This is a genomic window from Roseovarius gaetbuli (assembly GCF_900172365.1).
Lineage (GTDB): Bacteria > Pseudomonadota > Alphaproteobacteria > Rhodobacterales > Rhodobacteraceae > Roseovarius > Roseovarius gaetbuli.
Genome location: NZ_FWFJ01000020.1, coordinates 1 through 57,471 on the forward strand (window position 1 = coordinate 1; position 57,471 = coordinate 57,471).

General features: G+C 61.0%; 53 protein-coding genes and 3 pseudogenes (1 of these 56 only partly in view). 24 read left to right on the top strand and 32 right to left on the bottom strand.

The genetic code is table 11. The features are described 5' to 3' along the window. Window positions 1–100: 100 nt before the first annotated feature. The 12 genes from ROG8370_RS20945 to ROG8370_RS11015 form a co-directional block, all read right to left on the bottom strand. Window positions 101–409, bottom strand: coding sequence for a transposase (locus ROG8370_RS20945; RefSeq protein ID WP_085827126.1), 309 nt, complete (start codon window positions 407–409; stop codon window positions 101–103). Between the two features lie 32 nt (window positions 410–441). Further along, window positions 442–2,196 (bottom strand): hypothetical protein, encoded by a 1,755-nt coding sequence (locus ROG8370_RS10965; protein WP_139838111.1) that lies wholly within the window; start codon window positions 2,194–2,196, stop codon window positions 442–444. After that, entirely contained in the window at window positions 2,196–4,808 is a 2,613-nt protein-coding gene (locus ROG8370_RS10970) for a hypothetical protein (RefSeq protein WP_085827128.1), read from the bottom strand. The genes ROG8370_RS10965 and ROG8370_RS10970 overlap by 1 nt, the downstream gene beginning before the upstream one ends. A gap of 13 nt (window positions 4,809–4,821) precedes the next feature. Then, window positions 4,822–7,362 (bottom strand): DUF6603 domain-containing protein, encoded by a 2,541-nt coding sequence (locus ROG8370_RS10975; protein WP_085827129.1) that lies wholly within the window; start codon window positions 7,360–7,362, stop codon window positions 4,822–4,824. 71 nt (window positions 7,363–7,433) lie between these two features. Next, a complete protein-coding gene (locus ROG8370_RS10980; protein ID WP_085827130.1) occupies window positions 7,434–7,685 on the bottom strand; it encodes a hypothetical protein in 252 nt (83 codons plus the stop codon). Continuing rightward, window positions 7,661–8,092 (bottom strand): hypothetical protein, encoded by a 432-nt coding sequence (locus ROG8370_RS10985; protein ID WP_085827131.1) that lies wholly within the window; start codon window positions 8,090–8,092, stop codon window positions 7,661–7,663. Before ROG8370_RS10985 ends, ROG8370_RS10980 begins: the two co-directional genes overlap by 25 nt. 30 nt (window positions 8,093–8,122) lie before the next feature. Continuing rightward, on the bottom strand, window positions 8,123–8,314 hold the full coding sequence (locus ROG8370_RS10990; RefSeq protein WP_139838112.1) for a hypothetical protein: 192 nt from the start codon (window positions 8,312–8,314) through the stop codon (window positions 8,123–8,125). 350 nt (window positions 8,315–8,664) lie between these two features. After that, window positions 8,665–10,311: an acyl-CoA synthetase gene (locus tag ROG8370_RS10995; RefSeq protein ID WP_085827133.1), complete on the bottom strand. Its 1,647-nt coding sequence runs from the start codon at window positions 10,309–10,311 to the stop codon at window positions 8,665–8,667. Window positions 10,312–10,315: 4 nt separating this feature from the next. After that, window positions 10,316–11,116 carry an enoyl-CoA hydratase gene (locus ROG8370_RS11000; protein WP_085827134.1) on the bottom strand — a complete coding sequence of 267 codons (801 nt, stop codon included), beginning with the start codon at window positions 11,114–11,116 and terminating at the stop codon, window positions 10,316–10,318. Window positions 11,117–11,136: 20 nt separating this feature from the next. Beyond that, on the bottom strand, window positions 11,137–11,586 hold the full coding sequence (locus tag ROG8370_RS11005) for an OsmC family protein (protein WP_085827135.1): 450 nt from the start codon (window positions 11,584–11,586) through the stop codon (window positions 11,137–11,139). Between the two features lie 29 nt (window positions 11,587–11,615). Beyond that, window positions 11,616–12,812, bottom strand: a complete 1,197-nt coding sequence (locus tag ROG8370_RS11010) for a glycine cleavage T C-terminal barrel domain-containing protein (RefSeq protein WP_085827136.1) — start codon at window positions 12,810–12,812, stop codon at window positions 11,616–11,618. A gap of 160 nt (window positions 12,813–12,972) precedes the next feature. Then, window positions 12,973–13,464, bottom strand: coding sequence for an Lrp/AsnC family transcriptional regulator (locus ROG8370_RS11015; protein ID WP_085827137.1), 492 nt, complete (start codon window positions 13,462–13,464; stop codon window positions 12,973–12,975). Between the two features lie 244 nt (window positions 13,465–13,708). Between ROG8370_RS11015 and ROG8370_RS11020 the strand changes: the two genes are divergently transcribed. Genes ROG8370_RS11020 through arsB form a run of 4 tightly spaced genes read left to right on the top strand, consistent with a single transcriptional unit; the run spans window position 13,709 to window position 17,825 of the window. Beyond that, entirely contained in the window at window positions 13,709–14,554 is an 846-nt protein-coding gene (locus ROG8370_RS11020) for an arsenate reductase/protein-tyrosine-phosphatase family protein (protein ID WP_085827138.1), read from the top strand. Between the two features lie 3 nt (window positions 14,555–14,557). Further along, on the top strand, window positions 14,558–15,556 hold the full coding sequence (locus ROG8370_RS11025; RefSeq protein ID WP_085827139.1) for an ArsJ-associated glyceraldehyde-3-phosphate dehydrogenase: 999 nt from the start codon (window positions 14,558–14,560) through the stop codon (window positions 15,554–15,556). Continuing rightward, window positions 15,553–16,818, top strand: coding sequence for an organoarsenical effux MFS transporter ArsJ (arsJ, locus tag ROG8370_RS11030; RefSeq protein ID WP_085827140.1), 1,266 nt, complete (start codon window positions 15,553–15,555; stop codon window positions 16,816–16,818). Before ROG8370_RS11025 ends, arsJ begins: the two co-directional genes overlap by 4 nt. Continuing rightward, a complete protein-coding gene (arsB, locus tag ROG8370_RS11035; protein WP_085827141.1) occupies window positions 16,815–17,825 on the top strand; it encodes an ACR3 family arsenite efflux transporter in 1,011 nt (336 codons plus the stop codon). Before arsJ ends, arsB begins: the two co-directional genes overlap by 4 nt. 42 nt (window positions 17,826–17,867) lie before the next feature. On the opposite strand, the gene ROG8370_RS11040 is transcribed toward arsB, so the two are convergent. The 3 genes from ROG8370_RS11040 to ROG8370_RS11050 are packed head-to-tail and all read right to left on the bottom strand — an operon-like array spanning window position 17,868 to window position 20,981. After that, a complete protein-coding gene (locus tag ROG8370_RS11040) occupies window positions 17,868–18,524 on the bottom strand; it encodes a LysE family translocator (protein WP_085827142.1) in 657 nt (218 codons plus the stop codon). Window positions 18,525–18,526: 2 nt separating this feature from the next. Next, complete coding sequence (locus ROG8370_RS11045; RefSeq protein ID WP_085827143.1) at window positions 18,527–19,576, bottom strand: isopenicillin N synthase family dioxygenase; 1,050 nt, start codon at window positions 19,574–19,576, stop codon at window positions 18,527–18,529. A gap of 31 nt (window positions 19,577–19,607) precedes the next feature. Further along, window positions 19,608–20,981: an ATP-binding protein gene (locus ROG8370_RS11050; protein WP_085827144.1), complete on the bottom strand. Its 1,374-nt coding sequence runs from the start codon at window positions 20,979–20,981 to the stop codon at window positions 19,608–19,610. Window positions 20,982–21,461: 480 nt separating this feature from the next. Between ROG8370_RS11050 and ROG8370_RS11060 the strand changes: the two genes are divergently transcribed. From ROG8370_RS11060 to ROG8370_RS11100, 5 genes and pseudogenes are all read left to right on the top strand, one after another. Next, window positions 21,462–22,103, top strand: coding sequence for a hypothetical protein (locus ROG8370_RS11060; protein ID WP_306372370.1), 642 nt, complete (start codon window positions 21,462–21,464; stop codon window positions 22,101–22,103). Window positions 22,104–22,414: 311 nt separating this feature from the next. After that, window positions 22,415–23,125 carry a hypothetical protein gene (locus tag ROG8370_RS11070; protein ID WP_085827147.1) on the top strand — a complete coding sequence of 237 codons (711 nt, stop codon included), beginning with the start codon at window positions 22,415–22,417 and terminating at the stop codon, window positions 23,123–23,125. 69 nt (window positions 23,126–23,194) lie between these two features. Then, window positions 23,195–23,714: pseudogene (locus tag ROG8370_RS20140) on the top strand (AAA family ATPase); the annotation flags it as partial. A gap of 62 nt (window positions 23,715–23,776) precedes the next feature. Beyond that, window positions 23,777–24,827, top strand: a pseudogene (locus ROG8370_RS21315) (DUF6638 family protein). A gap of 142 nt (window positions 24,828–24,969) precedes the next feature. Next, on the top strand, window positions 24,970–25,662 hold the full coding sequence (locus ROG8370_RS11100) for a GntR family transcriptional regulator (RefSeq protein WP_085827153.1): 693 nt from the start codon (window positions 24,970–24,972) through the stop codon (window positions 25,660–25,662). Here ROG8370_RS11100 and ROG8370_RS21415 read toward each other — a convergent pair. The 7 genes from ROG8370_RS21415 to ROG8370_RS11135 all read right to left on the bottom strand — a co-directional run bounded on the left by ROG8370_RS21415 (window position 25,659) and on the right by ROG8370_RS11135 (window position 31,529). Beyond that, the gene (locus tag ROG8370_RS21415; protein WP_139838115.1) at window positions 25,659–26,252 is read right to left on the bottom strand and encodes an aminotransferase class I/II-fold pyridoxal phosphate-dependent enzyme; all 594 of its coding nucleotides are present in this window, start codon (window positions 26,250–26,252) and stop codon (window positions 25,659–25,661) included. The two genes, ROG8370_RS11100 and ROG8370_RS21415, sit on opposite strands and share 4 nt — an antisense overlap. Then, window positions 26,138–26,938: a Hint domain-containing protein gene (locus ROG8370_RS21265; protein WP_170925224.1), complete on the bottom strand. Its 801-nt coding sequence runs from the start codon at window positions 26,936–26,938 to the stop codon at window positions 26,138–26,140. The genes ROG8370_RS21415 and ROG8370_RS21265 overlap by 115 nt, the downstream gene beginning before the upstream one ends. Next, window positions 26,935–27,534: a calcium-binding protein gene (locus ROG8370_RS11115; RefSeq protein ID WP_085827155.1), complete on the bottom strand. Its 600-nt coding sequence runs from the start codon at window positions 27,532–27,534 to the stop codon at window positions 26,935–26,937. The genes ROG8370_RS21265 and ROG8370_RS11115 overlap by 4 nt, the downstream gene beginning before the upstream one ends. Before the next feature lie 136 nt (window positions 27,535–27,670). After that, window positions 27,671–28,738, bottom strand: coding sequence for a heme-dependent oxidative N-demethylase family protein (locus tag ROG8370_RS11120; RefSeq protein ID WP_085827156.1), 1,068 nt, complete (start codon window positions 28,736–28,738; stop codon window positions 27,671–27,673). 11 nt (window positions 28,739–28,749) lie between these two features. Continuing rightward, window positions 28,750–29,715 (bottom strand): PDR/VanB family oxidoreductase, encoded by a 966-nt coding sequence (locus ROG8370_RS11125; RefSeq protein WP_085827157.1) that lies wholly within the window; start codon window positions 29,713–29,715, stop codon window positions 28,750–28,752. After that, window positions 29,712–30,320, bottom strand: coding sequence for a dimethylamine monooxygenase subunit DmmA family protein (locus ROG8370_RS11130; protein ID WP_085827158.1), 609 nt, complete (start codon window positions 30,318–30,320; stop codon window positions 29,712–29,714). Before ROG8370_RS11130 ends, ROG8370_RS11125 begins: the two co-directional genes overlap by 4 nt. Window positions 30,321–30,392: 72 nt before the next feature. Beyond that, a complete protein-coding gene (locus ROG8370_RS11135; RefSeq protein WP_085827159.1) occupies window positions 30,393–31,529 on the bottom strand; it encodes an aminomethyl transferase family protein in 1,137 nt (378 codons plus the stop codon). Window positions 31,530–31,807: 278 nt separating this feature from the next. Between ROG8370_RS11135 and ROG8370_RS11140 the strand changes: the two genes are divergently transcribed. From ROG8370_RS11140 to ROG8370_RS11150, 3 genes are all read left to right on the top strand, one after another. Next, a complete protein-coding gene (locus ROG8370_RS11140) occupies window positions 31,808–33,166 on the top strand; it encodes an ammonium transporter (protein WP_085827160.1) in 1,359 nt (452 codons plus the stop codon). An 11-nt stretch (window positions 33,167–33,177) separates the two neighbouring features. Next, window positions 33,178–33,393 (top strand): hypothetical protein, encoded by a 216-nt coding sequence (locus tag ROG8370_RS11145; protein ID WP_085827161.1) that lies wholly within the window; start codon window positions 33,178–33,180, stop codon window positions 33,391–33,393. Window positions 33,394–33,506: 113 nt separating this feature from the next. After that, window positions 33,507–34,346, top strand: coding sequence for an EamA family transporter (locus ROG8370_RS11150; RefSeq protein WP_170925225.1), 840 nt, complete (start codon window positions 33,507–33,509; stop codon window positions 34,344–34,346). A 28-nt stretch (window positions 34,347–34,374) separates the two neighbouring features. On the opposite strand, the gene ROG8370_RS11155 is transcribed toward ROG8370_RS11150, so the two are convergent. Continuing rightward, window positions 34,375–35,520: an alpha-D-ribose 1-methylphosphonate 5-triphosphate diphosphatase gene (locus ROG8370_RS11155; protein ID WP_085827163.1), complete on the bottom strand. Its 1,146-nt coding sequence runs from the start codon at window positions 35,518–35,520 to the stop codon at window positions 34,375–34,377. A 333-nt stretch (window positions 35,521–35,853) separates the two neighbouring features. Here ROG8370_RS11155 and ROG8370_RS11165 point away from each other — a divergent pair, with 333 nt between their 5' ends. From ROG8370_RS11165 to ROG8370_RS21270, 3 genes are all read left to right on the top strand, one after another. After that, window positions 35,854–36,141: a co-chaperone GroES gene (locus ROG8370_RS11165; RefSeq protein WP_085827165.1), complete on the top strand. Its 288-nt coding sequence runs from the start codon at window positions 35,854–35,856 to the stop codon at window positions 36,139–36,141. Window positions 36,142–36,187: 46 nt separating this feature from the next. Beyond that, window positions 36,188–37,822 carry a chaperonin GroEL gene (gene groL, locus ROG8370_RS11170; RefSeq protein WP_085827166.1) on the top strand — a complete coding sequence of 545 codons (1,635 nt, stop codon included), beginning with the start codon at window positions 36,188–36,190 and terminating at the stop codon, window positions 37,820–37,822. Window positions 37,823–37,986: 164 nt separating this feature from the next. Beyond that, on the top strand, window positions 37,987–38,121 hold the full coding sequence (locus ROG8370_RS21270) for a hypothetical protein (RefSeq protein WP_281252700.1): 135 nt from the start codon (window positions 37,987–37,989) through the stop codon (window positions 38,119–38,121). Between the two features lie 75 nt (window positions 38,122–38,196). Here the strand turns inward: ROG8370_RS21270 and ROG8370_RS11175 are convergent, their stop codons facing one another. The 6 genes from ROG8370_RS11175 to ROG8370_RS11200 form a co-directional block, all read right to left on the bottom strand. Next, window positions 38,197–39,729, bottom strand: a complete 1,533-nt coding sequence (locus ROG8370_RS11175; protein ID WP_085827167.1) for a 4-hydroxyphenylacetate 3-hydroxylase family protein — start codon at window positions 39,727–39,729, stop codon at window positions 38,197–38,199. A gap of 87 nt (window positions 39,730–39,816) precedes the next feature. After that, window positions 39,817–40,506, bottom strand: a complete 690-nt coding sequence (locus ROG8370_RS11180) for an ABC transporter ATP-binding protein (RefSeq protein ID WP_085827168.1) — start codon at window positions 40,504–40,506, stop codon at window positions 39,817–39,819. Then, window positions 40,503–41,258: an ABC transporter ATP-binding protein gene (locus ROG8370_RS11185; protein ID WP_085827169.1), complete on the bottom strand. Its 756-nt coding sequence runs from the start codon at window positions 41,256–41,258 to the stop codon at window positions 40,503–40,505. The genes ROG8370_RS11180 and ROG8370_RS11185 overlap by 4 nt, the downstream gene beginning before the upstream one ends. Then, complete coding sequence (locus ROG8370_RS11190; RefSeq protein WP_085827170.1) at window positions 41,251–42,234, bottom strand: branched-chain amino acid ABC transporter permease; 984 nt, start codon at window positions 42,232–42,234, stop codon at window positions 41,251–41,253. The genes ROG8370_RS11185 and ROG8370_RS11190 overlap by 8 nt, the downstream gene beginning before the upstream one ends. A gap of 1 nt (window position 42,235) precedes the next feature. After that, window positions 42,236–43,153 (bottom strand): branched-chain amino acid ABC transporter permease, encoded by a 918-nt coding sequence (locus tag ROG8370_RS11195; protein ID WP_085827171.1) that lies wholly within the window; start codon window positions 43,151–43,153, stop codon window positions 42,236–42,238. A 48-nt stretch (window positions 43,154–43,201) separates the two neighbouring features. Further along, window positions 43,202–44,335, bottom strand: a complete 1,134-nt coding sequence (locus ROG8370_RS11200; RefSeq protein WP_085827192.1) for an ABC transporter substrate-binding protein — start codon at window positions 44,333–44,335, stop codon at window positions 43,202–43,204. 278 nt (window positions 44,336–44,613) lie between these two features. Here ROG8370_RS11200 and ROG8370_RS11205 point away from each other — a divergent pair, with 278 nt between their 5' ends. From ROG8370_RS11205 to ROG8370_RS11245, 9 genes and pseudogenes are all read left to right on the top strand, one after another. Further along, window positions 44,614–46,650, top strand: coding sequence for an NADH:flavin oxidoreductase (locus ROG8370_RS11205; protein WP_085827193.1), 2,037 nt, complete (start codon window positions 44,614–44,616; stop codon window positions 46,648–46,650). A 2-nt stretch (window positions 46,651–46,652) separates the two neighbouring features. Next, on the top strand, window positions 46,653–47,384 hold the full coding sequence (locus tag ROG8370_RS11210; RefSeq protein WP_085827172.1) for an NAD(P)-binding domain-containing protein: 732 nt from the start codon (window positions 46,653–46,655) through the stop codon (window positions 47,382–47,384). A gap of 115 nt (window positions 47,385–47,499) precedes the next feature. Beyond that, the gene (locus tag ROG8370_RS11215) at window positions 47,500–48,618 is read left to right on the top strand and encodes an MHYT domain-containing protein (RefSeq protein ID WP_085827173.1); all 1,119 of its coding nucleotides are present in this window, start codon (window positions 47,500–47,502) and stop codon (window positions 48,616–48,618) included. Between the two features lie 271 nt (window positions 48,619–48,889). Further along, the gene (locus ROG8370_RS11220; protein WP_085827174.1) at window positions 48,890–49,744 is read left to right on the top strand and encodes an FAD binding domain-containing protein; all 855 of its coding nucleotides are present in this window, start codon (window positions 48,890–48,892) and stop codon (window positions 49,742–49,744) included. 14 nt (window positions 49,745–49,758) lie between these two features. Beyond that, window positions 49,759–50,253, top strand: a complete 495-nt coding sequence (locus ROG8370_RS11225) for a (2Fe-2S)-binding protein (protein ID WP_085827175.1) — start codon at window positions 49,759–49,761, stop codon at window positions 50,251–50,253. Further along, window positions 50,250–52,667, top strand: a complete 2,418-nt coding sequence (locus ROG8370_RS11230) for an aerobic carbon-monoxide dehydrogenase large subunit (RefSeq protein WP_085827176.1) — start codon at window positions 50,250–50,252, stop codon at window positions 52,665–52,667. Before ROG8370_RS11225 ends, ROG8370_RS11230 begins: the two co-directional genes overlap by 4 nt. Before the next feature lie 86 nt (window positions 52,668–52,753). Continuing rightward, window positions 52,754–53,632, top strand: coding sequence for an AAA family ATPase (locus tag ROG8370_RS11235; protein ID WP_085827177.1), 879 nt, complete (start codon window positions 52,754–52,756; stop codon window positions 53,630–53,632). Continuing rightward, window positions 53,629–54,813 (top strand): annotated as a pseudogene (locus ROG8370_RS11240) (vWA domain-containing protein). The gene ROG8370_RS11235 and the pseudogene ROG8370_RS11240 overlap by 4 nt, the downstream one beginning before the upstream one ends. Window positions 54,814–54,882: 69 nt before the next feature. Continuing rightward, window positions 54,883–55,629, top strand: coding sequence for an XdhC family protein (locus tag ROG8370_RS11245; RefSeq protein ID WP_306372371.1), 747 nt, complete (start codon window positions 54,883–54,885; stop codon window positions 55,627–55,629). On the opposite strand, the gene ROG8370_RS11250 is transcribed toward ROG8370_RS11245, so the two are convergent. The 3 genes from ROG8370_RS11250 to ROG8370_RS11260 all read right to left on the bottom strand — a co-directional run. Continuing rightward, window positions 55,583–56,077 carry a hypothetical protein gene (locus tag ROG8370_RS11250; RefSeq protein WP_170925226.1) on the bottom strand — a complete coding sequence of 165 codons (495 nt, stop codon included), beginning with the start codon at window positions 56,075–56,077 and terminating at the stop codon, window positions 55,583–55,585. The genes ROG8370_RS11245 and ROG8370_RS11250 overlap by 47 nt on opposite strands. Window positions 56,078–56,157: 80 nt before the next feature. Further along, a complete protein-coding gene (locus ROG8370_RS11255) occupies window positions 56,158–56,652 on the bottom strand; it encodes a hypothetical protein (protein ID WP_085827178.1) in 495 nt (164 codons plus the stop codon). Between the two features lie 93 nt (window positions 56,653–56,745). Continuing rightward, window positions 56,746–57,471: the 3' portion of a sulfotransferase domain-containing protein gene (locus ROG8370_RS11260; RefSeq protein WP_085827179.1), read on the bottom strand. Its footprint extends 144 nt past the window's final position; the window shows 726 of its 870 coding nt (coding positions 145–870); its start codon lies beyond the right edge, outside the window; it ends in the stop codon at window positions 56,746–56,748.

The following is a 57,471-nucleotide window of genomic DNA, read 5'->3' on the forward strand; positions in this document are numbered from 1 at the left end:
AGGTTCTCGGCGCTCTCGCCCTTCGGCTCATAGTACAGATTTGACCGCGCCAATGTCAGCAACGCACATTGGCGGCGAACGCTTAGCTTATGGTTTCCGCTCACCATTTTTTGCCTCGCGTCCCGAGCAACTGTTGCGAGGCATCTGCCAAAAAATCCCGTTCCACCACAAGCTGGCCTATCTTGGAATGCAGCTTGTCGACTTCAGCCGAGCTTACCTGTTCCGGGGCTGCACCTCGGCGCGTGAATGCCGTTGCCATGTTCTCTATCGCCGCGCGTTTCCACGTGCCAATCTGAGTTGGATGAACGCTGTATTTCTTCGACAGCGCCGCCAACGTCATCTCCTCGCGGATCGCCTCAAGCGCAACACGGGCTTTGAATTCGGGTGAATGGTTTTTGCGTTTCTTCATACCGGATCACTTCTTTCGTCATGCGATCCACCTTAACAACTGATCCGAAATTTCGCGACCACCTCTTTCTTTGCCCGGAACTTTGGCCGCGTACCATCGACATAAGGACAGCCAAGGTCGCTTATCTTGGCCGCCTTGGGGCCCACGCCCGACACATCCAGCCGCTTCGACACGCGGGTGCTCGACAGGATGTCAAACAGCTTGTCCGCGCCCTCGGGGTCCGAGGGCTGAATGACGGGAACGGTGTCATCGGCCTTGCGCGGCAGAAAGGCCCGGTTGAAGCGCGAATACTGCGCGAGGAAACCCTGTACCTTGTACGCCGCCTGCGCCGCCGCATCCGCGTCCGGGCCAGGCTCGGCCGGTTTGAAGGCGCTAATATCGGTGATCGGCAAGACACCCATCGCGTTGCCGCCCAACCGCACCGTCGGCAGGACACCACGCGCGGCAATCGTGCCGGCCATCACCTCTATGAATTCATCCTCGGTGACACCGGCCACCTGGCTATAGCCGTCAAGCGCGCTGTCAAGCAGCGCCGGCCCGATCACCCGCAGCATCGCCCTGGCATCTTCAAACCCGGTATCGGCCCCATTGACCGCCCAGCGCAGATCGGCCTTGGGGATGTCAAACGCCTCGGCCAAAAGATCGGCGGCATAGGTTTTGCCCGCGCTGTAATCGCCCTGTTCGATGGCCGTTGCACGCTTGGTAAATCCCTCAAGATCGGCCTCGGGACGGTTGAGGTATGACAATGCATCGGGCGAGTTATTGGTGGCGCTGTCTTGCGGGATCGCCGAAAATTCGCCGCTCGCCACATGACTGTTAAGCAGGGCCGCAAGCTCGTCTTGGGATTGGCCACCGCTTAGCCCGACGGCGATGATCCAATCCGCGGACCTGGCAAGCTTGATCGTATCGGGGTCGCTTATCTTGATCCCCATGCCGTGTTCTATCGCGGTTTCGAAATCGACCAGCCATCCGCCCGGATCGGCCGCCTCGGGGGTATAGGACACCACGCTGGCGGCGCTTGCGGTGTTGCGCGGTATCGTCTTGCCCACTGCCAGCCGCTCGACCCGGCCCTTGATCACCGCGTAAAGCGCCACCTTGCCGGGCAGCGCCGCGATGCGCCCAAGGCGGCGCTGGTACTGCGCGTCGCCCTTGTCTTCCCCCGACCGCATCAGGTGAACCGCGCGATACGCCCCGACCGCGCCTGCAAAATGCTGCCAGTGCGCAGAGACCCCGGCGTCGGACATATCCCACCAGGGCTTGCCGCCGATTTCACTCTCAAAGAGTTTCCTGGCCTCGGCTTCCTCCTGGGTCGCGGGGGCCACGCCCTCTTCGGCAAAACTCTCGTCAGGATACCACCGCAGCCAAAGCTCTTCGACCTCGGTTGATTTCCGCGGGACAAAGCGATGCGCGGTTTTGGCCTTTGCCATGACCTTTGCCATCTCGGCGGCAGCCTTTTCGCGGGCTTTCAAGGACTTCAGACCGCGCATTTTGTCAAACGGCTTTACCGCCGCCCGAAGCGCCGATGTGTCCTTGATCAAAACCGGCTCGTTGACCTGCATGAACCGATATTCAATCGACAGCGGCAAGAGCGCCAGCGGCGGGGCTTTTTGCCTGATCTCCTCGGGCGCCTTGCCGTCGGTGTCCGCCTTGATATCCGCGATCACCTTGCCGTCAGGCAGCCGGATTGCGCCGCTTACATCCTTGAAGCGACGGCCGGTAATGCGCCCGCGCTCGGCGTCTTTCATCGCCGCGAAATCACGCCCCGGTTTCTTTGGTCCGCGTCCCATCAGAGCACCCTCTTGAGCGGCAGAACACCCGCCACAGGTTTTTGCCAGAACGCCCGCGCCATCGAGGCCGATGTTCTGGACGCCCCAAGATGGTTGGGCGAAAGCGGCACGGATTTGCCCTCGGCCACGTTGATATACCCCGACCCGAGCAGCACCCGATGCGCCCATGAAAGCTCGTCCCAGCCCTGAATCTGGCTGAGCGGTGGCGCGACATCCGCTCCCAGTGTCCGTTGGCGCCCTTCAAACGGCAGTTGCGGGCGGTACGGGCGATCCGGCAGGCCCTTCATCTTGAACCCATAGGTCATTACCGCCTCGTCGCGCCGGGCCTGGCGCACCGCAAGCGACCCTACGTCCAGACCAAAGCGCAAGCGCCCGGCCGGCTCGTAGATCACGAAGAAAACCCGGTCTTTGATTGTTGGGTCCAGCACCTCTTGGCGCGAAATCTCAAAGCCGTAGTAGCTTGTATCGCCGCCGATCTTGCCGACAAAAGCCGGGGCAAGGTCGCGGCCCTCGCCAACTTTGAAGCCATCCCCGTCCTCGGCAATATTGATCGCCAGAACCGGATCGCCAAGCTTGCGCACGATATCGCCACGGATCACCACGATCAGGTTCTCCTTGGCATTTTCCGCCCCGGCGGGCACGTTGCCGCCAAGCTTGGCCTGCCACTCGTGGATCGGCGCGATGTCGTCGCCCTTGGGGTCGCCCTGCGGGTGGCCCCGGTCCCAGAACCGCTTGAAGAGGGTGCCGCGCATATCGGTGGGAAATTCCCGCCAGCGCAATTCCCGGTTCATCTCGTGGTTCATCCCCAACAGAAAGGCCTCGACGAAGGGGCGGTTTTCCTCGACCACGGCGACCGAATTATCCGGCAGGTTTTGCGCCCCGGCAAACAGCGCGGTCTGGCTTACCTTTTGCAAAAGCCCGCTCATCGGATAGGCAATTTCGGGCGCGCGCCACACCGGCCTGACGAAATTGCGCTCTTCCTCGGTCAGGCCCCGCACGCTGACAAAGGATTTAAAGACCGGCAGTCGCGCCAGCACATTTGCCACCGGTGCCACCAGATCGGCGCTCGAAAAGCTGCGCACGGCAAGTGTTGGCACCTCTGCATCCTTGAGGCCCTCGAACATTTCCAGGTTGAAGATCGGCCTTAGCATTTCGCCGATTTCCGGCGACAGCTTGCCCTTGAACTCCGGGTCTCCTTGCGCCTTCGCCTTCGCCGTCACCTTCGCCTTTGTCACATCCTTTGAGGGGCCGGGCCGCCGCAGGGCGCCCGAGATGTCGCCAAGCGGGCTTGGCATCGGCACCAAATTCTGCGCCTCGGGCCCGCGCGCCGACAGCGCCATGCTGCGCTTGGCCGAGACATGGCGCAGGCTGCGTGCGCTCGTGCTGAGCGGCACGCCGTTTTCGGCCAACCGCTGTGACAGACTTGTGCCCTTCACAACCTCGACCGCGCTATGCAGCCCTTGCGACAAAGCCAGCGACACATCACTTGGCAGCCGTTGAAAATGGCGTCTGGTCAATGCCTCGGCCATCTTTTGCGCCGCCTGCAAGCGCGCCAGCTTTTCGTTGGCCTCGACGATCTCGTCGTATTGCGTCCAGGCCAGATGGGCGAACATTTCCTGATTGCACTTGACCACCTTTGCCCCAAGCCCCGCCACATGACGGAACTTGAGATCAAGGTTGATCTGGTCAAACCATGCGCGCGCCTTGGCGTCGGCATATGAAATCCCGGTCTCGGGCTTGTAGCGAAACCCATAGGGCGGAAAGGTCACAAGCGGGTCTTCGTCGCTGTTCTTGGTCTGGCTTGCGCCGATCATCACCTCGGTGAGGGTGTCGATCATCGGCGCGATCAGATCCTTTGGCGTGTCAATCTCGGGCGGGTCTTGCCGCGGCACCTGCATGGCCGACTGGCGGGCAAACTTTGCGCCGGGAAAGGTCATGTCATGGTAACCGGGCGTCTCTGCCGACACGCCGATATCGCCGATCACCTCTTCGAGGTCCTCAAGGTCGAGCGCCTTGAGGCGGCGCAAGAGCAGTTCCACATCCTCTTGCGCATCCGTGGTGAACCGCCAATCAAAGTAGCTCAGCAGATCAACCGGCCCCGACGCCAATCCCCAGGCAAAGGCATCATAGGGCGCGGCGGTGCCGGTCTGTCCAAGACCGGTCAGGCGGCCGGCCTCATAGACCGGCACCAGAAAGGCGTAATAACTTGTCGCCGACTTTAGCTTGCGCAGGCACATGATCCGCGCAAGATTGCCGTCGGCGTCGCTCTCAAGCACGGCCTGGGCGTTTTGCGCGGCGGTGCCGGTGTCCAGAGTAAACCGCCAGGGAAAATCGGCATCGCCAAACTCGATCATGGGAAAGTAATTCGGTTCAAACCCGCGCAGTCCGGGGCGCGGCTCGACCCGCGAAATCGCGCTGCGGTCGATTGCCTGAACGTCGCCCGGCCCGCGTAACGCAGAGCTGACGGGCACGCGCGCGCCCTGTGCCTGCCCGGCCTTTTCGATGCCAAATTCATAGGTCAGTTTCAGGCGCGCCTCGCCCGGCGCAGGCGCCGTTGCGAGGGCGGCCATGCCCGATTGCGCGTGGGGCAGAAAGGTAAATCTCTCCGGCATGAAACTCTCTCCCCTACAAGCGGCCAGCGGCAAAAATGTAATCGGTGATGACCGGGTTCACCTCGTGCAGGGTGTCCATCACGCGCGGCTGATCCGATCCCTGCGCAAGGTTCAAAGCCGCCGCAAAGGAGCCGACGCCGATCTCGGCCACCAGGAAATCATCGCGAATATCCAGCACGTTCCCCTGCCCGACCGGCCCCGGTTGATGGGCATCAAAGAACGGTCCGATATCGTCAAACGCCGCCTCGGCCACGAACACATCGCCAACCGGTGTCGGCGCCGGGGTGGGCGACACGAAGAGCAGGTCCACCCGCTCCACCTCTGCGCGAAGTTCCATCTCGCGGGCATTGAAGCGGCCGACGATCTCTGCGACCACGCCAGCGGCCCGGGGCGACAAGACCCCGGCATCAATCGGCGGCGCATCGGTGGCCACGGGGATTTCGACGTATTCGTATTCATAGGCGCTTTCGATGACCTTGGTGGTGGCCCCGATCAGCCCCGGACCGGCGATTTCAACCCCGGCCTTGAGGCTGTCAAACGCCGTCGCGCGCAGCCGTTCGGCATCTGTCAGGTTAAAGAAATGCCCGTGCACAAAGCTCTGATCGACCGGCGAGGCGGCCACGCTTTGGCCCGCCGCATCGAACACCGCAAGGTCAAGTCGGGCCGTCCCGCCGGCAATCTGCCCTTCGCCGACCTTCTGAATGCTCACGTCAAGCGGCACTGCCGTTTGCACCAGACGCGCGCCGCCAAGCGGATCAATCAGGGTCTCGCCGTCTTGCGGCGCCGCAAAACTTACCCCGCCCGAGCGATTGATGGCCGCGACCGGTTCAAATCCGCGCGCCTTTTCAAAGGCCTGCCGCAACAGCGCCACCGGATCGGCCGAGGGCACGGGCAGGCTTTGGCGTGATCCCCAGCGATGGGTGATCGAAAACTTGACCTTCTTGCGCAGGACCGTGGCCCAGACCTTGCCGGAAATGTAAAAGGTATTCGGCCCCTGAAGGCGCAGATCAAAGCCAAGGCTCATCACGCTGTTGCCGTTGCGCAAAAGGCTAAGGCCGCCGCCCAGGGCCACATCAAACGCGAAGGGATCAAAGTAGACCAGCGCATCGAGATAGATGTAGCCCTCTGCCGCCAACTGTCCGATCAGCCACAGATCGGGCCCGCGTGCATAAAGGTCGGCGCGCGCCCCGAATTGCAGCGAATTCGAGGTGATCGCGGTGTACCCCGAGATCGTGATGCAGGGGTTTTTGGTTCCGAACGCCAGCGTGATCGCGCGCAGATCAGGCAGGTTTGACGGCTTGGGATAGGCCGGATGCAACCCGCCGAACGAGGCCACATGCTCCAGCCTCGGGGCCCAACCGGTGCGGATCGCCGCATCGCCCGAAAGCGTATAGGTCAGAATCCGCGAATTCAGCAGCGTGGCGTCAAAACTTATTGTGCGGGCGCTGAAATCAATCTCGCCGAAGAAGGTGATGCTGATCTCTACAATCGCCGCCTGCTTGGTCGGCAACGCAACCCCAAGCCCGCCGAGGATGATGATCCGCACCTCTTGCCCGACCTCAAGGATCAGGCCAAGCTTGATATCAACCAGCACCGGCTGTCCCCAGCCGACCTTGACCACCGGGCCAATGATGTGCTGCCCGCTTTGGGGCGGCATCACGGCCGCCATACCCTCAAGGATCGAGGCCGCATTCGCAATCGGGTCGGACGGAAAGATCAGATTGTCGAGCCGCCCCTCGTAGAGCACGCTGCGCAGGGCGTCACTGTCGATGGTGCGGTTGATGCCGATCAAACCGCCCACGCCGGTCAGGAAAAACCCGAACGACAGCGGCACGTTGAATTCACCAAAGATCGAGGCGGCAAAGCTAAAGCTGCCCGGCGCGTCCGCCAGATCCGTGTTGAGGATCGCAAAGGCGGAAAAGCCGAAAGTCTGGAACTTCAACGCCAGAGCGCCGCGATATTCGCTGTCGTCGATCGACAGGAACCCGCCGCCGGTGATCACATCGCTTTGCAGCGCAAGCGCACAACCCGACGGCGGCACAAAGCCAAACTTCAGGTCTGTCTTGCCAAATATCCCATCCGCATCCGGCGCCTCGATCAAGGACACCGACACGCCGATATCCTCGGCATAGGCAAAAAGCGGGCCGATGGTCAGATCGCCGGTCGTGGTCAGCTTCACCGTCATCGGATCGTCAAACTCAAGCTCGACGCCGAAATTATAAATGGTGACCGTCCCAAGGCTAAGCTCGACGGGAATGACGATCCCGAGGTTCGAGCCGCCCTCGAAGTAAACCCCTCTGCCGGGGCGCCATCCAAGCGCCAGATCGCCGGCGTTGATCTCAAGCGGGCCGCTCAGAACCCCGCCAAGCAAGCCGTCATCCGAGGGGTCGATCACCATCGTAAGCTGGCTCAGCCCGGCGGCGAGATAGCCGTCGAACTCCTGCGCGGTTGACGCCGATCCGCCGGCCTTGACGCTGACCTGATCAATCTGGATACGGGTGCCGTTGGCCGCGCCGATCAGCACGATCTTGTCTTGCCCCTCGGGCGGTGACACCGTCAGTTCCGCGCCAAACGCGCCCTCAATCCCAAGCGCGCCCTGCCCGCCGAACAGGCTGATGGTCTGGCTCAGATTGCCGACGGAATAGGACCCGAGCGCAAGCCCCCCCGGTCGGCGCGCGGTCGCTGCGCCCCGGCGCCCGAAACCGGAAACAGCGCCGCGCCAAATTCGGCCACGGCATTATTGCTCGCGAGGGCCGCAACCGGGGCCACGATCATCGTCGGGCTTTCATTGTCATCCGCAGCACCCGGCAGGAAATGCTGGACCTCAACATCGCTCATCCGCTCAAGCCGTGTCAGGCTTGCGATGGTTTCAAGCACCGCGCCAAGCCGGACAAGCGCCGTGCCGCTGTCAAAATCAACGCCCCAACCATAGACCTCGCGGCCCCAGCCCTGGGGATCGCGAAACAGCTGCCCAAGCCGATCCCAGTTGTAAATGCTGTAGTGATAGATCGCGCCGCGCCAGCGTGGGTTGTGTCGTCAAGCACCGACACGGTGTCATGGACGCCCCGAAATTGCAGCCCCCGCAGCGCCGTATCGGCCCGGCGCCGCAGATAATCGGTCAGCAAAGCCGCCAGCACATCGCTCGGCAATTTGCCGAGGTTCTCGGCCTTTTTGGGCAAGCCCGCCAGATCCTGAATAGAGCTGAAGGCGTCGCCGAAATCATCCAGATTGGTAAAGCTGCTTTGCGCAAGGGCAAGCACTGCGCCCACGTCGATGTAGTCCACGCCGCCCTGCGAGACATACGTTTCGACCTGCTAGATGAGATCACCCACCGCCGCCGCCAGCGGCCCAAGGCTATTGACCGCGCCGGTAAGCACCCTGGCATCTATCGCATAGCCAAACCGCAACAGATACCGTTCAAGCGCCTCTTCATCGCGAATTGCGGCGCTTAACGGCGACAGAAAGATCGCCAGTTCCGATAGAACGGTTTTCACAAAATCCGACACGGGCTCCAACCTGTCAGCAATAAACCTGCTGCTTTTGGAAAATGCGTCAAAGGAAGTATATCCCAAAGCGTAGACGCCAAGCCTGCGATCTGTCCAGTTTAATTCCCCAGCCCCCCCGACCTGAGCGGATTATGCTCATCTCTTCGGCAAGCGTGAAATCTGGCGAATGGGTCCGGGGCGGGACAAGAGGGCGGCCCTGCCGGGATAGGGCCAAAAGGCCCGTGCAAAACGAAAAACGCCGCCCCCTGCCGTCAGGCAGAAAGGGGGCGGCCTCAAATCGCACCGGGGTGCTTGGTCACGCCAAAGAGCGTCGCGATAAAAGGGGCGATCCCCCCGTGCTCAGGCACCCCTTAAGCGGCACCAGCCTGTGCAAGATCGCGCGCCTGCTCGCGCAAAACGAACTTTTGTATCTTTCCGGTCGAGGTGCGCGGGATCGGCATGAACACGAACTTGCCCGGCACCTTGTAGGGCGCAAGCTGATCCCGGCACCACGCCTTGAGCGCGTCGGCGTCGGCCTCTTGACCCTCGGCAAGCTCGACAAAGGCACAGGGCGTTTCGCCCCATTTCTCGTGCGGCATGGCCACGACGGCGGTGACACCGACCGCCGGGTGCCGATAAAGTGCCTCTTCAACCTCGATCGAAGAGATGTTTTCGCCGCCCGAAATGATCACATCCTTGGACCGGTCCTTGAGCTGAATATACCCATCGGGGTGGATAACGCCAAGATCGCCGGAATGAAACCAGCCCCCCTCAAAGGCCTCCTGGGTGGACTTGGGATTGCGGAAATACCCCTTCATCACCACGTTGCCGCGAAACATCACCTCGCCCATGGTCTTGCCGTCACGCGGCACCGGGATCATGGTTTCGGGGTCGATAACATCAAGGCATTCAAGCGCAAGATAGCGCACGCCCTGCCGCGATTTCAGCGCGGCCTGTTGCGCCGGGGCCAGATCGGACCAACCTGCATGCCAGTCGTTCACCACCGCCGGGCCATAGGTTTCCGTCAGGCCATAAAGATGGGTCACGTCAAAGCCAGCGGTCTTCATATCCGCGAGGAGTTTCTCCGGCGGCGGTGCGGCGGCGGTAAAGAACTGCACGGTGCGATCAAGGTCACGCTTGAGCGCAGCGGGCGCCGAGATCATCAGCGACATCACGATGGGCGCGCCGCAAAGATGGGTAACGCCTTCGTCCGCCAATGCATTCCAGATCGGCTCGGCGCGGACCTGGCGCAGGCAGACATGGGTGCCGATGATCGCCGACATCGTCCAGGGAAAACACCAGCCGTTGCAGTGAAACATCGGCAGGGTCCAGAGATACACCGCATGTTTCGCCATCGAGGTGGTCAGCGCATTGCCCTGCGCCAAAAGGTATGCGCCGCGATGATGCGAGACCACGCCCTTGGGGTCGCCCGTTGTGCCAGAGGTGTAGTTGATCGAAATCGCGTCCCATTCGTCTTCGGGCATAAGCCAGGCGAAATCGGCATCGCCCCCCGAAAGGAACGCCTCGTAATCATGCGCCTCGACATGCACTTCTGGCCCGTCGAATTCGGCGTCATCATACTGGATCAGCATCGGATTGACCGAGGCAAGCGCAAGCGCCTCTTGCATCAAGGGCATGAATTCGCGATCCACGATCACGATCCGCGCGCGGGCGTGATCAAGTTGGAACGCGATGATCGAGGCATCCAGCCGGGTGTTGATCGAATGCAGAACGCCGCCGCACATCGGCACGCCGTAATGACATTCAAGCATCGCCGGCGTATTCGCCAGCAGCGCCGAAACCGTATCACCCCGGCCAATACCGGCGGTTGCCAGCGCCGAGGCCAACTGTCGCGAGCGCGCGTAAAAATCGGCGTAATTGCGCCGCAGGCCCCCGTGCACGATCGCCGTGTGATCGGGAAACACACTGGCGGCGCGCTCCAAAAAAGTCAGCGGCGTCAGCGGTTGGTAATTCGCAGGGTTGCGATCAAGACCGGTGTTATAGGGGTTGGTTTCCATTGCGTCAGGCATCCTGCCATTGGGGGTCGCGTTTTTCGATGAAGGCGCCGATACCCTCTTGGGCATCAGCCGCAAGCATGTTGTTGACCATCACGTCAGAGGCGTAATCATAGGCCTGCGACAAGGTCATCTCGCGTTGAGCATAATACGCGCGCTTGCCGGTGGCGAGGGTCATGCTTGATTTCGACGCGATCTTGCGGGCCATTTCCAGGGTGGCCGCTTGCAGGGCCTCGGGGGCCACCGCGTAATTGACAAGCCCGATCTCTGCCGCGCGATTGGCCGGGGTCATGTCCCCGGTCAACAGCATCTCCATCGCGTGCTTGCCCGACACGTTGCGCGACAGGGCCACCATCGGGGTTGAGCAGAACAGACCGATGTGAACGCCCGGCGTGCTGAACTTTGCCGTGTCCGCCGCAATCGCCAGATCACAGCTTGCCACAAGCTGACAGCCGGCGGCGGTGGCAATGCCGGTAACTTCGGCGATGACGGGTTTGGGGCAATTCACGATCCCCTGCATGACGCCCGAACACATCGACATCACCATGCTGAAATAGGCGCGGCCACCATCGGCCCCTGCCCGACCAGCGGTCATTTCCTTAAGATCATGCCCCGCGCAAAAGGCCGGTCCGTTCGCGGCCAGAATGATGACGCGCACCGCCGGGTTGGTGCCAGCCTCGACAAAGGCCGCGCCAAGTTCGGCGAGCATCGCCTCGGACAAAGCATTGCGCCGCCCGACATCGTTGAGGGTCAGGCGCAGGATGCCGTCAGCGTCCAGGTCACGCAGCAGAATATCGCTCTTTTGCACGGGTCAGATCCTTTTATCGTCTAGAAAATGTTGATTTCGACGCTGTCTGCAAGCGTGTTGGCGATAAAGCAATAGCGATGCGCACGGTCCTGCATTTCGGCCAGTTTCGCGTCGTCCACCGAGAACCCGGTATCAAAACGCACCACCGGGTGCAGGTCGATGCGCGTCACCGACATCTGGCCGCGGGCGTTCTTGCCAAGATGCGCCACGGCATAATCGTGATAGCTTGCCACTGGCCAGTCGGCCTTGGCGGCCAAGGCCAGAAACGTCATCATGTGACAGCTCGACAAGGCCGACGCGAGGGCCTGTTCGGGGTTGGTGTTGGCGGGATCACCGCCCCAATCCGGGGCGGCGTCCACTTGGACATCATAGCTGCTGTTGTACTGAACCGTATGTGCGTTCGAGTATTTGGCGGTCTGCAATACGGGCTCAGCGCGCTGCCAGTGCAGCTCGATCGAAAGGTCGGACATTTTTCAGGTCTCTTTACTGGCCGTGGCGCTTATGCAGCGGCGATTGACTTTTTGGGATCATAGAACGGACGCTCCACGATGACGGCATTTTCCGTACCGGCTTCGTTCACGACACCGGACCTGTTCACGACTTTCACCCGCGCACCCAGATTGGCATGCTCTGTCGCGACCATCGCCAGCGCAATGTTCTGCTCCAGACGCGGCGAATAGACCGCAGAGGTGACTTTGCCGATCACCACACCATTCTTTTCAATGCGCCAGTAAGAGGTGTTCGGGCCTTTCAGCGGCTCACCTTCGATAATCACCCCAACCTGTTTGCGGCTCACGCCCTCTTCCTTGATGCGGCGCAGCGCCGCCTTGCCGATGAAATCAGCCTCCATGTCGAGGTTCACCAGCCGGTCAAGCCCAAGCTCAAAGGGGTTGGTGCTGCTGTCTGCATCCGCGTGATACGACAGCATGCCGCCCTCGATGCGACGAATGGATGATGTGTGGCCGGGCTGAAGGCCGAACGGAGCGCCCGCCGCCATGATCTTTTCCCAAAGCTCGTCGCCGCGCGACCCATCCTGCAGGTAGAGCTCATAGCCCAGCTCGCTTGACCAGCCGGTACGCGACGCGATCAGCGGGATGCCGTCAAGCTCAAGCTCGCGCAGCCAGTAGTACTTGAGGCTCATGATGTCGTCGCCAAACAGCGCCCTCATGATCTCGCCCGACTTCGGCCCCTGCAATTGCAGCGGCGACACGTCCGGCTCACAGATCGTGACATCCATCCCGGCATGCACGGCAATGCCCTGCGCCCAGAGGAGGATGTCGCTGTCGGCCAGCGAAATCCAGAAGTGGTTTTCAGCAAGGCGCAGCAGGATCGGGTCATTCAGAAGCCCGCCATCGGCATTGGTGATCAGGACGTATTTGCACTGGCCAACCGCCATGGTCGAGAGGTCACGACAGGTCAGCATCTGGGTGAATTTCGCGGCATCCGGTCCGGTGATCTCGACCTGGCGCTCAACACCCACATCGCACAGGATGGCGTCGTTCACGAGGTTCCAGAAGTTCTGTTCCGGATCGCCAAAGTCACGCGGGATATACATATGGTTATACACGGAAAAACCCTTTGCACCCCAGCGAACGGTTGCGTCGAAATAGGGGGATTTGCGGATCTGTGTACCAAAGCCGAAATCTTCCGTTTGCAGGTCATCCAGTTGTGCTTGGAAGTCTTCTTCTTGTGTCATGTTTTCGCCCTCGTTGTCTGCGGCCGCTGAGGCCCGGCAGTGTTGAAACCTGACGAGTGTTTAGTCCGGGAACGGAGATAAATACGGGCTGAAAAATTTCAGGTTTCAGACTGAACAGACCAAAAACTCGGCGCCAAATGGTCCATTCGGCCGCGCAGGGTTATTTTGCGGCTTTCGCCGCCAGTTTTGCGATGTTGGGCTGGCTCAACTTGATGCGCCGAGTCGCGAAGTAGGTCATGTATCGGTCGATCTCGAGGTCTGCGCTCAAGAGGCTCTCCATCAAGGTCTGAAACGACGAGAGGCTCGGGCTGACGATTTTCATGATGTAATCCACACCGCCCCCGGTCGAGATGCATTCGGTGATCTCATCGAGATTTCGGATAAAGGCCTCGAAGCGGTCAAAATCCGCCTTGCGGTGATGGGTCAGGGACACGGTGACGATGACCTGGGTGAAATCGGCGATCTGATCGAGCGCGATTTCGGCATGATAGCCGCGGATATACCCCGCCGCCTTTAGCCGGTCGAGACGCGCCCAGCAGGGGGTCGCGGAAATATTGGCGATCTCGGCCAACTTGGTTTTGCTCAACTGTCCATATTGCTGAACCGCGCTGAGAATGCGGATATCCGTTGCATCAAGGCCAAGCTTCTTCATTAACACTGAACTTTCATTGCGTCCCACGGCGACACCCGGGCGACGTATCATATCGCCGGGTTTTGCATCATGGCAATGTTACTGTCAAAATCATAAGTCGGCGGTCACTTTAGCGACTACTTCCACGACAATTGCGCGGCTCGCACAGCGCAGGCCACGAAAAGCAGGCAAGCCCTGCACTTTTCCGCAGCGTTATAGGAGGCGGGTATTGACGCCGCTGCTTTACTTCAAATATCCATGAAATATGGAATCCACTCTGATCACGCGCCTTGCAACCCTCAGCCACCCCAACCGGATGGCGGTGTTTCGTCTGTTGATGCGGCGTTGCCCGGATGACCTGCCTGCCGGGGAAATCGCCAAGGCGCTGACGCTCAAGGCCAGCACCGCGTCGGTCTATCTCTCGGCCCTGACCCAGGCCGGGCTAATCAAACAGCGCCGGGAGGGCACGCGGCTTTTATACGGTGTCAATCTTGACGCGGCGCGCGAGGTCGTGGCTGACTTGTTCCTTGATTGCTGTCGCGGTCGGGCGGACCTTTGCCCGCCACAATTTTCCGGGCTTTTGCAGGGGATCGCGCCTGTGGCCGGTCCCCGCTTCACCGTGCTTTTCATCTGCACCGGCAACTCTGCCCGCTCGATCATGGCCGAAACCATTCTGCGCGATAGGGCGGGCGCGCGTTTCACCGCGCTTTCGGCGGGCACCGCACCTCGCTCAGAGGTGCACCCGCTGGCGGTTGAGACCCTCAAGGCGCAGGGCCATGATGTGACGCCGCTGCGCGCCAAGACCCTGGCCGAGTTTCAAACGCCGGAGGCGCCGAACATGGATTTCGTCTTTACCGTCTGTGACCGCGCCGCCAATGAGGACTGTCCAGCTTGGTCGGGTGCGCCGGTCTCGGGGCATTGGGGCATAGCCGACCCGGCAGGCGCGACCGGCACAGAGGCGCAACGGCGGCAGGCTTTTCAGCAGGCCTATGACGCGCTTTACGCGCACATCACCGCCTTTACCGCCTTGCCGCTCGACGATCTCGATCGCCGATCGCTTCAGCACCACGTCGACAGGATCGCCAAATTCAACGCGCAAGAGGATCACTAGACCATGACCACATACGCCCTTAACGGCCTTGGCCGCGTCGGCAAACTCGCCCTGCGCCCGCTTTTGGAGCGCGGCGCAAAGATCGCCTTTCTCAATGATGCGGCTGGTGATGCGGAGATGCATGCGCATCTGCTGGAATTTGATTCAGTTCACGGGCGCTGGCCCGCGGCCTTTGGCGCGGAGGAGGACGCGATCACCATTGACGGGCTACGCATCCCGGTGACCCGCACGCGTCGGCTTGAGGAGCTGCCGCTCGACGGTGTGGATGTGATGATCGACTGCACCGGCGCCTTCAAGACCGAGGCCGACCTTGCCCCCTATTTCGCGGCGGGCGTGAAAAAGGTCGTGGTCTCTGCCCCGGTCAAGGACGGGCCGACCGCAAATATCGTCTATGGCGTGAACGAGCACATCTATGATGCCGAGACCCACAGCATCGTGACTGCGGCCAGCTGCACCACCAACTGTCTTGCGCCGGTGGTCAAGGTTCTGCTCGAAGGGATCGGGATCAAACACGGCTCGATCACCACAATCCATGATGTGACCAACACCCAGACGATTGTCGACCGCCCGGCCAGGGACATGCGGCGCGCGCGCTCGGCCCTGACCAACCTGATCCCGACGACGACCGGCTCTGCGACGGCGATCACGCTTATCTATCCCGAACTCAAGGGCAAGCTGAACGGTCATGCGGTGCGGGTGCCGCTGTTGAACGCCTCGATCACCGATTGCGTGTTCGAGATGGTGCGCGACACCACCGTGGAAGAGGTCAACGGCCTGTTCCAGGCGGCGGCGAGCGGCCCGTTGAAGGGCATCCTCGGCTACGAAACGCGGCCTCTGGTCTCGTCGGATTACACCAATGACACCCGCAGCGGGATCGTGGATGCGCTTTCAACCATGGTAGTGAACGGCACGCAGGTTAAACTCTATGTCTGGTATGACAACGAATATGGCTATGCCCATCGCCTGGTGGATGTGGCCCTGATGGTTGGCGCCCGGCTGTGACACGCGCGCCCGGGTTTGCCGCCTATATCGCCGTGACGGCCGCCTATTGGGCCTTCATGCTGACCGACGGTGCCTTGCGGATGCTGGTGCTCTTGCACTTTCACACGCTCGGGTTTTCGCCGGTGCAGCTTGCCTATCTGTTCGTGCTCTACGAGATCGCGGGCGTGGTGACCAACCTCTCGGCGGGCTGGATCGCGGCGCGCTTTGGGCTCACCACCACGCTTTACGCCGGACTCGGGCTTCAGGTCGTCGCGCTTCTGGCGCTTGCCCGGCTTGATCCCGCATGGGGCATCACCGCCTCTGTGGTCTTCGTGATGCTGGTGCAGGGGCTGTCGGGTGTGGCCAAGGATTTGGCCAAGATGAGCGCCAAGAGCGCGGTCAAACTTCTTGCGCCGCGCGACGACGCCGGGCTTTTTCGCTGGGTCGCGGTTCTGACCGGATCAAAGAATGCCGTCAAAGGCAGTGGCTTTCTCTTGGGCGCGGCGTTGCTCGCCGTCTTTGGCTTTGTGCCCTCGGTTCTGGCGATGGCGGCGCTCTTGTCCGTGATCCTTGGGGCGGTGGTGATGCGCATGCCCTCGGGTCTTCCGGTCGGGCGCAAGGATGCGAAATTCTCCGAGGTCCTCTCAAGGAACCGCAACATTAACTGGCTGAGTGCGGCGCGGCTGTTTCTGTTTGGCGCGCGCGATGTGTGGTTCGTGGTCGGCATCCCGATCTATTTCTACGCCGTGCTCTCTGACGGAAGCGAGGCCGGCAACCGCGCGGCGTTTTTCATGATCGGCACCTTCATGGCGCTCTGGACGATCCTTTACGGCCTCATTCAGGGTTGGGCTCCGCGCATCCTGAGGGCGGCGTCGCGCACACCCTCCGATATCCTTGTGCAGGCGCGCCGGTGGCCCGCCCTCCTGACCATCGTGCCGGCGCTTCTTGGTGCACTGGTCTGGGGCGTGCCCGGCCCTTCCCCTCTCCTGACCCTGACGCTCAGTCTTGGGTTGCTGGTGTTCGGCGGTATCTTTGCGGTGAATTCCGCGCTGCATTCCTATCTCATCCTGAGCTTTAGCGACGCGAGCCGGGTGACGATGGATGTCGGCTTTTATTATATGTCGAACGCGGCGGGGCGATTGCTCGGCACCGTCCTGTCGGGCGTCACCTATCAAATGGGCGGGCTTGCGTTGTGTTTGGCCACCGCCGCCCTCATGATCGCGCTAAGCTGGCTCGGCATGCTGCAACTCAGATCCGAAGACACCCAAGGAACGACCGCATGAGCATTTTTGAAAAATACCTGTCCTTGTGGATTGCCCTGGCGATGGTGGCCGGAATTCTTTTGGGCAATGTCGCGCCCGGGGTGGTGACGGCGATTGCGGCGGCCGAGGTGGCAAGCGTCAATCTGGTGGTCGCGGTCCTGATCTGGGCGATGGTTTATCCGATGATGGTGGGCGTCGACCCCGGATCGTTGCGCGATGTCGCGCGCCAGCCGCGCGGATTGATGATCACCCTCGTGGTAAACTGGCTGATCAAGCCGTTTACGATGGCCGCCCTTGCCATGCTGTTCTTTCAATATGTCTTCGCGCCCTGGATTCCGGCGCAAGACGCCCCGCAATATATCGCCGGGCTGATCCTTCTGGGGGCTGCGCCCTGCACGGCCATGGTGTTTGTCTGGTCGCAACTGACCCGCGGCGATGAGACCTATACGCTGTTGCAGGTCTCGGTGAATGACCTGATCATGGTGATCGCCTTTGCCCCGATCGTGGCCTTCCTGCTTGGCGTCACGGATATATCCGTGCCTTGGTCGACACTGGTTCTCTCGGTCGTTTTGTTCATCGCGCTGCCGCTGGCCGCCGGGCTGATCACCCGCCGCAGGCTTGGCACGCCCGAGGCGATCGAGGCCTTCAAGGCAGGCGTGAAACCCTATTCCGTGGTCGGGTTGATCGTCACGGTGATGATCCTTTTCGGCCTTCAGGGGCAGGTGATCGTGTCCAAACCCGTTATCATCGTGCTGATCGCCGTGCCGATCATCGTGCAAAGCTATGGCATCTTTGCAATCGCCTATGCCGCGGCCTTTGCGATGAAAGTGCCGCACCGCATCGCGGCCCCCTGCGCGCTGATCGGAACCTCGAACTTTTTCGAGCTGGCCGTCGCCGTCGCCATTAGCCTGTTCGGCCTCAATTCCGGTGCCGCCCTTGCAACCGTTGTCGGGGTTCTGGTCGAGGTGCCGGTGATGCTGACGCTGGTGGTCTTTGCCAATCGAACGCGGGCGCGGTTTGTCGCCTGACGGCCTGCCCTGCTGCGTCACACTGCGCGCGGGGCGCGACCGCTATCCGAAGAACCCGAAATGTAAATTCAGGGCGATGGCAATCAGGATCAGCCCGCCCGCCCAGGCGAGGCCTTCGCGCGCGACCTGCTGGCGGTTGATGACCTGGGTCATCGTGCCGCCCATGACGGCCACAACAATATCCGATGGAATTGCCGTGAGCGGCACAAGCACGCCCAGAGTGAGCAGTTGCAGCTGAACGCTGGTCTGGGTGATCTGCCCGCCCCCCGCATCGACAAATGGCGGCAAAAAGAGCGCAAAGAACAACACGGTCTTGGGATTGAGCAATTCAACCAGAACGCCCTGCCAGATGATCGAGGAAAATGAACTCTGGCTGACGCTATGAACCTCAAGGGACAGCTGCGCACTGGCACGGGCATCGCGGATCATCCCCACCCCAAGCCACACCAGATAGGCCGAGCCGACATAGCGCAGCCCCAGAACCAGCCAGTCAAACCTGGCAAAAACAGCCGCCAGTCCAAGCGCCGTGGCCACCGCCAGAACCATCCCCCCAAGGCCAAGCCCAAGCGCCGAGGCAAGCCCCGCCGCCCGGCTCTGTCCGACGCTGCGCGACAGGACATAAAGCATCGAGGGGCCGGGTGTCGCGCTCAGGGCAAGCCCGGCTAGGGTCACGGCAAGGATGGCTTCCAATGGGGGCATGGTCAAACTCTACTCTGGTTCAGTCGTTGTTCAAAAGGGTTATCAAATGACGCGGCACCGCCCCCCGAGGCGGCGTGCCGCAAATACGGAAAATCGCGCACCAGCATGCGTTCAAGATGCGCGCCGGCCAAGAACGGCTCGTATCTGGCGGGCTCTTCGGCGTTCACCAGATGGGCAAAAGGCTTGATCAGCGTGTCGTAATTGGTGGCGACAAAATACGGTAGCGAAAACCGCTCTGGACTAAGGTTGAGCACCCGGTGCGGCGTCGAGCGCAGGACGCCGTTGCTCCAGGCTTCGAGCATGTCACCGATATTGACCACCAGAACCGACGGGTCGACCGGCACGTCGATCCAGCGGTCGCTGCGGGTCATCACCTGCAAGCCCTTGTTGCGGGTATGCAGAAGGGTCAGGCATTCGTAATCGGTATGCGCGCCCATATTGACCGAACTGTGATCCACCGTCTGTTTCTGGCGCACGTAATGCAGTAACCTGAGTTGGGAAATCGGCTTGCTCATGTGGTTGGTCATCGCCCCGATCGCCAACCCGAGGTGAAGCTCAAGCGCCGAACACACCAGCCGCCCAAGCGCGGAAACCTCTGCGTAATAGGCCGCCACCGTGTCCTTGAACCCGGCAAGATCAGGCCAGACATTCGGCCCCAGCAGCCGGTTGCCCGCAAGGTAATCCGGGTCGTCCTCCGGCAAATCAAGCCCGAGGTCAAAGGCCTCGTAGCTGCGGTTGAGCTCATCGGGATAATCGCCCTTTTCGCTAAAGGGAACATAGCCGCGATGATTGGAACTCTGCCCGATATAATACCGACGCTTGACGTCTTCGGGCAAGGCAAAGAACCGCTCGGCCACGCGATAAGTCTCCTCGATAAGATCGGGATCTATGCCGTGACCGCAGATCCGGAAGAACCCGATGTCGCGGGCTGCCTCGCCAATATCATCGGCCACTTTCGCGATCCCTGCCCGGTTGCCCCCGCGCAGGTCACTCACATTGATAAGCGGAAGACGCCCCAAGTCGGCACAATATTTGTGCGATGAATCTAGCATCTGAACCCCCAAGTCTTGATGTAACTTTTTGTTAAGGAGTCTTAGTTAACAAATCGTTTGCATCACTTGGCACAGCCGGAAAGTAGAGCCGGAAAACCGAGCCTTGATCGACATCAGAGGTCACCGCCACAGCGCCGCCGGTCTGCTGCATGAAGCCAAAGATCATCGACAGCCCCAGCCCCGTGCCAGAGCCAACGGCCTTGGTGGTATAGAACGGGTCGAAAATCTGTTGCAGGCTGTGCTGCGGGATGCCGACCCCATCGTCCTTGACGCTCAGACAGACATAATCCCCCGGCGCAAGATCGGTTGCGAGCCCATGATTGTCGCACAGACAATGGCGGATATTCTGCGTGCCGATCTCAAGCCGCCCGCCCTCGGGCATCGCATCGCGCGCGTTGGTGATCAGGTTGAGCAGCGCGTTTTCGGCGACCTTGGGGTCAATATTGACCGAGCACAGATCCTTGGCCAGGGTCAGGTCAATCGCGGCGCTCAAGATGTCGGCGTGACTCGCGCAGGTCGCGGCGACAAGCCTGTTGAGGTCGCACACCTCCGGGCTCAGGCGCACGCGCTGCGAAAAGGTAAGCATGTCCCGGATAAGCTTGGCCCCGCGCGCGGCGGCGCCTTGCGCGTCTTGCAGGCTTCCCGTCGACAGCGGACCACCAAGATCGGCCTCCAGAAGTTCGAGGTTGCCGGAAATCACGGTCAGCAGATTGTTGAAGTCATGGGCAAAGCGGCCGGTCAGCCGCCCGATCGCCTCAAGCTTTCGCGCCTCGAAAAGCTTCGCCTCAAGGGCTTTGCGGTTGCTGATCTCTTCGCCCAGTTGCGCATGGGATTTCACCAGATCCTGATAGCGCCGTTTCGACCGCTCTACCTCTGCCAAAAGCTCGATCTTGGCGCTTGCCATGGCGGCCACCGTGGTCAGAACTTCAAGCTCGGCCTTGCCAAATCTTTCCTTGTCCGGGTGCTCGCTGTCGATGACGCCGACAACCCGACCGCGCGACACAAGCGGCACGCAAATCTCGGAGCGGGCCGGTTGTGTATCAGGGATATAGTTTTGATCCTTCAGAAGATCATCGACGATGATCGCCTGCCCGGTTTGCGCCACCTGCCCGGTGATCCCCTGACCAAACGGGATTTTCAGCGGGTTGATGATTCTGCGCCCATAGGGGTTTTTCTCGCCAAGGGCGGCCACCTGCGTAAGCTCGGTTTGATCCTGATCGGCCTGATAGATCACACAGTCCACAAAGTTCAGCTGACCCACGACATTCTGCGCCACATACCAGAACAAATCCTCGACACTGGGAATGGCGATGACATCGACCGCAAACGCATTGAGGATGCGCAACGTTGCCGCCTCGCTCAACGGATTTTCAGCAACGTCACGTGTAGGCACTGAACTAAGCACTTATGCCCTCCTCTTAAACGACAACAAAGATCAACCACAGATTACACTCTCGCCATCATTTCTTGTGAAGAAACTATACATCCATAAGCATAGGTTTGTTCACATTTTTATGCGTATAAATTGAATTTTAGATCCAATGGCGCCCTGCGAGGTGTTGTAGAGCCCTTCCAAGTCGAGCTGCCGTTCAATGATCGTCAAGTTGCGAAGACGCTCCAACATCCCCGCAACACCATGATCTTGCCCCGGCACCACACCCCAAGACTCAATGGTGGCGCTCACCCTGAGCGAGAATTTTTGCGCGAGAGCCCTATTTTAGCCCAAAGCCGTATATGTTGAGCGCGTAACCTGTTTGTTTTTTCGAAATAGGGAAAGTTCATGGCTGATTTAGGGGCGCAGGTTTAGGAATCTCAGGCACGGGTAAGCGAAGCGCAGGCCAAGATTGCGGAACTGACCAGCAAGATCAAAAACGGCGAAGAGGCCATGCTTGAGATCGAGAACGCCTCGCTGGCAGAGGTGCACGCCCATACCGAGATCATGAACGCCAATATCGCCGAGCTGATCATGGGGTTTGACGATATCACCTCGGCGTTTTCGCGTGATTTTGACGAGATGAGCAACAAGACCGGCTGGGAAAGCCTTGTCGGCCAGTTCAGCGCCGCAAAATCAGACAGCATGCGCCAGGACAGCGTGCGCACCGTCGGCATCGACGACGAACTTCAGGATCTGATCGGCAAATCCGACATCATTCTACAGCTTCTGGAAGGTCAGTTGGCCGTGCTGGACGAGCATAAAACCAAGGTTGGCACCACCCTGAGCGAAACACTGGACGAGCGCGATTTCACCGTCGGCGAGCTAGAGGCGCTGCGCGTTGCCATTCAGGCGATAGACCCGGAAATCATCACCCTGGAAAACAAGAGCGCCAACGAAACCGACAAGGAGGCCCAGACCGCCATTGCCGGTATCGGGGCCGCCACCAACACGAAAATGGCCGACATGCTAGAGGCCCACGAAGGTCACATGGTCTTTGCCCGCGACGTGCTAGAGTCCAGGGCAGATGAGCGTTTCGCCCGCCGGTTTGCACAGATCATTGAGACGCACGACAAGTCCCTTTATGGCTCGTGATGCTCTCGACCCTAGTCAAGAAAATGCCGGGCCCCTTAAGCATCAAAAACCTGCGAGAACTCTGGCCCGGCTTTCCGCCGAAATGGGTGACGTATGAAATCGGGATGTTGGTCGCAGCCATGGTGTGGTTTTTCGCTCTCGTGGCCTTGCTGCCATTGATTGGGGGGATTGGTTTGGCCAGATATTCATGCTGAGCCGTTTTCTGTTAATCGGCGCATTTGCCGTGCTCCAATCTAGCGCCACTCTCCTTGTAGGGATCGGGTATTCCTTTCCTTGAACCTCAGTGCAGGCCATCCGTCTCGACAGGTGGCTTGAGCGCGATCTCGATTGGGACGGTCGATAATGAAAACCGATGCGACACCGGATCAAGACCACGTCGGCCCGAACGAAATCCTTGTCAGCCGCCGGTATTTGCCAAGGTCGAGCAGATCACAGGATATCTGGCCCGCGTCGCGGCAGTGATGCAGGCCGATGGCAGCCTGAACAAGGACAAGGTGGAAATTCTGGCCACTTATGTGCAGGGTCTCAGCTATACGTTCCGGGCGCTTTCGATGAAATACCCGCTGGTGGGGCGCGATACCGGGCAGCGTTTGGGCGCGCGTGACATGGACAGCGTTGAGAGCGGCTTTCCGGTGTTCAGCGAGCCGTTGGTCATGGCCAATGACGCGCAACAGGCCGGGCGCCATCTTGGCAGCATGCCAAGCGCCGAGCGGCTCAAGGCGCAGATGCTAGGACAGATCATCGGCGAGCGGCAAATTCCGAGCAGACTTCAATTTGCTCTGTCACAGCGCAAGTACTACGAGGACCTGCGCAGGGGACATCTGTTCTGGGCGCAGAACGATCCCGAAATCCGCTGGCTTGATACCAACGAGGCGCGCAGCCGGTTCCTGGTGCATTGGGCGGTCTATGACAGCCAGGTCAACCTGCCGACGATCTACTTCATGGAGGTCAAAGACACCGGGCGCGCGCGCATGCCCCGCGACGAGCGCCGCTGGCCCGAGAGGGGCAGCCGGGGTAAATGAGTATTTAGAGAACGATGAAAGACCGGGGATTTCGATATGAGCCTGACAGCAGACACGATGGCATTGCGCGACCGCGACATTGCGGTGCATGCAGGCGATGACGCGCGCCTTGTGGCCACGCTCACCGGATTTGCCGAGCAGCTCATGGAAAAGGTCGCCCTGCGCGCCCAGAACGCCGGGGCGCCTTTACCGGCGCAAGCTGGCGTGTTGAGGCCGATGATCTGACCATCCACGGGGTCGAACCCGCCAGCAAGGCCAAGTCCACCACCCTCACCATGACCTTCAAAAAGCCAAACGAGGTGGTCGGCACCCATATCGCCAAGTATCGGGCGCTGAAGCTGTCCAAGATGCTGATGGCCTATGATTTTGACCGCCGCCTCACCCCCTTCGCCAAACTTGGCGGGTTTATCTTTACCTTCATGGGCGATGGCAAACCGGGACCGGCAATACCACGCTTATTCAGATGATGGCCAGCCTGCTGCACGACTATCGCCAGAACGTCGGCGATAGCTTTCGCTATCGAAACCTGAGCACCAACAATATCGACAGCTATCAGGGCAATTCAGCCCTGAATAAAAAGTCATTTATTTTTCAATGTATTACATGAAACTCCTCATCAAATCTGGCCTGATATTTGGCAATCTGGTCCATATGGACAGCCCCGCGCTGGTCGAACGGTGGAATCGCGCGCTCAGGCATCTGACGGGCAAGACCACCACGCTCACCGATTTCCAAGTCGACAGTTGGGGCTATTCGCCTGCAATCGGGTTTGGTTTGGACGATCCGCTTTACCTGAACCGTGCGGGCGTGAACCGGCAGTTCATCCTGCTGACCACCAATCAGAAAACCGCGCCGTTGCCTGAGGCAAAACTCTCACCCTCGCGCGGCATTCTGCGCCAGTTCATCGAAGAAAACGAATCCGCGCTTTTTGCCCTGCCCGCCTGCTCGACATTCGCCGCGTGCGCGTTGAGGCCGATACCACCGGCGGCGCGATCCGGCAGGCGCAAAAGCTGGGCACCAAGCTCGTCCGGTTTCTAAGCCATGAGGATGCCTGGTTTGACGACGTTCTGATTGCCGTGATGATCGAGCCTGCGGGCGGCACCGGGGATGTGGTGCGCAACCCGATTGAGTTGAAGGAAATGAGCTTTGATCAGCGCAATTCCTGGACCGCGCATTATGGCGGGGTCTATCTGTTTCAGGACGCAGATCATCTGGCCCTTGTCACCTGTGGCGACAAAAAGGTGCTTGAGGGTCTGGCTATCAGATATATGTTCGATCTGACCGAGCACAACCGCATCGCAAAGTTTCTGGAGTTGAACGACCTTGTCGAGCTGATCGTGAAGGCGCGCAGCGTTGATGCGGGCGCGATCATGCCGGGGCCTTGCCGGACGAATTTCACACCCTCGCAGCGCTTGTGACATGGGCCGAGAATGATGGCGCCTGGCCCAGGATGTCGTCGGACGACCCGGCGTTTTTCTATACCCTGCGCGCCGGGGATCACAAAGATGCCGATCTGGTCCACATGCTCTTGGCCGACCTGTCGCCCAAGGATATCCGCCAGCTTTTCATCTGTCACAAGCCGCTGTTTTACCGCAAGTCTGCGGGCTGGTCCAAGGCAACGCAAGACTATGTTGTCGACTTCCCAAGCACCGAATACCAGATCAACAAAATGGGCGCGCTCGAGCGATGGGATATGCCGTGAGCTTTGCGGGTCTCTCAGTGATCCATGACGGCCCGCTCAACACGGGGCGACGGTCAGGGCACCATTCGGTGTTGATTGAAAACAGCGCTCGAATACTCTATTCAGGCCCTTCCATAGGCCCCACCACAATAAGGAATGCGCCTTGCCCTTGATCGACAAACATCTGGCACCGGGGCCCGACGGCGAAACCATCGTGGAAAGCATTCAGCGGCTCATTCTGGAGCGGATTTGCTTTCTGGATTATCAGCCCGGCGATCAACTCAAGGAAGCCGTGATTGCCCAGGAATTCGGTGTAAGCCGCACGCCGGTGCGCGATGCCATCAGCCGAATTAGCCACCTTGGCCTGGTGGAAACCCGCAATGGCGTCGGCACGGTGGTCGTTGCCCTCTCTGACGCCGAAATCCGGCAGGTCTATGAAATGCGCCTTGAACTGGCGATGCTGATCGGAACCCTCTCGCCCAAAGAGGTCAGTCAGGATCACACCGCCCTGGCGCAGGCCCTGCTGCAAGAGGTTCAGGAGTGGGGCATGAATGTCGACCCGCGCACCTATGTCATGCTGAATGATCGCCTGAACAAGCTGATCGCCGATCTGATCGGCAATGTCGTGCTGCGCTCGTTCTGGCTTCAGACCTATTATCAGGCCGCAAGCACCTGGCACCGGGTCAGCACCATCGTCGGCGCCGAGGTCGCCAAATCGCTGTTGGACGAGCTATCTGACCTTTGCAACGCGCTTGAAGCGGGCGATATGGCCGCCGTGGGCTATGTTCAGCGGGTTCATATCGGATATGGCTTTCAGCGGATAAAGACGCATCTGCTTGCCGATCCGCGCGGCTAGCGCGATTTCGCAAGATCGCGCAGCACCGTGACAAGCGCCTCTGATGCCCGGCCCAATGTCGCCTCGTCAAAGGCTGCATAGCCCAGCAAGAGCGCATCTGGCGGATCGGGCAAAACCGCATGCGACGACAGCGCCCGCACGCAAAGCCCCTGCTCGGTTGCGCGGGCTGATATCTCTGCGTCCGAAACACCGATACCGCCCCGCAGATCGCAACACAGATGCATCCCCGAGGGGTCACTCTGGACGTCAAGGACATCGGTCGCCCCCGCAAGCGCGCGCACAAGGCTTGCCTGCCGCTTGGCATAGGTGCGGCGCATCCGGCGCAGGTGGGTGGCGAAATCACCGCTTTGCATGAACTCGGCCAAGGCGGGCTGTGGCACCAGCGAGGCCCGCGTTCCGCACGCCAGAACATGCGCCCTGATCGGCGCGATATGGGCCTCGGGCAGAACAAGATAGCCGATGCGCAGCGCCGGGTTCAGAAGCTTGGAAAAACACCGTTGTCGCGGGTCACCGCCGCGTCCCCCGGACGCAGTAGCTCTACCGCGACCTCGCCCCCCGGCGTCAGGATCATCGTGCCGGCGGTGAAACAGACGACGGCGGTGTTCTCGGCCGTAAAGCTTGAATTATCGGCGCTCGCGCCGCTAAAGGTCAGCGATCCGGTGCCAAAATTGTCGTTATCGGCGTAATCGACCGTGCGCCCCTTGGTATCGGTGGCATTCGACTGGTTGAGGATGCCATCATCGGCCTGATCCGCGTAAAGCTCTGACAGGTTGTCATAAAACCCGCTCAGGTCGATGAAATCGTTGTTGGCGCCGTCGGCATCGTCAAGCGTGCCGGTGTTGCCGGTGTTAAAGTCGGTGATCGTGTCGTTGCCATCACCAGGGGCATAGATGAACACGTCATTACCATCGCCACCGGTCAAGAGATCGTCGTCAAGACCGCCTTCAAGGGTGTCATTGCCATAGCCGCCAAGGAGGCTGTCGTTGCCGCCACCACCCACAAGGCTATCATCGCCATACATGCCAAACAGGGTGTCGTCTCCATCCCCGCCGGTGATCGTATCGCTTAGGCCCTCGCCACCATAGACCACGGTCTGGTTTGGCGCGCCTTTTATGACCTCAAGGTAATACCCTTGCTCGTCGCGCAAGAACCAGTTGTGGCCCTCAAAGGTCGGCTGCACATAGGTGTCCCCGGCATTGATCGTGGCATAATAAATCAGTGTGCCGCCGCCATCGACCCACCAAAGCTCGATCGGGCCGTCGGCGCCATTGGTCACGGTAAGATTGGTGCTCGCCCCCCCCCGCCCGAGGCATATTCAACGGGGTCGTACCACTGACCATCCCCCAGGATCAAATCCTGGCCCGCGCCGCCATCGACAAAGTCATCGCCCTGCCCCGACACCACAGTATCATTGCCGTCATTGCCGAAAACCGTATCCGCCCCCGAGCCGGACGCCAGCGTGTCATTCCCGCCGGTTCCCGCAACTGCGGAAAAATAGTTGATCACGGTCGCGCCGCCAAGCGTCGCGTTGGGCGCACCGAATGCCCCGTTATAATTGGCGCCGACAATGGTGAAAAACGATCCAAAGTGCGCGATCTGGATGGCGCCGGTATCCTCGTCAACGTCGACGCGGTAATCCGACGGAAGGCCCGAGACATCAAGCGTATGACCGGCCGTGGTCAGGTTGATCGAACTCCAGAAGGCCGGGTCGTTCCAATTGGATGTGGTGACGGTATAGGTGGTCATGGCCCGACCACCCTGGCCAGCGCTCGCCGCCTGTCTCTGATCCGTCCCACCAAACCGGGTTTGACCATTCGACCACTCGCAAAGCTCTGGGTCGGCCCGCGACACGCGCATGTGTCGCCGGGCCATATCCCTCATCTCTGCGAGTGGATTAAGCTAAAAAGCTGAATTTTTGATGCAAACTATCGCGAGAACTCTAGACGTATTGAACCGATAGCGGCACCGGGGCGCGCCTTCAAAGGAAGGTGATCCCGCCCCTGACCTCTTAGGCCTGCAAGGGCGGTTCGCTGTCTTTATCGGGCCAGATGCCGGGCGAGGTCGCCAAGCCGTCATCGAATTTCGACAGGTAATCGACGATCAGCGGGCGGTTGTCGATAAAGCCTTTGTAGGTCGCAAGCTCTTCCGGCAAATCGCGGATCACCCGGTGTAGGCGACGCCCCCATTTCGGCACGCTCACGACATCCTCAAGCGCGATCAGGTAACAGCGGATCGGAAACACCAGAGCGTTCGAGCGCGGCAGCCGGAAAAAGGTCTGCAACTCGACCCGCAAATGTTGCTTTTGACCAACGTTTTCAGGGGTCAGCGTGGTCTTTTGCACGCCCCATTTGTGATAGTTTTCCGGGCTGGTATCAAGCAGCGGATTGACCGTCATCGTCCAGTTGAGCCGCCGCGCCGGGCTGCCCTGCTGAACGTTCAAAAGAAACTTGAGCGCGCGCACGAAAATACCCATTTCATGGGCTTTCGGCACCGGCGCGTGCCATTCGAAAAAGTTCATGCCGATGTCGAAATCAAGCGACCAGTCGGCCTGGGTGGTGACCATGCCGGCATCCATCCAGAGGTTGTCGTCGCGCTGATCGAGCACCGCGAAATCGCCCTGGGTCTGGCGGGTGATATATTCCATCGGCCCATAAGGCAGCGTGGTTTCATCCATGAAGGTGAACCGCTGGTCGATCCCCATCGGCTTGTTGATCCAGTGCCAGTGGTTGCCGTCGCGATGCAGTTCAAACAGGTCGGGGTAATCTTCGGATTTGCTGACCATGATCAGTTCGAGCAGATCCCAGCCCGCCAGCGTCATATGCGGCAGCGACTGACAGCGCAGCGGATCTTCGGCCAGAACCTGCGCGCGGTCCTTCATCTCGGACACGTAATGCTCGTCCACATCAAAGCGTTTCTCGTAAACGCTGCCCTCGGGGCCGCCCTGATGCTGCTCCATGTTGACCGAATACATATAGTTGTCTTCGTGAAACGGGAACGGAAAGCGGTCGATCGCCCATTGCGAATTCTTGAAGGTGTAATCACCGCGAAAGGTTTCATCGTTGAACTGAATTGTCATGATCGGTCTCCTTAGCGGTCCAGAACGAGGGTCTTGCCCTCAAAACGGCTGACGCAGGGCATGATTTTCTTGCCGCTGGCCTTGTCTTCATCTTCAAGCCAGTGATCGTGATGGATGAATTTCCCGTCATAGCCGATGACATCGGTTTCGCATTGCCCACAGGCCCCGCCGCGGCAGAGATAGGGCGCGTCGACACCCGCCGCCTCCATCGCCTCAAGCAGGCTTTGATGCTCGCCCACGGTGATCACCTTGTTGGACACCGCAAGCTTGACCTCGAACGGCTTGCCCGATTGCGGCGCAAGGAATTCCTCGTAATGCACCGCCTCGCGGGGCCAGCCAAGCGCGCTTGCCTTGTCGCGCACCCAATTGATCATGCCCTTGGGACCGCAGACATAGATATGCGTGCCAAGCGGCTGGCCATCCAGCAGGGTCTCAAGGTCGATCGCCTGTTTCTGATCGTCAAAATAGACATGCACCCGGCCGGGATGCGCGGTGGTCAATTCGTCGGCATAAGACCCAAGCGCCGGACTGCGACAGGAATAATGAAGCTCGAAATTGCCGTTCATCGCCGCAAGCTGTTTGATCTGCGCGAGGAACGGCGTGATGCCGATGCCTCCGGCAATCATCAGGTGCTTTTTCGCCCGTAGGTCCAGGGCAAACAGGTTGACCGGATAGCTGATCATCATCTGATCGCCCGGCTTGACCTTGGTGTGCATGAACAATGACCCGCCCCGGCCCTCGTCGTCGCGCCGCACCGAGATCGTATAGGCGCTCTGATCCATCGGGTCGGACATCAGCGAATAGGGGTTGAGACGGGTGACATCGCCGTCCTGCATTTCCACCACCACATGCGCGCCGCCCGAAAAGGTCGGCAGGGGCGCCCCATCGGTGGGCACAAAGCGAAAGCGCGTGACCAATTCGTTGACCTTGACCACGTCACTGACCGTGACGGCGATTTTCCGGGTTCCGGCACTCATGAGTAAAGCTCCACCGATGCGGGCACATTGCCGGGGTCTTCGGCGTCGATGCAGACCCCCTGAAAGGCCGCGAGACGACGTGAATAGTGATCGCGCACGAAAAGGTTCAAGCCGCAATGGCTGCATTGAAAGGGATCAAGCATGACGTCTTCGGTGATGCCCTTGCAATGCACGCATTGCACCCGGCGCGCCACCGATCCGTGGTGCTCGGTCTGGATCGCACTGTGGGGAATGCCCGCCGTGGTCGCCTCAAGCATGGCCTGCCCCATCAGGCCTTCGGTGCCCGCAAGATAAACCTGAAGACCCATATGCGCATCAAGCAGCGTGCGGCGCAGCCGGGGCACGGCGGCCTCGTAGCTTGGTCCGACATAAAGCTGTTTTGGCTTCAACGCCTTGAGTTGGCTGGTATATTTATCGCCCGTATCGCCGGGAATATAAAGGATGTTCGACTTTGCCATAAGGGTTGCGTCCTCGGCGGCAAGCCGCAGGATCGCCTCGGCCCCCTCGGCGTCTGCGATCATCATATGAGACTTGCCCGCGCGCGGCTCAAGCCTCCCGTATACCGGCCTGCTCAGGATTGAAGGCGGAAAATCGAACGTGCTCATCTGGCGTCGGGTCCCTCTTTTCTCGGTTGCAATTGCGCGTGGCCGACACGACGGCCACGCGCGGTCTTGATCTTAGCCTTTGGCGGTACGGCGCTTCTTGTCCGGGTCATGGAACGGCATCGAATGCGCGACGCATTTGATCTCGCCGCTGTCATTCTTCACGCTCATCGGCGTGCCATCGACCGCGCAGTCAACAGGCATGCGCGCAATGCCGACATTCCAGTCATTCAGCGGTGAATACATCCCGATGGTCACAACACCCACCTGCTTGCCGTCTTTCATCAAGGGCGCGCCCTCTGCGGCGGGCTCTTTGCCCTCAAGCTTGACGCCGTAAATCTTGAAGCGCTCCTTGCCCTTCAGGCGGTAATGCTCTTCGGCGCCCCGGAACCCAGTTTTGCCCGGCGAGACCGTGAAATCAAGGCCCAGCTCCCAGAGGGTATCACCGCCCTTTTCATTCTCGAAGGGGTACATCTCGGAGTTGTCATAGGGGAAGAACAACAGATAGCTTTCGGCCCGCAACAGATCGAGCGTGGTAAAGCGCGTCGGGATGATCCCCTTGGGCGCACCCTTTTCAACAAGCTGGTCCCAGATATGCGGCGCGTCCTGCCCGCGACAGAAAATCTCATAGCCGCGCTCGCCGGTATAGCCTGTGCGCGAAATCGTGACCGGCTTGTCAAACAGCATGGTGTGCTGGTGGCTGAAATAGACCTGATCGCGGATGCCCGGAACGCCCTGTTCCTCAAGGAAATCGACCGCCTTGGGGCCCTGAAGCGAAATATCGTGCAGGTTGTCGTCAAAGCGCACATCCACATCGCGCCCCATCGCCGCCATCGTCAGCTGTTCATGACCGCCGCCAGTGCCATGCACAACCATCCAGGAATTCGGCCCCATGCGGTAGATCACGCAATCGTCGATGAACTTGCCCTCGTCGTTCAGCATCGTCGCATAGGACGAGCGCCCCGGCTTGATCTTTTCGACGTTGCGGGTGGTGGCGCGGTCAATCACGTGGCTGGCGTGCGGGCCGACAAGATGCACCTTGTGAAGCCCCGACACATCCATGAAGCCCGCGTTGGTGCGGATCGCCATGTATTCCTCGGTCTGATCCTTGTCATAACTCCAGGCGGTGCCCATACCGCCCCAGTCTTCAAGGTTGGACCCCATGGCGCGATGGCGGTCAGCCAGTGTTGAAAATCTCCAAGATGCCGTCATTTTAATCTCCCGTTTGGATGGCACTCTACCCTGTTGGCAGCCATGTCCAGTCTTGTTCACCCCGGTTCCGCATCACGCCACAGGGGCAGTTCACCCCGGCAATGATACCCGGAAATTCGCCGCAGCCTGCAACTCTCTTCATGGGGCCCGGCCCCACGATTTTTCCGACTGCGCTAAGAACAGTTGACAGCGAGGCCTCAGAAAAAGCAATACTCAATGAATAATTTTTTACTAAGAAGCAAAGACCGCCCCGAAGGGCGCAACAGGGAGACAGACCAGTGGACGGCAATCTAAACGCACTTACGACGATATTCACCGAGTTTTATTACTGGGTGACCGTCGTTTTCATGTTCCTCATTCACGTCGGCTTTTGCATGTATGAAGTCGGCGCAAGCCGACGGCGTAACCATATGCATACGTTGATGAAAAACGTCATGATCATTCCCTTGGTCACGATCACGTTCTTCTTCTTCGGCTGGTGGATTTACTGGGCCTTCCCCAGCTTTCCGTTCTTTGGCGGGCTGAATCACGAGATGGCCAATGCCAACCTGCCCTGGGCCGAAACAATGGGGACGAATCTTTCGGATCACATTACCGGCGTCTTTTGGGCAGCGTTCCTGCTTTTCTCATGGACAGCGGCCTCGATCGTGTCCGGCGCGGTTATCGAGCGCATCCGCTCAAGCGCGCTGTGGATTCACGCGGTGCTTATCGGGTCGGTCTTCTGGATCATCGACGCGGCATGGGGCTGGCACTATGCCGGCTGGATGGTCAAATACCTTGGCTATCACGACGCCTATGCTTCGGGCGTTATCCACGCCATCGCGGGCGGTTATGCCCTTGGGGTGATCATGGTGCTTGGCCCGCGCATCGGCAAATTCGCCAGCGATGGCACGCCGCGCGACATTCCTCCGCACAATCCCTGGCTTCTGACCATCGGGATTTTCCTGATCTATACCGGTTTCTGGGGCTTTTACGCGGCCTGTAACGTGCCGATCATCGCACCCGAAGTCATCGGCGGCGAAATCGTCGGAACCACCTGGACGGCGACCAATATCTATCTCGCCCCGACCACCCTTTCGGCGATTACCTTCAACTTCCTGATGTCGCTTTCGGGTGGCTTGATGGCGGCCTATGTGGTGTCCAAGGGCGATGCCTTCTGGACCTTCTCGGGCGGCCTTGCCGGGATCATCACCGCCTCTGCGGGCAATGATCTTTACCACCCCATTCAGGCCATGCTTGTCGGTGCGGTCGGTGTCGTGATCGTCTACAAACTGCACTACTGGGTCGAGCGCCGCTTCAAGCTTGATGACGCTGTTGGCGCAGTTGCGGTTCATGGCTACTCGGGCGTTGTCGGTCTGATCATCGCGGGCTTCCTGCTCTGGGGGCAACCGTCGTCACCCTTTGAAGGCTATGCCACCATCAGCCCCCTTGGCCAAACGGCCGGCGCGGTTATCATGTTCTTCGTTCTTGGCTTTCTGCCCGGCTGGGCCGTGTCCAAGGTGCAATCCGCGATGGGCGTTCTGCGCATCCCGGAAGAGGTCGAGCTTCAGGGTCTCGATTACGCCGAACACCATGCCTACGAGGATGCCAAAGCTGACATCATCGCCGCAGACAAAGCCTATCTGGCGCAGAAATAAGGAGAACGACCATGTCTACGAATGGATTGGAAAGCTGGGCCGTCGATCTGGCCGAAGTTGGTGCCGTCTATCCCTTTCAGGGCTGGGAAGTGGCAATGACCATCCTCGGTGTGATCTTCTGGATCGGCTGGCACCGGATACAGTACGTGCGTGAGAACGAGCATCTGGAGAAGGCCAAGCATATTGGTGACCGCGAGAAGGTCGCGGCCTCTCTCGAACGCTACTAAGCACGCATCACAAGACTTGGGGCGGCGGTCATTCGCCGCCCCTTTTGCGTCAGGGGCCTGGGTTTGATCGGGCCGACATGGCGATCAGGGCAAGACGGCAAGGGAGTTTTGGGATGTCACTTCTGTTGGGATTATGCGCCGCGATGTCCTGGGCGGTGCACGACATCCTCGTCCGCAGGGTCAGCCAGAACATCAACCTGTTGTCGATGCTCTTCCTGGTGCTTTTCTTCGGCACACTCGCCCTTGGCCCGGTCGCGGCCCCAAGCGAGGGCTGGCAGGTCATGACCTGGCGCGCCGGTCTTTTGTCGGGGCTTGCGGGCCTGGCCTTTGCCGCGGCCAGTTTCGGCCTTTATATCGCCCTTTCCATCGGCCCGGTCCGCCTTGTGGCGCCGATCATCGGAAGCTATCCGCTTCTGTCGGTCGGCTGGGCGGTGATCAACGGCTCTGCGATAAGCGCCCTGCAGTGGGGCGCGGTCATGGTTGTCGTCGGCGGCGTGGCGCTGGTGGTTTCGGGCCACGATCCAGTCGAGGACAGAACCGGCCGCAGGCGCGCCATCCAGTTCTCGCTCTTCGCCGCCGCAGGGTTCGCCCTGACCTTTGCCCTGTCTCAGGCCGCAACCCGGATCGGGGCGGAGTTGCCGGTGATGTTCCTGACCCGGCTTGCGGCGCTTGTCGCCATCGGCGCCTTGCTGATCCTGCGCGGGCAATCCTGGCGGCTTGCGCAGATGGCGTGGCGGCCTCTGGCGGTGCTTGGTCTTCTGGACACCACCGCTCTTGGCCTCGTGATATCTGCGGGCGCGTTGCCGCACCCGGAATTCGCGGCGGTCTCGGCCTCGCTGTTTGGCATGTTCACCGTCATCCTGGCGCGCGTCATCCTGAAAGAACCGATGAGCGCCCGGCAATGGGGCGCCGTCGCCGCCATATTCTGTGGCATCGGGGTCTTGGGGCTCTGACGCCCCGCCCGGTCCCCCGGCCCGCCCGTTAGGACACCCGGCGCCCTTCGCACCATGTTTCCTGCAAGACCGGGGTGCTCTCAAGCACGCAAAAGCGGATCAGATCGGCCCGCGCCCCCGCGCAGATCACGCCACGATCGCCAAGCCCCACCCGACGCGCCGGGCTATGGGTCACCGTCGCCATGCCGCGCGCCATGTCGCCCCAAAGATCGCCAAGCTGCACCGCCGCCATAAGCAGACCGGCGGGCACATAATCCGACGACAGGATATCAAGCCGGTCCCGTTTCGCCAGATCAAGCGCCGCGACATTGCCCGAATGCGACCCGCCCCGGATCAGGTTGGGCGCGCCCATGATCGTGCCGATGCCGTGGACATGACAGGCCTCTGCCGCCGCAAGCGTCGTGGGAAATTCCGCCAGGGTCACACCATGGCCGTGACTTGTCGCGACCTGCTCTGCCGTGGTGTCATCATGGCTGGCGAGGGTCGCGCCATAGCGCGCGGCGGCCGCGGCGGTCGCGGCCTCGTGGGGGGCCGAATACCTGTCCTGAAGCCCGCGCAGAAATGCCACGTAATCGTCAAGCCCGGCCGGATCCACGCCGTGTTTACCACAGACGTAATCCTTGTATTTCTGCATATCGCTGAATTGGCGCTGACCGGGGGTATGATCCATCATCGACACGATGCCAACGCGATCCGCCGGGCCGAATTCATCCAGCTCCTCGATCAGGGTCTCGGAACAGATTTCGGCCCTGAGGTGAAGATGATGACTTATCCGAAGCGTGCCCGCCGCGCGCATCGACAGGATTTCATCCGCCATCCGACGCGCGTATTTGCCATAATGCCTACCGCCCAACGACTGGATCGATCCGACGCGGATGGCGTCAAACACCGTCGTGATCCCGGTGCCGGCCAACTCGCGGTCATGGGCGACGATCGCGGCACGATGCGGCCAGTCGACCTTGGGGCGCGGTGCCAGATGTCGCTCAAGGTTGTCGGTGTGCAGCTCGACCAGACCGGGGGCCAGAAAATCGCCCTGCATGTCCCGCGCGCCGCCTGGCACCGCGCCGCCGCTGGCGATATCGCGGATCACCCCGCCCCTGATGCAAAGCGACCCAAGGATCACCTCGTCTTTCAGGACAAGGCGGGCATTGGCGAGGATGGTTTCATCGGTCATCTGTCTGTGTCCCAGTGTTGCAGGTCATCGCCATTGGATAAGGATGGGCAAGACTGGCCCAACGCAGTCATCAAGCGCGCCATTCTTGTCAACCGCATGGGCACTGATCCCCTGCGGCAGGCCAAAACTCGCCCGCTCAAGCCTGCGGGTGATCTCAGCACCGACTGCGAGCCTGCGCCGCGATCCGCGCCGCCGGAAAATTATCTTTTGCCGGGGCCATTGTAGTCGCCTCGCGCCATAGCCACCTTTGTAAGATTGGCACTCTGACAGCAAGAGTGCCAAACGCCTCTCGACATCCCTATTCCCCTGGAAAGCCCAAAAAGGAGCATTTCCATGCTATTTACCCCGCTACACGACCGGGTTCTAGTGCGCCGTATTGAAGGCGACGAAAAGACCGCTGGTGGCTTGTTCATCCCCGAAACCGCCAAGGAAAAGCCCCAGACCGGCAAGGTGGTCTCGGTCGGCACCGGCGCGCGCGCCGAGGATGGCAGCCTCATCGCCATGAGCGTCAAACCCGATGATACCATTTTGTTTGGCAAATGGTCCGGCACCGAAATCAAGCTTAACGGCGAAGACCTCCTGATCATGCAGGAAAGCGACGTCATGGGCATTCTGGCCTGATCCTCGCACGGACTTCCCCGCTTATTTTCCATCAGGAGCACCCCACATGTCTGCGAAAGACGTAAAATTCGGCACCGACGCCCGCGACCGCATGCTGCGCGGCATCAACACGCTGGCCAATGCCGTCAAGATCACCCTCGGCCCCAAAGGGCGCAATGTGGTGATCGACAAATCCTATGGCGCGCCGCGCATCACCAAGGACGGCGTCACCGTCGCCAAGGAAATCGAGCTTTCCGACCCGTTCGAGAACATGGGCGCCCAGATGGTCCGCCAGGTCGCCTCGCGCACCAATGATCAGGCCGGCGATGGCACCACCACCGCCACCGTGCTGGCGCAATCCATTGTCATCGAAGGCATGAAAGCGGTTGCCGCCGGCATGAACCCGATGGACCTCAAGCGCGGGATCGACAAGGCCGTCACCGCCGTCATCACCGAGATCAAGGCAATGTCGCGCCCGGTCAACGGCACCGCCGAGATCGCAAAGGTCGGCGCCATTTCCGCCAATGGCGAGGCCGCAATCGGCCAGCAGATTGCCGATGCGATGGAAAAGGTCGGCAATGAGGGCGTGATCACCGTCGAGGAACACAAGGGCCTTGAGACCGAGACCGAAGTGGTCGAGGGCATGCAGTTCGATCGCGGCTATCTCAGCCCCTATTTCATCACCAATATCGAAAAGATGACCGTCGAGTTGGAGGATTGCGTCGTGCTGTTGCATGACAAGAAGCTGTCCTCGCTGCAACCGATGGTGCCGCTGCTGGAAGCGGTGATTCAATCGGGCAAACAGCTTTTAATCATCGCCGAGGATATCGACGGCGAAGCGCTTGCGACACTGGTCGTCAACAAGCTTCGCGGTGGTCTCAAGGTGGCGGCGGTCAAGGCCCCCGGTTTCGGCGATCGTCGCAAGGCCATGCTAGAGGACCTTGCGGTTCTGACCGGCGGTCAGGTGATCTCGGCAGAGCTTGGCATCAAGCTTGAGAATGTCACGATGGACATGCTTGGCAGCGCCAAGAAGATCGCCATCACCAAGGATCACACCACCATCATCGACGGCGACGGCGACAAGACCGCCATTGCCGGGCGCGTGACCCAGATCCGCGGCCAGATCGAAGATACCACCTCGGACTACGACAAGGAAAAGCTTCAGGAACGTCTGGCGAAACTGTCGGGCGGCATTGCGGTCATCCGGGTCGGGGGCGCCACCGAGACCGAGGTCAAGGAACGCAAGGACCGGGTCGATGACGCCCTCAATGCCACCCGCGCCGCCGTCGAAGAGGGCGTCGTGCCCGGTGGCGGCAGCGCGCTGGTGCATGCCGGCAAGGTTCTGGCCACCCTCAAGGGCGACAACGCCGATCAGGATGCCGGGATCAAGATCATCCGCCGCGCGGTTCAGGCCCCGCTGCGCCAGATTTCCCAGAATGCCGGGGTTGACGGCTCGGTCGTGGCCGGGCGCGTGAGCGAGAGCAACGACCCCGCCTTTGGCTTTGATGCGCAGACCGAAACCTATGGCGACATGCTCAAGGCCGGGATCATCGACCCCACCAAGGTCGTGCGGATCGCGCTTGAAGATGCGGCGTCGGTTGCGGGTCTGTTGATCACCACCGAGGCCATGGTCGCCGACCGCCCCGAGACATCCGGCGGCGGCGGTGATGGCGGCATGCAGGGCATGGGCGGCATGATGTAACGCGCGCCTGAAACGGCTTTAGAGCATGTTGCTCAAAAGTGGGAACCGGTTTTGAGCTCCTCGAACATGCAGAATCAATAGGTTAGAGCGTCTCGCGTGAATGCGAATGAACGCGACGGGCTTTAACGACACCACACAAGACCTTGATCCTGAAAGGAAATACAATGTCAAAAGGTGATAAGCAACGCGGCAGTAAAGAAGCCAAGAAACCCAAGAAGGTCAAAGAAAAGGTCCTTGCGACCGCCGACTTTTCCAAGGGCAAGGCAATCACAAGCCTTGGCGAGAAAAAGAAGAAATAGCAGCGGCTTAGCCGACGCTCTTTATCTTGAAGATCATGGCCGGGGCATCACTGCCCCGGTCAGAGTGCATCCGGCCTATTCGGCGGCCTTGCCGGGCAAAAGCGGCTCGGGCACCTCACAGCCCTTGGCGCAACAGCGGCCGGGCTGTTTCGAGACCTTCTGCCCCATGTCATAGACGCCGCGATCAATCAGCTGCGATACCAGATCGACGTTGTCATCGACCGGATAATTGCGCCAGATTTCGCGCTTCATCGCCTCGGGCGAGCCACCGCCATGCAGCGAGATCAACGAATACCACCCCGCCTGATGCGACACGGTCAGGTCCTCGAGAAAGCGCGAGATTTCCATGCGCCGCTCCATCGGCACATCGCCACGACCGCCAAGCACCGCCTCAAGCGAAGCGCGGGTTTCGGGGTTGTGATCCTCGTCCGGCCCCGGCAACGCCACGATCAGACCGCCCGACACATAATGCGCCGCCTTGTGCATGTCGTAGATCTTGGTCGCCAGCAACAGCTTGCCCACATTGGAAAAAACCGGGTCGGGCATGACCGAGCCCGCCGGATCATCCCTGCAATAGACCGAGGCCGCAACGCCGCAGGCATAAAAGCTTTCGGTGATGGTGATCAGGTCAACCATCGCGTCGCGGATATGGCCGTGGCGGTCGGGATCAAGCCCGTTGGCCTTGATCATCATCGCCCCCGCCCCAATCAGAAGATCGCCAAACCCGGCGCGCGCGCCAATACAGGAATGGCGGTGATGGGTGGCGTAAGAGGTGGTCATAAAGCCGGCCTCTTCAACCTCACCGGCCTGAAACACCCGCTCGTGCGGCACGAAGACATCGTCAAAGATCACCACGCCCGTGGCCTGCCCGTAGGTGGCGGAAAACTTGGCCGCCGCCTCGTTCGGGCGCCCGGCGGGCTTCGAGACGATGGTGATCCCCTCGGCGTCAATCGGCACCGCGCAACAGACCGCAAAATCGGCATCCTCAGGCAGATGCGTGCGGCACGGCATCACCAGAAATTCATGCATGTAAGGCGCGCCGGTGACAATCGCCTTGGTGCCCCGGATCACGATTCCGTCGGGGCGCCGCTCTTTGATATGCACGTAAACATCGCGGTTTTCCTGTTGTCCGGGCCGCAGGGATCGGTCGCCCTTGGCATCGGTCATCGCGACCCCAAGCGTCAGGTCGCGATCCTGCACCTCGTGCAGATAGGCCATGAAGCGCTGGTGATAATCGGTGCCGTGATTGGCATCCGTCAGGGCCGTCGACTGGAATATCCCGTTCAGGGCATCATGGCTGAGATAGCGCTGTGCGCAGCCCGACACCTTGCACACCGTGCGCACCGCCTCAAGCTTGGTCAACAGGTCCTGCGAGGTCTCGTTGATATGCAGCATCCGGTTCACAACCTTGCCGGAACTGCCCTGCGTGGCGGTCAAAAGCCGCTCTGTCGCGGGCTGATGCGCGAAATCATAGGTCACGCCGACGCCGTTGATACCGGGGCGCAACAGCGGCTCGTCGGCGACGCTTTCCACCCGTTTGCCATTGATGAACACCCGCGGATCATAGGCGCGCAGGCTTTCGCGGTACTCCTCGGCAGTCATCAGCATCTGGGGTCTCCTCGGGCTTGGGGTTGACCAAATCAAACACTGTTAGGTTTTTCCGGTCAAGGAAATTCAAACAGTGTTCAAATTTCTTCAAACCCCAAGATAGCGATCCCTGATCTCGGGTGTGAGCCCGTCAAACGCGCCGCTCCAGACCGAGCAGCCCTTTTCAAGGATCACCGCACGATCCGCCACGCCCGCCAGTTCGCGCAGGGATTTATCCACCACGATCAATGACAGCCCGGTTTCGGATTTGAGCCGCGCAATCGCCGCCCAGATTTCCTGGCGCACGACGGGGGCAAGCCCCTCTGTCGCCTCGTCCAGCACCAGAACCCGCGGGTTGGTCATCAGCGCACGCCCGATCGCAAGCATCTGTTGCTCGCCACCCGACAGCGAGGCGGCGTTTTGCTCGGCCCGCTCGCCAAGGCGGGGAAAGAACCGCTGTACCCCCGCGAGATCCCACGCACCGGGGCGCGCCGCCGCAATCAGGTTTTCGCGCACCGTCAGGTTGGCAAAACAGCGCCGCCCCTCGGGCACAAGCCCAAGCCCCGCGCGCGCCGCGCGGTGGCTTGGCAGCGGCCCAAGATCGCGCCCGTCAAACATCACCGTGCCGCTCTGGTGGAGGAGCAGGCGAAAGATCACCTTGATCGTCGTCGTCTTGCCCATCCCGTTGCGCCCCATCAGCGCAAGAACCTCGCCTTCTTCAAGGTCAAGGCTGACGCCGAAAAGCGCCTGCGCGGGGCCGTAAAAGGCGGTGACATCTGAGAGCTGCAACAGGCTCATGTCAGGGCCTCATCGCCAAGATAGGCCGCGCGCACCTCTGGGTTTTGCCGGATCATGTCGGGCGTGCCGGTGGCGATGATGCGCCCATAGACCAGCACGCTGATCCGGTCGGCAAGCGCGAAGACCGCATCCATGTCATGCTCGACCAGAAGGATCGGGGCGCGGTGGCGCAGGCCATCCAGAAACGGCGTCAGGCGGGCCGTGCCCTCGCCGCCAAGCCCGGCCATTGGTTCGTCCATCAAAAACGCCTTGGGCGATTGCGTGAGAGCGACCGCGACCTCAAGCTGGCGGCGCTGCCCATGCGAGAGATCCGCCACGCGCGTGCCTGCGGCCTCGGCAAGGCCAACCTCGGCAAGGGCCGCATGGGCCACGTCCAACAGGGCGGCGTCGCGCATCACGTCGCGGAAAAACCGCATGACCCGCCTGCGTTTTCCAAGCGCACCAAGCACCGCGTTTTGCAGCACGCTCATCTCCATCGCCAGCGAAGATATCTGAAAGGTGCGACCAAGCCCGGCGCGCGCGCGCGCCACGGTATCAAGCGCGGTCACGTCGCGCCCATCAAACCAGATGCTGCCGCTGTCGGGATTAAGATTGCCCGCTATCTGCTTGATCAGAGTCGACTTTCCCGCCCCGTTCGGGCCAATCAGCGCGTGAATTTCGCCCCTCATCAGCGTGAGAGATACATCCTCGGAGGCCGTGATCGCACCAAAGGATTTGCTGATGCCGCGAATGTCCAAAAGCGGGCTAGTCATGGCGCACCTCGCGTCCCGCAATAAGCCCGATAATGCCACCACGCGCAAACAGCACCACCACCAAAAGCACCGCGCCAAGGTAGATGTGCCAGAATTCACTTAGCCCGCCAAGGACATGTTCCAAAAGGATAAACACCGCCGCACCGACAACAGGTCCAAACAGCCGCGCCACCCCGCCAAGGATGACGAACACCATGATCTCGCCGCTGGTCTGCCAGCTGAACATGGTCGGGCTGACAAAGCGGTTGAGATCGGCGAAAAGTGCGCCGGCAAGCCCGGTGATCACCCCCGAAAGGGCAAAGGCCACAAGCCGCAACCGATAGGGCGCGATGCCCACCGCCATCACCCGTTCTGCGTTCTGGCGCGCCGCGCCAAGGGCCAGCCCGAAGGCAGAACGCGACAGGCGCGAGAACAGCCAGAGCGCCAGCCCGAGGATCACGTAGCAGATCGCGAAAAACTGGATCGGGTCGAGCGTGTTGAGCCCCGGAAACCCGTTGCGCACATAAATCGAAAGCCCGTCCTCACCGCCATAGGCGGGCCAGCTTATGGCGAAATAATAAAACATCTGGCCAAAGGCGAGGGTGATCATGATGAAATAAACGCCCGATGTGCGCAGGCTCAGCGCGCCGATACCAAGCGCTGCAAGACCGCTGGCCGCCATCGCCACCAGCCAGATCACCGGCATGGATTTAGTGCCCTCAATCAGCACCGGCCACTCGATCAGGGGGCTGTAACTCTGGGCGTGGCTGGCGAGAATACCCATCGCATAGCCGCCGATCCCAAAGAAAACCGCATGCCCAAGGCTGACCAGCCCGCCAAGCCCGAGCGCAAGGTTAAGGCCGACACCGGCGAGCGCCAGAATGGCCACACGCGTCGCCAGCGTGATGGTAAACGGCTCATCCATCGCCTTGGCCCAGAGCACGGCCGCCAACAGGCCGAGAAAGACCGCAGCATTCAAAAGGGGTTCGCGGCGCATCTCAGGCCTTTCCAAACAGGCCGCTGGGGCGCATCACAAGCACCCCGGCCATCAGGATGTAAATCGACATCGACGCCAGCGAAGAGCCGACCGAGCTGGCGGCCTGCGGTGCCATGAACTGTGCGAAAACCGCAGGCAAAAGCACCCGCCCAAGCGTATCGGTCAGCCCGACAAGGATCGCCCCCACAAGCGCGCCCTTGATCGAGCCGATTCCGCCGATCACGATGACCACAAAGGCCAGGATCAGCACCGGCTCGCCCATGCCGACCTGCACCGATTGAATGGCCCCGATAAGCGCGCCCGCAAGCCCGGCAAGCGCCGCGCCAAGCGCGAAAACGATGGTGTAGAGCGCCGAGATATTGACGCCAAGCGCCGCGATCATCTCGCGGTCGGCCTCTCCGGCGCGGATCTGAATACCGATGCGGGTGCGCGCAATCAGCGCAAACAACCCCGCCGCCACCAGCAAGCCAACCCCGATGATCGCAAGGCGATAGAGCGGATACTCGATCCCCCCCGGAAGGGTCACCGGCCCCGACAGATAAGGCGGAATTTCCAAAAACAGCGGGAACGAGCCGAAAAGCCAGCGTGTGCCCTCGGAAAAGATCAGGATAAGGGCAAAGGTCGCCAGAACCTGATCCAGATGATCGCGATCATAAAGCCGTCGGATCACCGTCAGCTCGATCAAGGCGCCCGCCGCCGCCGCCGCCGCAAGGCTGGCGATCAGCGCCAGAACAAACGATCCGCTCATGCCAGCGACCCAGGCCGCGGCAAAGGCCCCGATCATGTAAAGCGAGCCATGCGCAAGATTGATAAGCCCCATGACGCCAAAGATTAGCGTCAGCCCGGCCGCCATCAAAAACAGCATGACACCGAACTGAACCCCGTTCAGCATCTGTTCGATAAATAGGATCAGGGACATGCGCGCGCGCTCATCGGCCGGGCTCGATCAAAGGCCCGACCAGTGGTCTTACATCTTGCACTCTGGCGCATAGGCGTCGGCATGATGTTCAAGGGCGGTGCCGACGATCTTGTTGGTATAGACGTCGCCTTCCTTGATCACTTCGCGCACATAGATGTTCTGGATCGGGTGGTGGTTGTTGCCAAAGGCAAAATCCCCGCGGGTGCTGTTGAAATCGGCCGCTTCAAGCGCGGCGCGGAAGGCATCCTGATCCGCAACATCGGCGCTCTCGACCGCACTGATCAAGAGGTTGCCGGTGTCAAATCCCTGGCTCGCGTAAAGCGAGGGCAGACGGCCGTATTTCTCCTGAAAGCTTGCCACGAAGGCGGCGTTGGTCGGATTGTCGATATCCTTGTTCCACTGGCTTGTGTTTTTCACGCCCAGGGCCGCATCGCCAACCGCCTGCAAGATCCCCTGATCAAAGCTGAAGGCGGGGCCGATAAGCGGCTTCTTCACACCGGAATCGGCATATTGCTTGAGAAAGGAAATCCCCATGCCGCCGGGCAGAAAGAAGAACACATGATCGGCGACGCTATCGCGGATCTGGGCAATCTCGGCGGCGTAATCTGTCTGCCCAAGCTGGGTATAGACTTCGCCGGCAATGTTGCCATCAAAGTAGCGCTTGAACCCGGTCAGCGCGTCCTGCCCCGCCGGATAATTCGGCGCCATGATAAAGGCGTTCAGGAAGGTCTCATCGGTGGCATAGGCCCCCGCCGCCTCGTGCAGGTTGTCGTTCTGCCAGGCGACGTTGAAATAATTCTTGTTACAGCCCTTGCCCGCAAGCGCCGAGGGCCCGGCGTTGGGCGAGAGGTAAAACTTGCCCTGCGCCACGGCACCGGGCACCACGGCCATCGCCAGATTGGACCAGATGATGCCGGTCATCACGTCAACCTTGTCGGACTGGATCATCTTGTCGGCCAGTTGCACGGCGATATCGGGCTTGCGCTGATCATCCTCGATGATCACCTCGATATCCGAACGCCCCGATTGTTCGATCGCCAGCATAAAGCCGTCACGCACGTCAATGCCAAGGCCCGCACCACCGCCCGAAAGCGTGGTGATCATGCCAACCTTGACCTCTGCCTGAGCGGCACATGCCGCCATGGTCAGCGCGCCCGCCATGGCAAGTGTTTTCAATTTCATATCATCGTCTCCCTTGATCATGGGCCGGTTTCCCCTGCCCTGCTTTTATCCTGTCCCCCCAAGGGCTCGGCTCTGGCCAAACCGGACAGCTTTCCTTGCATCCCACAGCTTTGCCCAAAGGTCCAGATGCCAGCGTCGATCTTGCCAGCCCTTTGTCAAACCGCCGCTACGGATTTTATTTTACTTTCGCGCCATCTTCTTGTTGGCTTCACCCATGCCCCGGCGCCCCCTGATGCCCGGAAGATCACCTGGACCGGATGAATGGAAAGGCCCGCGTCATGTCAAAAGATCCGCTGCTCCAGCCCTATGCTCTCAAGCATCTGACGTTGAAAAACCGGATCATGACCACAAGCCATGAACCCGCCTATCCCGAGGATGGCCTGCCGAAGGATCGCTATCGCGCCTATCACGTCGAGCGCGCGCGCGGTGGTGTGGCCCTTACCATGACCGCCGGGTCGGCCGTGGTCAGCCGCGACAGCCCGCCGGCCTTCAACAATATCCTGGCGTACCGCGACGAGGTGGTGCCATGGATGAAAAAGCTGACCGATGACTGCCACGATCATGGCTGTGCGGTGATGATCCAGCTTACCCATCTTAGCTGGCGCACCGGCTGGAACCGGGGGGATTGGCTGCCGTCGGTGGCGCCCTCTGCCCTGCGCGAACCGGCGCATCGCGCCTTTCCCAAGGTGATGGAGGATTGGGACATTGCCCGCATCATCACCGATTACGCCGATGCCGCCGAGCGGATGCAGGCCGCCGGCCTCGACGGTATCGAGCTTGAGGCCTATGGCCACCTGATGGATGCCTTCTGGTCACCGCGCCAGAACACGCTTGCGGGGAAATACAACGGCGATCTGGCTGCGCGGATGACCTTCAGCCTTGATGTGCTGCGCGCCATTCGCGCGCGCACCGGCCCCGATTTCATCGTTGGCCTGCGTTATACGGCCGATGATCTGGCCACCAATGGCATCACAACCAGCGACGGCGTCGAGATCGGCAAACGCCTGCGCGACAGCGGCATGGTCGATTTCCTCAACGTGATCCGTGGCCGGGTCGATACCGACGCCACCCTCACCGATGTGATCCCGGTGCAGGGTATGGCCTCGGCCCCGCATCTTGATTTCGCCGGTCGCATTCGCGCCGAAGTGGGCCTGCCGACCTTTCACGCCGCGCGCATTCCCGATGTGGCCACGGCGCGCCATGCGGTGGCCAGCGGCCAGTTGGACATGGTCGGCATGACCCGCGCCCATATGACCGATCCGCATATCGTGGCCAAGATCATGGCCGGGCGCGAAGACGATATCCGCCCCTGCGTCGGCGCCACCTATTGCCTTGACCGGATCTATCAGGGCGGCGAGGCGCTCTGCATTCACAACGCCGCAACCGGGCGCGAGTTGTCGATGCCGCATGTGATCGCCGCCGCCGCAACGCCGCGCCGGGTGGCGGTGGTCGGGGCCGGGCCCGGCGGGCTTGAGGCCGCGCGCGTCGCCGCAGAGCGCGGTCATCAGGTCACCGTCCTTGAGGCCGCCGATCAGCCGGGCGGTCAGATCCGCCTCACGGCACAGACCAAGCGCCGCTCCGAGATGATCGGCATCATCGACTGGCGGATGGCGCAATGCGCCGCGCGTGACGTCATGTTTCGCTTTAATACCTACGCCGAAGCCGCTGATATCACGGCGCTTTCCCCTGATCTTGCGATCATCGCCACCGGCGGAATGCCGCAACAGGATATCTTGCAGGGCGGCAATGACCTGAGCGTCACCGCCTGGGATATCCTGTCGGGCGATGCCAAGCCGGGGCGCGAGGTTTTGCTGTTTGACGACGCCGGTGATCATGTCGCGATGCAGGCCTCCGAGGTGCTGGCCGATGCCGGTGCCCGCCTTGAAATCATGACCCCCGACCGAAGCTTTGCCCCAGAGGTCATGGGCATGAACCTTGTGCCCTACATGCGCAGCCTTCAGGACAAGGACGTGACCATGACCGTCGTGCGCCGCCTCTTGTCGATCAGCCGCGCGGGCAATCGCCTTTTGGCGACCATCGGCACGGATTATTCCGATCACAGCTATACCCGCGAGGTCGATCAGATCGTGGTCAACCATGGCACCCTGCCGCTCGACGAGCTTTACTTTGGCCTCAAGCCGCTTTCCAGCAACCTTGGCGAGGTTGACCAAAGCGCGCTGATCAAGGGCAGCCCTCAGGCGATCCGGACCAACCCCGACGGCAAGTTTCAACTGTTTCGCATTGGTGACGCGGTCAGTGCGCGCAACACCCATGCGGCGATCTATGACGCGCTGCGCCTGATGAAGGATCTCTAGCGATGCGACTTGGGTTTATCGGCACCGGCACGATTGCCTCGGCCACTGTGCGCGGCCTCATTGGGGGCGAGCATCAGATCACCGTTTCCGAGCGCGGCGCGGCGCATGCCTCCCGCCTTGCCGCCGAGTTCGAAAACGTCAATATCGCCGACAATCAGGGCGTGATTAACCAAAGCGACACGATTTTCATTGGCCTGATGGCCGAGACCGCGCCCGACATCCTGTCGCGGCTAACCTTTCGCGCCGATCAACGGGTGATTTCCTTCATGGCGGGCTTGCCGCTTGACGCCCTTGCGCCGCTTGTGGCCCCGGCCCACGGCGCGGCGATCATGCTGCCCTTTCCGGGGATTGCACAGGGCGGCACGCCGATTATCGCGATGGGGGACACCGGGTTTGTCGCCGCGCTGTTCTCGCCTGAAAATCAGGTTTTCGCCCTGTGCGACGCCGCCGAGCTTGACGCCTATCTTTGTGCGCAGGCGGTCTTGTCGCCCGCCACCCGGATGGTCGAGCAAGCCGCCGAATGGCTGGCCGCGCGGGTCTCTGATCCCGCTCAGGGCGAGGCCTTCTTGCGCATGCTCATCGGCACCAACCTTGTCAGCAGCCCCTGCGGCGACCTGCTTGAGGCGCTCAACACGCCCGGCGGATATAACCAACGCCTGCGCCAGCATATGGACGCGGCCGGCATGGGCGACGATCTTGTCGCCGGCCTCGACCGGCTGGAAAGCGGCGACTAACCGCGCGCGCCCAAGAACCTTGTCAGCTTGGCCTTTGCTCACTAGGCTTTGCTTTTGACGTCATCGCGACGCCGACAGGCGCGCCGACGTTGGTCAAAGAACCTGTTGGCGCTGAATGGAATTTCTGGACTACACCCATAACCTCTGGCTGGTTGCGGCCTCGCTCAGCATCTCGATGATGGCGGGGTTTACCGGGTTTTCCCTGACCAAGGGCATCGCCGGTCAGACGGTGGTCATGCGCAAACTTTCGGTGACACTGGCCGCCGTGGCGCTTGGCGGTGGCATCTGGTCAATGCATTTCGTGGCGATGCTCGGGCTGCAACTTCCGATCCCGATTTACTATGACGCGATGATCACGCTCGGCTCGGCTCTGGTGGCTATCTTGATGGTCGGGCTGGCGCTCCTGCTTTTGCATTTCTATCCTCGCACGCCGCTGATCCTGACGCTGGCCGGGGCGGTTGTCGGGCTTGGCGTGGTGGCGATGCATTACATTGGCATGTCCGGCCTGCAACTCTGCCGCGCGGTCTATACGCTGCCGGGGGTGGCCTTGGCGGTGCTGGCGTCTTGCGGGCTGAACATCGGGGCGTTTTGGGTGGCCTATGGCCAGCGGCGCCCCCGCAATATCCTGCTTGGCACGGTCTGTTTCGGGGCCTCGGTCTTTGCCGTGCATTTCGCCGCCATCTCGGGGACGCGCTTTGTCGCCGAGGCCAGCCTGCGCGAGATCGGGCCGCTTATCGGCAATGAAACCCTCGCCATCGGCGTGGTTCTCAGCAGTTTCGTGCTCTGCGGCGCGTTTCTATTGTCGGGCGTGACCTTTCTGACGCCTGCCGCGAGCGCCAATGCCGCCCCGGCCCCCGCGTCACAGGAAAAGGTCCCTGCCGCTACGCCCACGACCCCGCCCGTACTGCGCATTCCCTACGAGCAGAACGGCCAGACCCATTTCATTGATGCAAGCGATGTGGCGATTGTGCGCGCCGAGGGGCACTACACCCTGCTCTATGCCGGATCAGAGCGGTATTTCTGCGTCTGGTCGATCACCGAGGCCGAACGGCGCCTCGCCGCCGGGCCATTTGTGAAATCGCATCGCAGCTATCTGATCAACCCGGCCCATATCGTGCATTTCGAACGGCGCAAGGATAACGGCATCTGTCATTTCATCCTCGGCGACCAAACCGTGACCACCCCGGTCAGCCGCTCTCGCCTGCCCGCTCTGCGCGAGGCGCTCGGGCTTTAGGGCGCAGAACGCGGCGGCATCCCGTAGGGTGGGTGAAACCCTCGCCCGCCCGGTCGCGCCAGCCCGCAACAGCGTGGGTTTCACCCACCCTACACTTGGCGCGCGCTCAACCTTAAGGCGTCGTAAACGGATTTCGCAACTCGTGCATGCATATCGCAACTCGTGCACCGCAAGGCGGTGCTGAGGACAGATCGACAGACAATCGCGCAGCACTGCCTAGGCTATCTACAAGGTCCGCCACACCGGCCCTGTCTTTGGGAGGAGACACCACATGATACCAGCAGCTTTCGAGTATCACCGCCCCGGTGATCTGCCCTCTGCGCTTGCGCTCTTGAGCGAACATGGCGACGACGCCCGCGTCATTGCAGGCGGGCACAGCCTTATTCCGATGATGAAGCTGCGCATGGCCGAGGTCCCGCATCTGATCGACCTTCAGGCGATCAAAGCCCTGCGCGGCATCACCATTGACGGCACCCGCGTCACCCTTGGCGCGATGGTCACCCAACACGAAATTATCGCAAGTGACGCGCTGATGAGCGTCGCGCCGATCCTCGGCGAGGCCGCGCTTCAGATCGCCGATCCGCAGGTGCGCTACATGGGCACCATCGGAGGCAATGTCGCCAATGGCGACCCGGGCAATGACATGCCCGGCCTGATGCAATGCCTTGATGCCACATTTCACCTCGAGGGCCCCGAGGGCACACGCAGCGTCATGGCCCGTGACTTCTACGACTCGGCCTATATGACGGCGCGCGCCGATGACGAGATCCTGACCGCCATAAGCTTTGACGCCCCCAAGGGCGGGTTTGCCTACGAAAAGCAAAAGCGCAAGATCGGCGACTATGCCACCGCCGCCGCCGCCGTCATGCTGACCCGCGAGGGCGACACCTGCGCCGCCGCCTCGATCGCCATGACCAACCTCAGCGATGTGCCGGTCTGGTCCGCCACCGCAGGCGCCGCACTTGTCGGCACCGATGTCGGCGCTGAGGCCGTGAGCGCGGCTGTCGCCGCCGCCCTCGCCGATATTGATCCCACCGAGGACAATCGCGGCCCGGTCGACTTTAAACGCCACGTCGCCGCCATCATCATCGCCCGCGCAATCACCCGCGCCTGGGGCCGGGCCTGAGAAGGATTATCACCATGAGCAAGAAAATGCAGATCACCCTGACCGTGAACGGCGAGGCCCACGACATTCTGGCAGAGCCGCGCGAATTGCTGATTTACGTGCTGCGCGAGCGGCTCAACATCACCGGGCCGCATGTGGGCTGTGAAACCTCGCATTGCGGCGCCTGTACCGTCACGCTGAACGGCAAATCGGTCAAATCCTGCACGGTTTTCGCCGCCCAGGCCGATGGCGCCGAAATCACCACCATCGAGGGCCTTGGCAGCCCCGATAGCCTGCACGCCCTGCAAGAGGCCTTTAAGGAACATCACGGGCTTCAATGCGGCTTTTGCACGCCGGGCATGATCACCCGCGCCGCCAAGCTGCTTGAGGAAAACCCGACCCCCTCCGAAGAGGATGTGCGCTTTGGCATGGCCGGGAACCTGTGTCGCTGTACCGGATATCAGAACATCGTCAAATCCGTGCTTGCCGCAGCAAGTGACGTCAACACCGCCAAGGAGGCCGCGCAATGAACGACCTGACACCGGATCGCGAAGATCGCGTTGCCAAGCTCAAGGGCATGGGCTGTTCGCGCAAGCGGGTTGAAGACGCCCGCTTTACCCAAGGCAAGGGCAACTATGTCGATGACATCAAGATGCCCGGCATGCTGCATGGCGATTTCGTGCGTTCGCCCTATGCCCATGCGCGGGTGGTGTCGATTGATGCCAGTGCCGCGCTTGCGCTTGACGGGGTTGTCGCCGTGCTGACGGCCAAGGATCTGGAGCCGATCGGCCTGCACTGGATGCCGACGCTGGCGGGCGACAAGCAGATGGTGCTGGCCGATGGCAAGGTGCTGTTTCAAGGTCAGGAAGTGGCCTATGTGGTCGCGCGCGACCGCTATGTCGCCGCCGATGCGGTCGAGCTTGTCGAGGTCGAATACGAAGAGCTTGAGGTGATCGTTGACCCTTTCAAAGCGCTGCAAAGCGATGTGGTGCTGCGCGAGGATATCGCGGGGGAAACCAGCGGTGCGCATGGCGAACGCCGCCACCCGAACCACATTTTTCTCTGGGAAGAGGGCGACAAGACCGCCACCGAACAAGTGATCGACAGCGCCGATGTGGTGGCCGAAGAGATGATCTATTACCACCGCACCCATCCCTGCCCGCTGGAAACCTGCGGCTGTGTTGCCTCGATGGACAAGGTGAACGGCAAGCTGACGCTCTATGGCACCTTTCAAGCGCCGCATGTGGTGCGCACCGTGGCCTCGCTCTTGTCAGGGATTGAAGAGCATAACATTCGCGTCGTCAGCCCCGATATCGGCGGCGGCTTTGGCAATAAGGTCGGGGTCTATCCGGGTTATGTCTGTTCCATCGTGGCCTCTATCGTCACCGGCAAACCGGTGAAATGGGTCGAGGACCGGATGGAGAACCTGATGGCCACCGCATTTGCCCGCGACTATTGGATGAAGGGGCGGATTTCGGCCACTAAGCACGGCAAGATCACCGCCCTTGAGGCCAAGGTCACCGCCGATCACGGCGCGTTTGATGCCTGCGCCGACCCGACCAAGTTTCCGGCGGGCTTTTTCCATATCTGTACCGGGTCCTATGACATTCCGGTGGCCTATGTCGGGGTGGACGGGGTCTATACAAACAAGGCGCCGGGCGGGGTGGCCTATCGCTGTTCGTTCCGCGTGACCGAGGCCGCCTATTTCATCGAACGCATGATCGAGGTGCTGGCAATCGAGCTTGGCATGGACGCCGCAGAGCTGCGCCGCATCAACTTTATCCGCGAGGATCAGTTCCCCTATCAGTCGGCGCTTGGCTGGGAATATGACAGCGGCGATTATCATACCGCCTGGGACAAGGCGCTTGCGGCGGTGGATTACAACGGACTGCGGCGCAAACAGGCGACACAGCTTGAGGCCTTCAAACGCGGCGAGACCCGCAAGCTGATGGGCATCGGCCTTAGCTTTTTCACCGAGATCGTCGGCGCGGGGCCGGTCAAGAACTGTGATATCCTTGGCATGGGGATGTTTGATAGCTGCGAAATCCGCATTCACCCCACCGGAAGCGCGATCGCGCGTCTTGGCACGATAAGTCAGGGCCAGGGCCATGCCACCACCTTTGCCCAGATTTTGGCGAGCGAAATCGGCATCCCCGCCGACAGCATCACCATCGAGGAAGGCGACACCGATACCGCGCCCTACGGGCTTGGCACCTATGGAAGCCGCTCCACCCCGGTGGCGGGGGCGGCCACCGCCCTTGCCGGGCGCAAGATCCGCGCCAAGGCGCAGATGATCGCGGCCTACCTTCTGGAAGTGCATGACAATGACGTCGAATTTGACGTCGACCGCTTTGTGGTCAAGGGCGCGCCGGAGCGGTTCAAAACCATGACCGAGATCGCCTATGCCGCCTATCATCAAGCCATTCCAGGCGTCGAGCCGGGGCTTAAGGCGGTCAGCTATTACGATCCGCCGAACATGACCTATCCGTTCGGGGCCTATATCTGCGTGATGGATGTGGATGTGGATACCGGCGAGGCGCATGTGCGCCAGGTCTATGCGCTTGACGATTGCGGCACCCGGATCAACCCGATGGTGATCGAAGGACAGGTGCATGGCGGGCTGACCGAAGCCTATGCCATCGCCATGGCGCAGGAGATTGCCTATGATGATCTGGGCAATTGCAAGACCGCGACGCTGATGGATTTCTTTTGGCCGACGGCCTGGGAAACGCCGCATTACACCACCGATCACACCGAAACCCCAAGCCCGCATCACCCGATTGGCGCCAAGGGGGTGGGCGAAAGCCCGAATGTTGGCGGCGTTCCGGCCTTCTCGAATGCCGTACACGATGCGCTGCGCCCGTTCGGGTTGCGCCAGTTGCATATGCCGCATGATCACTGGCGGATCTGGAAAGCGGCCAATGACCTTGGTCTGCACGGTTAGGGAGCACGGGGGCGCTGCCCCCATCCAAGAAAATTCGGCGAATTTTCTTGGACTCCCCCGGAGTATTTGGGAACGGTGAAAGAGAGATGCAGGATTGGCGGGCGTTACAGAAAGGCATGGCGGATCACGGCTATATTGCGGCCGATGATCTGGCGATGGCGGTGCATATCGCCCTCTCGCTTGGCCGTCCGCTTTTGCTTGAGGGGGCTGCCGGGGTTGGCAAGACCGAAGTGGCGCGCGTGCTGGCCGCGTTGCGCGACACGATGCTGATCCGATTGCAATGCTATGAAGGGCTTGATGCGGCGCAGGCGATTTATGAGCGGAACTATCCGCGCCAGCTTTTGGCCATTCGCGCCGCCTCTGAGGCGGGCGAGACCGGCAAGGACGTCGAGGCACGGATTTTTTCCGATGACTACCTGTTGGAGCGCCCGCTTTTGCAGGCCATCCGACAGCCGGTGGCACCGGTGCTTTTGATTGACGAGATTGACCGCGCGGATGAGGAATTTGAGGCCTATCTTCTTGAAGTACTGTCAGAGTTTCAGATAACCATTCCCGAACTTGGCACCATCAGGGCCACCACGAGGCCGATCGTCATCCTGACCGCCAATGGCACGCGCGATTTGTCGGATGCCCTGCGCAGGCGTTGCATTTATGCACATGTCGATTACCCCGAACCCGCAGCAGAACTTGCAATTCTGCAAATCAGAGCCCCCGAGATCGAGGCCACTCTGGCCGCGCAGATCGTCGGCTTTGTCCAGGCCCTGCGCCGTGAAGACCTTGAGAAAAACCCCGGCATTGCCGAGATGCTGGATTTTGCCGCCGCGCTTGCCGGGCTTGGCGTAAACGACCTGATCCATGACCCCATGCTGTTGCAAGCCGCGCTTGGAACGCTGCTCAAGACCCAAAGCGACCGCGAGGCGATCCCGCCCGAGGTGGCCGCGCGTCTTGCGGGGCGCGCCGCATGAGCCGGATCACCCGGTTTGCCGCGCGCGATCCTGGCCCCGCCGCGCGCATGGCCGGGTTTGTCGCACACCTGCGCAGCAACGGGTTGCGCCTTGGGGTCGGCGAGACCCAGACCGCGCTTGCCGCGCTGACCCATGTTTCCGCTTGCGACCCGCGCGAGACGCGTCTTGCGTTGAAAGCGGTCTGCGCCGCGAATGCCGATGAGGCCGCGCGCTTTGACCTGCTGTTTGACAGCTATTGGTGCACCGATGGGCGGGTGCGCGAGAAAGCCGTGCCAAGGGAGGACAAGGCCGACAGGAAGTCCACCAACACCCGCGATCCGCAGGGCGAAAACGCCGGAGCGCGCGGCGCACTCCATAGCCCCGGTGATGGCCCCGACAGGGCAAGCGCCGATGGCGATGGCACTGGGAAATTGATCGCGAGCGGCGTTGAGAACTTGATGCGCAAGGACATGCGCCAACTTGTCAGCCCGCAGGATATTTCCGCCGCCGAGGCCACAGCGCGCCGCCTTGCGGCCGCGTTTCGGGACCGACGCTCGCGCAGGCGCCGCACCGCGCGCAAGGGTGATCAAATCCATTTTCGCCGCCTCATCCGTCAGAGCCTGTCGACGGGCGGCGAGCCGCTTACCCTGCCGCGCAAGGCCCGACCGGATCGCCCGGTAAAGATCGTGGCGCTTTGCGATGTCTCGGGCTCGATGACGATCTATGCGCGGGTGTTCCTGGCCTTTTTGTCGGGCCTGATGCGCGCGGATGACAGCACAGACGCCTATCTGTTTCACACCCGCCTTGTGCGCATAAGTGAGGCGTTGCGTGACACCGATCCGATGCGCGTGCTGAACCGGCTGAGCCTCTTGGCCGAGGGGTTTGGCGGCGGCTCAAAGATCGGTGCGGCGCTTGATCAATTCGCCCGCGGCCCGGCACGCCGCTTTGTGAACGGGCGCAGCGTGGTCATCATCCTGTCGGATGGCTATGACACCGATCCGCCCGAAAAATTGGCAAAGGCTCTGGCGCGTCTGCGCAAGCGGGGCTGCAGGATCATCTGGCTTAACCCATTGAAAGGCTAGTAGTATTATGCGCCAATTGCCGGGGGAATGGCCGCCGCCCTGCCCTATCTTGATCTATTTGCGCCCGCCACGACGCTGGCCGACCTGGCCGCGCTTGAACCCGAATTGGAGCGGCTGTGATGGCCCCGGAACTGCTTGATAGAGCCATTGCAACGGCCGTCGCCCGCCTCCGCGAGGCGCGGCGCGCCTATGCGATTGCCACCGTGGTGCGCACGGTCGGCGCGACTGCGGCCAAACCCGGCGCGCGCGCTTATCCTGGCGGATGGCGCGATTGCCGAAGGCTGGGTCGGGGGCGGATGCGTGCGCGGGGCGATGACACGCGCAGCCCTGGCTTCCATTGGCGACGGCACCCCGCGGATGATATCCTTGCGCCCCGAAGGCGAGATCGACAACCAAGAGGGAATAGAAATCGCGCGTAACGGATGCCCCAGCAAAGGGTCGATGGATCTGTTTATCGAACCCGTATTACCACAGCCCGAATTGGTGATCATCGGCGCCTCGCCGGTGGCGCGTTCGCTGGCGGCACTGGCCGGATCGTTCGGCTTTGACATCATCCAACATGACAGCGCCACAGAGCTTGGCCCGCTACCAGCGGGCGCGCGCCGCATGGTCGTGGTCGCGACGCAGGGCAAGGGCGATCTCGACGGGTTGAACACGGCACTGGACAGCGACGCAGATTACATCGGCTTTGTCGCCAGTCACCGCAAGTTCGATACCCTCGCCAAGACCCTGCGCGTGGCGGGCGCGGATGAGGCCGCACTGGCGCGGATCAACGCGCCTGCGGGTCTTGCGATTGACGCGGTAACGCCGGATGAAATCGCGCTGTCGATCCTGGCTCAGGTGGTCAAGACACGCCGCAGCGGTCAGCGCCAACCAGAGGCCGAGCCCCCTAGCTTGCACCAGCCCCCGGCCCGGTTTGACGGAAGGTCACCGTGAAATAGCCCATCTCGTCGCCCTCAACATGCACGACCTGTGCGGGGATGTTTATGCTTGGGCGGCGGGCCTCGTCTCCGGCCTGCCAAGGGCGATCGCTCACCACACAGCGCGCCTCGCTGGCGGCGTAATCGGCCGCCGGGGCGACCTCTTGCATGAACAGCAGCCCGCGCACCAAGACCGCATCGCCAAGCGACACAGAGCCCGAGCCAAGCAGCCTTGGCTCGACCCCATTGGTCAGGGTGGATTGCGCGCGGCTTTGCGCCCAGACACCACAAACCATTGTTTTGCCATTGGATTCCAGAACGTCTACCGCAACGCTGATGCCGCCGCCGCTGCTATAGGTGCCACCCGAAACCACGGGATCGGCGCCAAGGCGCGCGGTGGCGGTCCCGGTTGTGGTGGCGCAGGCCGCAAGCAGGCCGGTGGACAGGATAAGGACGTATTTCATGGCGTGAACCCCCTGGCTAAGTGACAACTCTCATCCGATAGATAGCAAGGTTGTCGATCAATACCAGTCCGATTGCCGCCTCAGCCCCCGTTTCCGGGCACAGCCGGCCCAAAGCGCACCATGTCACTGCCGACATCCACGGCGTCAAGATAGAGTTCCTTGCGCGGGAAATGCACCGTCGGGCGCAGACCTTCGTCGCCAGCCTTCCAGTCGCGAGCGGTCACGACGCAACTTGCCGGGGCGCCGCCATAATCGGGCGCACTTGCCACCTCGTTAAGCCCGCCAAGACCGCGCATAAGCGCCTTGCCCTCAAGGTTGATCGACCCCGAGCCAAGGACTTCGGTCTTTGCGCCCCTCGTCATAGAGGCCTGCCCATCGCTTTGCGACCAGACACCGCAAACCATTGTTTTACCTTCATGTTCCCGAATGTCCGCCGCGACGGCAATACCACCGCCAGAATCATATCGCCCCTCAAACACCACCGGATCAGGCAGAAGCAGGGCGCGGGTGGTGACGCTGTTGGTGCTTGTGCAGGCCGACAAAAGACCAACAAGAAGTGCCAGGGGATATTTCATGAAATCTGTCCTTTTGGGTAAACGCATACCCTCAAGAACACAGAAATTCAGCGCCAATATCCACCCCGTGCACACCGACACACAGAGGTGTGATCAGCCGTGAGCGGCGAATTCGGCAGTTTCCTTGAGCATCTCGGGATACCACTTTTCCAGCGTCGGCAAAAACGCCTCGCGGATACGGCCCACCTGTTGCGGCGTCAGATCATCGCGCCAGACACCTGCCTGCCCCTTGGCAAAGAAGGCGGTCATGCCCTGCGGTTTTTCGCTAAACCCAAGGGTCTCTTCCTGCTTTTTCATCGCCTCAAAGCTTGTCGCCTTGATCGCGCGTGCCAGTTTCGGGCCATCGACCTTCACACGCAGAAACTTTTCCAGAAGCGTGCGCATGGTCTTGGCCGGATGGCTCAGCAGGTCTTCATAGCGCACCACGTGGCGCGGCAGGCCCGGTGCCTCGGTCCAGACCTGAATATGATCATCCCAGCGGCCCAAAAGGTCATAAATCCCGGTCGGTGTGCCCATGACCGTGTCGCTATAGCACATCCGCTCAATCGCGGTGTCGATATCGGCGCCCTGATGGCGGGCAAAGGACGGGGCAAGGTCAAACGGGTTGCGCATGATATAGATCGCCGCCGCCGTAAGGTCGGGGGGGATGATATCCTGATCGAACATCCGGATCGTCTGGCAATGGGTTTTTACAAAATGATGATCCGGCTTTGACCCGGCAATCAGCCGAAGCGCCCCGGCGCGCACCTTGACCCATTCCTCAAGGGTCTCACCGCGAAACGGCTTGCCGGCCGCCGCATCGAAAAAGTCCTGACGGGT

Bases quoted from the DNA above. Each gene is read 5' to 3' on its own strand.
- ROG8370_RS20945 (WP_085827126.1), bottom strand. From the start codon at position 409: ATGAAGAAACGCAAAAACCATTCACCCGAATTCAAAGCCCGTGTTGCG.
- ROG8370_RS10965 (WP_139838111.1), bottom strand. From the start codon at position 2,196: ATGGGACGCGGACCAAAGAAACCGGGGCGTGATTTCGCGGCGATGAAA.
- ROG8370_RS10970 (WP_085827128.1), bottom strand. From the start codon at position 4,808: ATGCCGGAGAGATTTACCTTTCTGCCCCACGCGCAATCGGGCATGGCC.
- ROG8370_RS10995 (WP_085827133.1), bottom strand. From the start codon at position 10,311: ATGGAAACCAACCCCTATAACACCGGTCTTGATCGCAACCCTGCGAAT.
- ROG8370_RS11005 (WP_085827135.1), bottom strand. From the start codon at position 11,586: ATGTCCGACCTTTCGATCGAGCTGCACTGGCAGCGCGCTGAGCCCGTA.
- ROG8370_RS11010 (WP_085827136.1), bottom strand. From the start codon at position 12,812: ATGACACAAGAAGAAGACTTCCAAGCACAACTGGATGACCTGCAAACG.
- ROG8370_RS11015 (WP_085827137.1), bottom strand. From the start codon at position 13,464: ATGAAGAAGCTTGGCCTTGATGCAACGGATATCCGCATTCTCAGCGCG.
- ROG8370_RS11020 (WP_085827138.1), top strand. From the start codon at position 13,709: ATGGAATCCACTCTGATCACGCGCCTTGCAACCCTCAGCCACCCCAAC.
- ROG8370_RS11025 (WP_085827139.1), top strand. From the start codon at position 14,558: ATGACCACATACGCCCTTAACGGCCTTGGCCGCGTCGGCAAACTCGCC.
- arsB (WP_085827141.1), top strand. From the start codon at position 16,815: ATGAGCATTTTTGAAAAATACCTGTCCTTGTGGATTGCCCTGGCGATG.
- ROG8370_RS11040 (WP_085827142.1), bottom strand. From the start codon at position 18,524: ATGCCCCCATTGGAAGCCATCCTTGCCGTGACCCTAGCCGGGCTTGCC.
- ROG8370_RS11045 (WP_085827143.1), bottom strand. From the start codon at position 19,576: ATGCTAGATTCATCGCACAAATATTGTGCCGACTTGGGGCGTCTTCCG.
- ROG8370_RS11060 (WP_306372370.1), top strand. From the start codon at position 21,462: ATGCTTGAGATCGAGAACGCCTCGCTGGCAGAGGTGCACGCCCATACC.
- ROG8370_RS11115 (WP_085827155.1), bottom strand. From the start codon at position 27,534: ATGGCCCGGCGACACATGCGCGTGTCGCGGGCCGACCCAGAGCTTTGC.
- ROG8370_RS11120 (WP_085827156.1), bottom strand. From the start codon at position 28,738: ATGACAATTCAGTTCAACGATGAAACCTTTCGCGGTGATTACACCTTC.
- ROG8370_RS11125 (WP_085827157.1), bottom strand. From the start codon at position 29,715: ATGAGTGCCGGAACCCGGAAAATCGCCGTCACGGTCAGTGACGTGGTC.
- ROG8370_RS11130 (WP_085827158.1), bottom strand. From the start codon at position 30,320: ATGAGCACGTTCGATTTTCCGCCTTCAATCCTGAGCAGGCCGGTATAC.
- ROG8370_RS11135 (WP_085827159.1), bottom strand. From the start codon at position 31,529: ATGACGGCATCTTGGAGATTTTCAACACTGGCTGACCGCCATCGCGCC.
- ROG8370_RS11145 (WP_085827161.1), top strand. From the start codon at position 33,178: ATGTCTACGAATGGATTGGAAAGCTGGGCCGTCGATCTGGCCGAAGTT.
- ROG8370_RS11150 (WP_170925225.1), top strand. From the start codon at position 33,507: ATGTCACTTCTGTTGGGATTATGCGCCGCGATGTCCTGGGCGGTGCAC.
- ROG8370_RS11155 (WP_085827163.1), bottom strand. From the start codon at position 35,520: ATGACCGATGAAACCATCCTCGCCAATGCCCGCCTTGTCCTGAAAGAC.
- ROG8370_RS11165 (WP_085827165.1), top strand. From the start codon at position 35,854: ATGCTATTTACCCCGCTACACGACCGGGTTCTAGTGCGCCGTATTGAA.
- groL (WP_085827166.1), top strand. From the start codon at position 36,188: ATGTCTGCGAAAGACGTAAAATTCGGCACCGACGCCCGCGACCGCATG.
- ROG8370_RS21270 (WP_281252700.1), top strand. From the start codon at position 37,987: ATGTCAAAAGGTGATAAGCAACGCGGCAGTAAAGAAGCCAAGAAACCC.
- ROG8370_RS11175 (WP_085827167.1), bottom strand. From the start codon at position 39,729: ATGCTGATGACTGCCGAGGAGTACCGCGAAAGCCTGCGCGCCTATGAT.
- ROG8370_RS11180 (WP_085827168.1), bottom strand. From the start codon at position 40,506: ATGAGCCTGTTGCAGCTCTCAGATGTCACCGCCTTTTACGGCCCCGCG.
- ROG8370_RS11185 (WP_085827169.1), bottom strand. From the start codon at position 41,258: ATGACTAGCCCGCTTTTGGACATTCGCGGCATCAGCAAATCCTTTGGT.
- ROG8370_RS11190 (WP_085827170.1), bottom strand. From the start codon at position 42,234: ATGCGCCGCGAACCCCTTTTGAATGCTGCGGTCTTTCTCGGCCTGTTG.
- ROG8370_RS11195 (WP_085827171.1), bottom strand. From the start codon at position 43,153: ATGTCCCTGATCCTATTTATCGAACAGATGCTGAACGGGGTTCAGTTC.
- ROG8370_RS11200 (WP_085827192.1), bottom strand. From the start codon at position 44,335: ATGAAATTGAAAACACTTGCCATGGCGGGCGCGCTGACCATGGCGGCA.
- ROG8370_RS11205 (WP_085827193.1), top strand. From the start codon at position 44,614: ATGTCAAAAGATCCGCTGCTCCAGCCCTATGCTCTCAAGCATCTGACG.
- ROG8370_RS11210 (WP_085827172.1), top strand. From the start codon at position 46,653: ATGCGACTTGGGTTTATCGGCACCGGCACGATTGCCTCGGCCACTGTG.
- ROG8370_RS11215 (WP_085827173.1), top strand. From the start codon at position 47,500: ATGGAATTTCTGGACTACACCCATAACCTCTGGCTGGTTGCGGCCTCG.
- ROG8370_RS11220 (WP_085827174.1), top strand. From the start codon at position 48,890: ATGATACCAGCAGCTTTCGAGTATCACCGCCCCGGTGATCTGCCCTCT.
- ROG8370_RS11225 (WP_085827175.1), top strand. From the start codon at position 49,759: ATGAGCAAGAAAATGCAGATCACCCTGACCGTGAACGGCGAGGCCCAC.
- ROG8370_RS11230 (WP_085827176.1), top strand. From the start codon at position 50,250: ATGAACGACCTGACACCGGATCGCGAAGATCGCGTTGCCAAGCTCAAG.
- ROG8370_RS11235 (WP_085827177.1), top strand. From the start codon at position 52,754: ATGCAGGATTGGCGGGCGTTACAGAAAGGCATGGCGGATCACGGCTAT.
- ROG8370_RS11245 (WP_306372371.1), top strand. From the start codon at position 54,883: ATGCGATTGCCACCGTGGTGCGCACGGTCGGCGCGACTGCGGCCAAAC.
- ROG8370_RS11250 (WP_170925226.1), bottom strand. From the start codon at position 56,077: ATGAAATACGTCCTTATCCTGTCCACCGGCCTGCTTGCGGCCTGCGCC.
- ROG8370_RS11255 (WP_085827178.1), bottom strand. From the start codon at position 56,652: ATGAAATATCCCCTGGCACTTCTTGTTGGTCTTTTGTCGGCCTGCACA.